This window comes from Streptococcus sp. k-378 (genome assembly GCF_013277505.1).
Lineage (GTDB): Bacteria > Bacillota > Bacilli > Lactobacillales > Streptococcaceae > Streptococcus > Streptococcus pseudopneumoniae.
Genome location: NZ_VMNC01000092.1, coordinates 1 through 41,115 on the forward strand (window position 1 = coordinate 1; position 41,115 = coordinate 41,115).

Below are 41,115 nucleotides of genomic sequence, written 5' to 3' on the forward strand. Positions count from 1 at the left end.
GTGCTTTGAGCAGCCTGCGGCTCGCTTCCTAGTTTGCTTTTTGATTTTCATTGAGTATAACAAACAAGAAAGAGAATGGTTAAGAACGTGCAGGAACCAGTGAAATTATTTCAATACAATACCCTTGGAGCCTTGATGGCTGGCCTTTATGGTGGGACCATGACAGTAGGAGAATTGCTAGAGCATGGAGACCTTGGTTTGGGAACCTTGGATTCCATTGATGGGGAATTGATTGTCTTGGATGGCAAGGCTTATCAAGCCAAAGGCTCAGGAGAGCAACCGGAAATTGTAGAAGTATCACCAGATGCCCTTATTCCTTACGCAGCAGTAGTACCACATCAGGCAGAGGTCATTTTCCGCCAGCGCTTTGAGATGACAGACAAGGAATTGGAAGAACGGATTGAGTCTTATTATGACGGGGAAAATCTTTTCCGCTCTATCAAGATTCGTGGGGAATTTTCACATATGCATGTGCGCATGATTCCTAAGTCGGCACCAGATACCAAGTTTGCTGATGTCGCAACCCATCAACCTGAATATAGTCGTGACAATGTGGCAGGAACCATCGTTGGTTTCTGGACGCCAGAGATTTTCAATGGGGTCAGTTTGGCAGGATATCATCTACATTTTATCTCAGATGATTTGACCTTCGGTGGGCATGTTATGGACTTTGTTATCAAGGAAGGCATTATCGAGGTGGGAGCTATTGACCAGTTGGACCAACGTTTCCCAGTCCAAGATCGTCAATACTTGTTTGCTAAGTTCAATGTTGATGAGATGAAAAAAGATATTGAAAAGGCAGAATAGGAGAAGAAAATGACCATTCATATTATCATTACCATGTTGCTGTTGCTGGCTTTCTTGATAGGGAGCATTTGGTATGCCAAAAAGAAATACCAGATTAATATAGCTGTCTTGGGCTTGGGTGCTGTTGCCTTCTTTGTCTCTTCACAGATTTTGGAAAAACTGGTGCATATCTTAGTTTTGCATCCTCAAAAAGACGGTAGTATTGCCCTCTTGCAAGATCATCCGCTTGTCTATATCATCTATGTATGGCCTAGCCATGGCAGCATTTTTTGAGGAAACTGCTCGTCTTGTTTTCTTCAAATGGTTGGAGAAAAAGAGAAGTTTGGAAAAGGCAGATGCCTTGGCCTATGGACTGGGGCATGGTGGCTTGGAATTGATTTTCCTAGGCCTTGCTAGTTTGCTCAATCTCTACATCGTTCTCTCAGCAGTTCAAACGCAGAATCCACAGGTCATGCAATTGCTGTCTGAAAATATGTTGAAAACTATCCAGTCGCTATCAGTCTGGCAGATTTATTTGCTTGGTTTTGAGCGAATCTTGGCCCTAGGTTTCCAATTACTCTTGACTGTTTGGGTTTACCAAGCTGTTCGCCAGAAGAAATGGATTTATCTCCTAGCAGCCTATGGCCTACATGCCTTCTTTGATCTGGCACCATCTCTAGTCCAAGTTGGCTGGTTGACTAATCCAGTCTTGGTTGAAGTTGTCCTAGCACTTGAACTTGTTCTAGTCGCCTATGGAACCAAGGCAATCTTTTGCAAAAAATCATAAGAAAAGGGGGCAACCTCTTTTTTTGTTTAAAATAAGCTCAAGATTTTTTTAGGGTCGTCAAATGGTTTTAAAAATGGTATAATGGAATGAATTTTGTAAAAGGAAGAGTGACATGTCTGTAAGAGAAAAAATGCTTGAAATCTTAGAAGGAATTGATATCCGTTTTAAGGAACCCTTGCATAGCTATAGTTATACAAAAGTAGGTGGAGAGGCCGATTATTTGGTCTTTCCACGAAATCGTTTTGAGTTGGCGCGCCTTGTGAAATTTGCCAATCAAGAAAATATTCCTTGGATGGTTTTTGGCAATGCCAGCAATATCATCGTTCGTGATGGTGGAATTCGTGGATTTGTCATCTTGTGCGACAAGCTCAATAATGTTTCCGTTGATGGCTATACCATCGAAGCTGAAGCTGGTGCTAACTTGATTGAAACAACTCGCATTGCCCTTCGTCATAGTTTGACTGGCTTTGAGTTTGCTTGTGGCATTCCAGGAAGCGTCGGTGGTGCTGTCTTTATGAATGCGGGTGCCTATGGTGGCGAGATTGCTCACATCTTGCAGTCTTGTAAGGTCTTGACCAAGGATGGAGAAATAGAGACCCTGTCTGCTAAAGATTTGGCTTTTGGTTACCGCCACTCAGCCATTCAAGAGTCTGGTGCAGTTGTCTTGTCAGCTAAATTTGCCCTAGCCCCAGGAACCCATCAGGTTATCAAGCAGGAAATGGACCGCTTGACGCACCTACGTGAACTCAAGCAACCTTTAGAATATCCATCTTGTGGCTCGGTCTTTAAGCGTCCAGTCGGGCATTTTGCAGGTCAATTAATTTCAGAAGCTGGCTTGAAAGGCTATCGTATCGGTGGTGTTGAAGTGTCTGAAAAACACGCAGGTTTTATGATTAATGTTGCTGACGGAACGGCTAAAGACTACGAAGACTTGATTGAGTCTGTTATCGAAAAAGTAAAGGAACACTCTGGCGTCACTCTTGAGAGAGAAGTCCGTATTTTAGGTGAAAGCAAGTAGGAAGCTGTAGTTGAAAAGCTGCTGCTATGTCATGGAAAGGGGGTGAAAGCCTATCGTTAGTGCAGAAGAATGTAGGCAGTTTAATCTCCTACACGAGGTAGTGGCGACCTGACAGAGCCCTGATCTGTTAATCTATGAAAAAGAAGGAATAAATGACAATTGAAAAAACCAATCATTGAATTCAAAAACGTCTCTAAAGTTTTTGAAGACAGCAACACCAAGGTTCTCAAAGACATCAACTTTGAGTTGGAAGAAGGGAAATTCTATACCCTTCTAGGCGCATCTGGTTCAGGGAAATCAACTATCCTAAACATCATTGCAGGTTTACTGGATGCGACGACAGGAGATATTTTACTGGACGGTGTCCGCATCAATGACATCCCAACCAACAAGCGAGACGTCCATACGGTCTTCCAATCCTATGCCTTGTTTCCACATATGAATGTGTTTGAAAATGTTGCCTTTCCACTCCGCTTGCGTAAGATTGACAAGAAAGAAATTGAGCAGCGTGTAGCAGAAGTTCTCAAGATGGTTCAGTTGGAAGGTTATGAAAAACGTTCCATCCGCAAACTTTCTGGAGGACAACGCCAGCGTGTGGCTATTGCCCGTGCTATCATCAACCAACCCCGTGTGGTTTTGTTGGACGAGCCTCTGTCAGCTCTGGACTTGAAATTGCGGACAGACATGCAGTACGAGCTCCGTGAATTGCAACAACGATTGGGCATTACCTTTGTCTTTGTCACTCACGATCAGGAAGAAGCCCTGGCCATGAGTGACTGGATTTTTGTTATGAATGATGGCGAGATTGTCCAGTCTGGAACACCTGTGGACATCTACGATGAGCCGATCAACCACTTTGTTGCTACCTTTATCGGTGAGTCAAATATCTTGCCAGGAACCATGATTGAGGACTACTTGGTTGAGTTTAACGGCAAACGCTTCGAAGCGGTCGATGGTGGGATGAAACCAAATGAGCCTGTTGAGGTTGTTATTCGTCCAGAGGACTTGCGGATTACCCTTCCTGAAGAAGGCAAGCTCCAAGTTAAGGTCGATACCCAGCTCTTCCGTGGGGTGCACTATGAAATTATCGCCTATGATGAGCTTGGAAATGAATGGATTATCCACTCGACTCGCAAGGCCATTGTGGGTGAGGAAATCGGTCTGGACTTTGAACCAGAAGACATCCACATCATGCGTCTCAATGAAACCGAGGAAGAGTTCGATGCTCGTATCGAGGAGTACGTAGAAATCGAAGAGCAAGAAGCAGGTCTGATCAATGCAATCGAGGAGGAAAGAGATGAAGAAAACAAGCTCTAAACTCTTTGTAGTGCCCTATATGCTCTGGATCGCCCTCTTTGTGTTGGCACCCTTGGTCTTGATTTTCGGACAATCTTTTTTCAACATTGAAGGCCAGTTTAGTTTAGAAAACTATAGATCTTACTTTGCGTCACAAAACTTGACTTATCTCAAAATGAGTTTCAACTCAGTGCTTTATGCAGGAATTGTAACCCTAGTGACACTGCTTATCAGCTATCCAACAGCCCTCTTTTTGACCCGTCTCAAGCACCGTCAACTCTGGCTCATGCTGATTATCCTGCCAACCTGGATCAATTTGCTCCTTAAAGCCTATGCCTTTATCGGAATTTTTGGTCAGAATGGCTCTATTAACCAATTCTTGGAATTTATCGGAATCGGCTCACAACAGTTGCTCTTTACCGATTTCTCCTTTATCTTTGTCGCAAGCTACATCGAGCTTCCCTTTATGATATTGCCGATTTTCAATGTCTTGGATGATATGGACAACAATCTCATCAATGCCAGCTATGACCTAGGTGCGACCAAGTGGGAGACCTTCCGTCATGTCATCTTCCCTCTATCGATGAATGGGGTGAGAAGTGGGGTCCAATCGGTCTTTATCCCCAGCTTGAGTCTCTTCATGCTGACCCGTTTGATTGGTGGGAACCGCGTTATCACACTAGGTACAGCCATTGAGCAGAATTTTCTAACCAATGACAACTACGGTATGGGTTCAACCATCGGTGTAATTCTCATCTTGACCATGTTCATCACCATGTGGGTGACCAAGGAAAGGAGAGAACGATGAAAAAATTTGCCAACCTTTATCTGGGACTGGTCTTTCTGGTCCTCTACCTGCCTATCTTTTACTTGATTGGCTATGCCTTTAATGCTGGTGATGATATGAATAGCTTTACAGGTTTTAGCTGGACTCACTTTGAAACCATGTTTGGAGATGGGAGACTCATGCTGATTTTGGCTCAGACATTTTTCTTGGCCTTCCTATCAGCCTTGATAGCGACCATTATCGGGACTTTTGGTGCCATTTACATCTACCAGTCTCGTAAGAAATACCAAGAAGCCTTTCTATCACTCAATAATATCCTCATGGTTGCGCCTGACGTTATGATTGGTGCTAGCTTCTTGATTCTCTTTACCCAACTCAAGTTTTCACTTGGCTTTTTGACCGTTCTATCTAGTCACGTGGCCTTCTCCATTCCTATCGTGGTCTTGATGGTCTTGCCTCGACTCAAGGAAATGAATGGCGACATGATTCATGCGGCCTATGACTTGGGAGCTAGTCAATTTCAGATGTTTAAGGAAATCATGCTTCCTTACCTGACTCCGTCTATCATTGCTGGTTATTTCATGGCCTTCACCTATTCGTTAGATGACTTTGCCGTGACCTTCTTTGTAACAGGAAATGGCTTTTCAACCCTATCAGTCGAGATTTACTCTCGTGCTCGCAAGGGGATTTCGCTAGAAATCAATGCCCTGTCTGCCCTTGTCTTTCTCTTTAGTATTATCCTAGTTGTTGGCTATTACTTTATCTCACGTGAGAAGGAGGAGCAAACATGAAAAAACTCTATTCATTTTTAGCAGGAATTGCAGCTATTATCCTGGTTTTGTGGGGAATTGCGACGCATCTAGACAGTAAAATCAATAGCCGAGATAGTCAAAAACTGGTTATCTATAACTGGGGAGACTATATCGATCCAGAACTCTTGGAGCAATTCACAGAAGAAACAGGAATCCAAGTTCAGTACGAGACTTTTGACTCCAACGAAGCCATGTATACCAAGATCAAGCAGGGTGGAACGACCTACGATATTGCCATTCCTAGTGAATACATGATTAACAAGATGAAGGACGAAGACCTCTTGGTACCGCTTGACTATTCAAAACTTGAAGGTCTTGAAAATATCGGACCGGAGTTCTTCAACCAGTCCTTTGACCCAGGAAATAAATACTCTATCCCTTACTTCTGGGGAACACTGGGAATTGTCTACAATGAAACCATGGTAGAGGAAGCGCCTGAGCATTGGGATGACCTCTGGAAGCCAGAGTATAAGAACTCTATCATGCTCTTTGATGGGGCGCGTGAAGTGCTGGGTCTAGGGCTCAATTCCCTCGGCTACAGCCTCAACTCCAAGGATCCCCAGCAGTTGGAAGAGACAGTGGATAAGCTCTACAAACTGACTCCCAATATCAAGGCTATCGTTGCCGACGAGATGAAGGGCTACATGATTCAGAACAACGCTGCTATCGGTGTGACCTTCTCTGGGGAAGCTAGCCAAATGCTAGAAAAAAACGAAAATCTACGCTATGTGGTACCGACTGAGGCTAGCAACCTTTGGTTTGACAATATGGTCATTCCCAAAACAGTCAAAAACCAAGACGCAGCCTATGCCTTTATCAACTTTATGTTGAAACCCGAAAATGCCCTCAAAAATGCAGAGTATGTCGGCTATTCAACACCAAACCTACCAGCTAAGGAACTGCTCCCAGAGGAAACAAAGGAAGATAAGGCCTTCTATCCCGATGTTGAAACCATGAAACACCTAGAAATTTATGAGAAATTTGACCATAAATGGACAGGGAAATATAGCGACCTCTTCCTACAGTTTAAAATGTATCGGAAGTAGGAGATAAACGTAAGAAGACGAATCAGTCAAGCTGGTTCGTTTTTTAGAAAAAATAGAAATTATGGTATAATAGTTTTAGGCAGAGAGTTATTAGTATTGTTTATAGCATCTCTGAAACTCTAATTCCAAAGGAGTTCAAAATGAGCCAGACTACGCAAATGCATATATATATATAACCTAATAAAAAATGCAAAAAATATAGATTGAAACCTACTGAAAATTCAGTAGGCTTTTTGCGTTTCTTGGAGGTATCTAATGGCTAAAAAGTTATTAAATATCACTGAGATTGAGGATAGAACTAAGGTTTTAGTAGAGAATCTTAATAAATCGACATTCATTATTGAATTTGTTTCATTGTTTGACATTACTAAAACGACCATAACAAGAGCAAGTAAAGTGGCATCTGATGATTTTATAATAAAAAACAAATTGTATTTTCGTAAAGTTGAAAATCAGCCATTACTTACTCTGACTGAGATTGATAAAGAGTTGGAGGATCAGGTTCGTAAATCTCGATTTATTATTACAACAGATTTTCAAGAATTATATGCAAAGGATACACAGACAGGGCTAACTCTAGCAATTTCTTTTAATGATTTACCAGCCCATTGTGATTTCTTCTTACCTTGGAATGGTATTGAAAAGATTGATTATGATAAGGAAAATCCTGCTGATGTAAAAGCGGCAGAGCGTTTCACCAAACTTTATGATGAACTAATTTCTATCAATCCTGAACTAGCAATCACTGAAACTGATGGTAAATCATTTAATCTATTTTTGATTCGTGTTCTTTTTCTACTATTTGCAGAAGATACAAATATTATCTCCAAGGGAGCTTTCACAAATGTTATTAAGATGAGGACATCCGAAGATGGTTCTGACTTGAATGAGTGTGTTAGAAAACTATTTACTGTTTTAGATATGCCTGAATTTAGTCGTCAGAATTTGGAGTCATGGTTATCAGATTTTCCTTATGTAAATGGTAAGCTTTTTTCAGAGCCACATCATGACCTTATTTTCAATAAAAGAACTCGTCAATTACTCATTGAAGCAGGAGAATTGCTAAACTGGAATGAAATCAATCCAGATATTTTGGGATCAATGATTCAAACCGTGGCAAATGCAGAAGCAAGATCAACATCGGGTATGCACTATACTAGCGTGCCTAATATTATGAAGGTCATCAAACCACTATTTTTAGATAATCTACGAGCAACATTTACGGAATTAGAAGAACGAGCTGATTACTATATAGGAGGTGGTGACTTTAGTGAGGAACATCGTCGCAAGGAATTACGACAAATCTTACCCAAGTTAGAAGAGTTACTCACTCGTATGGCCTCTATCAAGTTTTTAGATCCTGCTTGTGGTTCTGGAAATTTCCTCATCATTACCTATAAAGAACTTCGTCGTTTAGAAATCAATATCTTAGTCAAACAGCGTGAAATTCGTGAAGCTTTAAATGAAAAATCTGTTTATCAAGGGGAATTGATTGCTGATGCATCTAAGATTTCTCTATCCCAGTTTTCAGGAATTGAATTGGATGATTTCGCTCATGAAGTAGCAAGGTTATCCTTATATATAGCGGAACACCAGATGAATGTGGAGATGGAAGAAGCACTTGCTGATGTCCATCCAAGGCTACTCCCCTTAAGAGAAGCTGGGAATATCGTTTGTGGGAATGCCCTAAGAATTGACTGGGCAACTGTGTTGAATGCTAAGACAGATGACGAAGTTTATATATTTGGGAATCCGCCGTATATAGGAAGCAGGCGACAATCAAATGAACAAAAAATGGATATGAGTGTTCTGTTTAATAAGGTAAATGGTTATCGCCAATTAGATTATATTGCAGGTTGGTTTATAAAAGGTGCAAGATTTATCAATAATTTTGTTGCAAAAGTTGCCTTTGTAACAACAAATTCTATCAACCAAGGACAACAAGTTGCTGTTTTATGGACAGAAATATTCAATTTAGATGTAGAAATTTCATTTGCTTATTCATCTTTTAAATGGAATAATAGTGCAGCACATAATGCGGGTGTTACAGTAGCTATAATTGGATTGTCAAGATTGAGTGGACAAACTAAGAGATTGTTTAATCAGGATGGAGAAGTACGAGAGGCAAGTCATATCAATGCTTATCTTACTGTGGGTGAAGATACTCTAGTATCTCAGAGGAGTCGTTCCTTATCTAATTTCCCACCTATGTATTTTGGAAATCAACCCAATGATGGGGGAGGTCTCATTCTATCAGTTGAAGAATATAGAAGTATTATCGTAGAATATCCAGAGTTAGTTGATGTAATTAAGATGTTTGGTGGAGGTCAAGAATTTATAAATGGAGGATTTCGATACATTTTATGGTTGAATGAAGAAACCTATAAAATACATCAGCAAAATAGTTTTGTATCAAAACGTATGGATTTGGTTAAACAACATAGATTATCAAGTCAACGTGAAGCAACTAATGAGTTAGCAGTTACTCCTTGGAAATTTGGATTTTATCATGAGTTGGCAGACATTTCTATTGTTGTTCCGTGTACCTCATCAGAGTCTAGAGATTATGTACCTATGGGATTTGTAGGAGATGATACGGTCATATCTAATTCCGCCATGGTTATTTACAATGCTCCTATCTGGCTTCTTGGTATCTTAGAATCCAAAATGCATATGGTTTGGCTTCGTTCAATTGGTGGTAAATTAAAGACAGATTATCGTTATTCAGCTGGGCTGGTCTATAATACATTCCCAATTCCTGAACTTTCAGATAGTCGGAAAAATATGCTTGAAGAAGCTGTTTTTGAAATGCTGGATGTTAGAGAAGAAGAAGGTGGAACCTTAGCTGAATTGTACGGTGGAGCTAATAAACCGATGAACGAACGTCTTCGTCAAGCACATGAAAAAATTGATGGTATCGTAGAACGCGCCTACCAGCAAAAGCCTTTTGAATCAGATGAAGAAGGGCTCAGTGTCTTATTGAACCTGTATAAAGAAATGACAGAAAAGGAAGCGAAATGACCTCAAATATATTTGAAATTAATTACAATGGTACAGGTGCTAGTCAATCAAATAATGCACTTGGAATGCGTGAAATGCAGGAGCGGGTATATGCTAAGAGATCTTCTCAACACTTACTGATTAAGGCGCCTCCTGCCTCTGGTAAGTCGAGAGCTCTGATGTTTATTGCTCTTGATAAACTACATGCTCAAGGTCTGAAAAAAGCTATCATAGCTGTTCCAGAAAGATCTATCGGAAAATCCTTTCGTTCAACAAAATTGACAGATTATGGTTTTTACTGGGATTGGGAAGTTTTTCCAAAAAATAATTTGACTGAACAAGGAACCAGTAAAAGTAAGGTAAAACAGTTTGTAGACCTTATGCATTCAGAGTCTCCTGATGATAGAGTTTTAATCTGTACGCATGCCACCTTGCGTTTTGCCTTTGAACAGCTGGCTGATAGTGATTTTAATGACGTTCTTTTAGCTATCGATGAATTTCATCATGTATCTCAAGATGATAATTCAGTTTTAGGAAATGCCTTAAGAAACATATTAGCCAATTCAACAGCCCATGTAGTGGCTATGACAGGGTCTTATTTCCGTGGAGATTCTGTACCTATTTTGGCACCTGAAGATGAGCAAAAATTCGACAAGGTATCCTATACTTATTATGAACAGTTGGAGGGGTACAAATATCTGAAAAGTTTTTCCATGGGTTATAACTTTTATCGTGGTCGTTACACGGATGCTTTGCACGAAGTACTGGACACGAGCAAGAAAACTATTATTCATATCCCAAATGTAAATTCAGGTGAATCAACCAAGGATAAGTATGATGAAGTTGACCGAATTTTAGACGAACTGGGGCAAGCCGTTCCAGATCCTAAGACTGGATTATGGTTGGTTACTGAGGAAACAGGTCGTGTATTGAAGGTTGCTGACCTTGTCACAGAAGAAGGGCGTGAAAAAGTGCAGGGTTACCTAAATAAGATGACCAGTTTAGATGATCTCGATATCATTATCGCACTTGGTATGGCTAAAGAAGGTTTTGACTGGCCTTATGCTGAGTATGCTTTGACGATTGGCTATCGTCAGTCGCTAACAGAAATTGTTCAAATTATAGGTCGAGTAACACGGGATAGTTCCAATAAGTCACATGCTCAATTTACCAATCTCATTTCTCAACCAGATGCTCAAGATGATGAAGTTTTCTTTGCTGTGAATAATGTTATGAAGGCTATTACAGCTAGTCTATTGATGGAGTCTGTTTTAGCACCAAATTTCAAGTTCAAACGAAAAGACCGAGAAGACCAGAAATCTTCTGGTGCCGAAATGTTTGTGAAAGGTTTAAAAGAGCCTAGTACTCAAAGAACAAAGGATATCATAGAAAATGATTTGAATGACTTACGTGCTAGTATATTGCAAGAACCGCGTATCCAATCTGCAATTGCTGCGAGAACGGATGCAGAAGTCATTAATAAGCAGATGATTCCAGCTATCATTAAGCAAATCTATCCTGACTTAAGTGGGGCTGAAGTTGAAGAAGTTCGTCAGCAGTTTATTAGTCAATCGGTAGTTCAATCAGCTGAACGGAAAGAGGGAGTGGGGCAAACAGATTTCCTAAAAATGGCAGATAAATTTGTGAATATTGATGACTTATCTATTGATTTGATTGATCAGATCAATCCTTTCCAGAGAGCTTACGAAGTTATATCACGTGAAATTGATGCTCCGACTTTGCGTCTAATACAAGATTATATGGATGGTCAGAAGATGGAGTTTTCTGAAGAAGAACTGTTAATTCTTTATCCTCAAATTAAGCAATTTTTGAAAGAAAATGGTCGTCATCCAGATAAATTAAGTAACGATAAGTACGAACAGAGACTTGCTTATGCTTTGTTACAATTGTCTCAGATGAAGTTGAAGATGGAGAGCGGTAATGACTGATTTCAAAAGCTTAAATGATATTTTTAATGATTCTGATTTTGAATATTTAATAGCTCCTTTAAAACCTAAGAAAAAAATAGTTACAGATCATGAAGTAGAGAAATTTTTAGAAATTATAGATTGGGTGAGAGAAAATAATGGGCAAGAGCCACAAAAGTCTAGAAACATTAAAGAACGCAGTTTATTTTCTCGATTGAATGGTATTAGAAAATCTCCTGATAGCATCCGAAAGTTAGAACCTTATGATGAATTTGGGCTACTAAAAATAGATATAGTTGAGTCCGAGACCCCTATTTCAAGTCCTGCTAGTTTAACAGATATTTTATCAGATGAATTGTTTGAGTCAGTAAATAGTGCTGAAAAATCGTTATTTGATGTCTCACGTTATAAACGAACGATTCAAGCGCGTGATAAAACACGAACACGCAAACGGATGGTAAATTTTGAAGATTATCAAGGATTATTTACTCGTGTTCATGATGAAATTAGTGAAGGTCGCCGTCAAGTCAGAAAGTCTGATGTGATAAAAGAAAAAGAAATTAAACCAGGTATGTTCTATGTGGATAATGGAGTAATGGTTTATGTTGTTTCTAAAGGAGAAGACTTCACTGACAAGAATGGCTATACAAACGCTGAACTTCATCTCGTATATGAAAATGGTACAGAAAATAAGAAGGCCTTACTCCGTTCTTTTGTCTCAAATTTACACGATAGAACCCGACATGGACGAATGGTAACCGAATTGATAGATGATGTGATGATTGGCATTAGTCTGGGTGAACGAATTACAACTGGATATATCTATGTGTTGAAATCCTTGAGTGGCAACCCTCAAATTGCCAACATCAGTAATCTCTATAAAATCGGTTTTACACAGGATCAAATTGAAAAACGGTTAGCAAATGCAGAAAGAGAAGGAACCTATCTTTATGCTCCTGTCCGTTTAGTGGCTAGTTTTGAGGTTCAGAATTTTAGCGCTCTAAAATTAGAAACGACTCTTCATCATTATTTTGCAGACAAGCAGTTAGACATAGAATTAGTAGCACCAAATGGAGAGAACTTTGTCCCTAAAGAATGGTTTCTAGTATCGCTAGATGAGATCCAAAAAGTGATTGAAAAAATTGGCTTTGAAATTAGATTTAGATAAAGAAAGACACTATTTATAAGATTATTTAATATTTAGAGAACACAAAAGAAGAAAGTAGAGAAAAGAGAATGAAGTTATTAAAGGGTTTGGGCATTGCCTTGGTATTGTTTTACATGGTTATATTTATTGGAGTCAACTTCGTGACTGTTGGGGTTGATAGTGATAAAAAAGTAGAAACAACCAAAGAGACACAAAGGTATGAATTGTTAGATTATAAAGCAGAACTGGAAGACGCTAAGATTTTAGGAAAGTTCTGGAATAAGGAAGGTTACTATATTGTGGTATATGATAATGCTACAAAAGCCCCAGAATTGTTCAAGGTAGAGTTTTCTGAGTGGAAGCGTATGAATATAGGGGAACTATACTAGAAATAAATTAAATATTACTACTTACATTTCGAAAATAGTAGTTAAATTTGCAAAATATCTTCTCGCCTACCGCACTACTATTAGTTAAGATCATTTCCAGTTGACGCAAGCTTAAAAAAACGTTATAATAAGAAAGTTGAGAATTGATTTTCTCTTGTCTTAGTCCAGAGAAATGGCGGTGCTGCGAGCCATCTAAGCTAGGAAGTCATGCTACTCAATTTAACAATTGCATAAGAATAAGAGAATGACAAGTTCATTGAATGAAGGTGGTACCGCGGTTTTTCGCCCTTCGTGATGTGAGCTTGTCTTTTGATTTTTTGGAGGTGTTGATGAAAACATTTCTTGTCAAACAAAAGTTTCGTCTTGGAGGCGAACGCTTCGCTATCAAGGATGACAGGGGAGAAATCGCCTATCAGGTGGAGGGATCATTTTTTAAGATTCCCAAAACTTTTACCATATATGATGCTAATGGTGAACAGGTCAGTCAGATCAGTAAAGAAATCTTGACCTTGCTTCCTCGTTTTGAGATTCAGCTTCGGGATGGCTCGAGTTTCGTCATTCGTAAGAAGTTGACCTTCTGGCGAGATAAGTATGAGTTTGATAATCTAGGTCTTCGTATCGAGGGCAATATCTGGGATTTGGATTTCAAATTGCTGGATGATCGCGATCAGCTGATTGCGGAAATTAAGAAGGAACTCTTCCATCTGACCTCTACCTATACCGTAACGGTTCTTGAGGACGCTTATGCAGACCTAGTCATTTCCCTCTGCGTCGCCATTGACTATGTGGAGATGCTGGAAAGCCAATCACATTAAACAAGTAAATAAGGAGACAATATGAAACAACTATCTAGTGCACAAGTACGCCAAATGTGGCTTGATTTCTGGGCGACCAAAGGTCACTCAGTAGAACCATCAGTAAGTTTGGTTCCTGTAAATGACCCAACTCTTTTGTGGATCAACTCTGGGGTAGCAACCCTTAAGAAATACTTTGACGGGACCATCATCCCTGAAAATCCACGTATTACCAATGCCCAAAAAGCCATCCGTACCAACGACATCGAAAACGTAGGGAAGACTGCACGTCACCATACCATGTTTGAAATGTTGGGGAACTTCTCTATCGGGGACTACTTCCGTGATGAAGCTATCACTTGGGCTTATGAGCTTTTGACAAGCCCTGAGTGGTTTGACTTCCCAGCTGAGAAACTTTACATGACTTACTATCCAGATGATAAAGATTCTTACAACCGCTGGATTGAAGTGGGAGTGGATCCAAGTCACTTGATTCCAATCGAGGACAACTTCTGGGAAATCGGTGCTGGGCCTTCTGGACCTGATACAGAAATCTTCTTTGACCGTGGAGAAGCCTTTGACCCAGAAAATATTGGTATTCGCCTTCTAGCAGAAGATATCGAAAACGACCGTTATATCGAAATCTGGAACATCGTGTTATCACAATTTAACGCAGACCCTGCTGTTCCTCGTAGCGAATACAAGGAATTGCCACATAAGAACATTGATACGGGCGCTGGTTTGGAGCGTTTGGTGGCCGTTATCCAAGGGGCTAAGACCAACTTTGAAACGGACCTCTTCATGCCGATTATCCGTGAAGTCGAGAAATTGTCTGGTAAGGTTTATGACCAAGATGGCGACAACATGAGCTTCAAGGTCATCGCTGACCACATCCGTTCACTTTCATTTGCCATCGGTGATGGTGCCCTTCCAGGAAATGAAGGTCGTGGTTATGTCCTTCGTCGTCTTCTCCGTCGTGCTTCTATGCATGGTCAAAAATTGGGAATCAACGAGCCTTTCCTTTACAAACTCGTTCCAACCGTTGGAAAAATCATGGAAAGCTACTACCCAGAAGTGCTTGAAAAACGTGACTTTATCGAAAAAATTGTTAAGAGCGAGGAAGAGTCATTTGCTCGTACCCTTCACTCAGGTCAACACTTTGCCCAAGGCATTGTAGCAGATTTGAAAGAAAAAGGTCAATCTGTCATTGCTGGTTCAGATGTATTTAAACTTTACGACACTTATGGATTCCCAGTTGAACTGACTGAAGAAATCGCTGAAGAAGCTGGCATGACTGTGGATTGTGAAGGCTTTGAAGCAGCCATGAAAGAACAGCAAGAACGCGCGCGTGCATCAGCTGTCAAGGGTGGCTCAATGGGTATGCAAAATGAAACCCTTCAAAACATCACTGTAGAAAGTGTCTTCAACTACAATGCTAGCCAATTGTCTTCTAAATTGGTGGCTATCGTGGCTGACAATGCAGAAGTAGAAGCTGTATCAGAAGGAACTGCCTCACTTATCTTTGCGGAAACGCCATTCTATGCTGAAATGGGTGGACAGGTCGCTGACCACGGACAAATCTTGGATGAGTCAGGTAAGGTCGTGGCTACTGTGACCAATGTTCAAAAAGCACCAAACGGACAAGCTCTTCATACAGTTGAAGTCCTTGCACCGCTTGCATTGAACCAAGAATATACCTTGGCAATTGATACAAATCGTCGTCACCGTGTTATGAAAAACCATACTGCGACTCACTTGCTTCACGCTGCCCTTCACAATATCCTTGGAAACCATGCGACACAAGCAGGGTCACTTAATGAAGTGGAATTCCTTCGCTTTGACTTTACCCATTTCCAAGCTGTAACTGCTGAAGAATTGCGTGCCATTGAACAGCAAGTTAACGAGAAAATCTGGGAAGCTCTTGAAGTGAAGACAGTTGAAACGGATATTGACACTGCTAAAGAAATGGGAGCTATGGCTCTCTTTGGTGAGAAATACGGTAAGGAAGTCCGTGTTGTTACTATCGGGGACTACTCTATCGAGCTTTGTGGTGGTACCCACGTTGGTAACACTTCTGAGATTGGACTCTTCAAGATTGTCAAAGAAGAAGGGATCGGTTCAGGAACTCGCCGTATCTTGGCAGTGACTGGTAAGGAAGCCTTTGAAGCCTACCGTGAACAAGAGGATGCTCTTAAAGCTGTCGCAGCAACCTTGAAAGCACCTCAACTTAAAGAAGTACCTCACAAGGTAGAAGGACTTCAAGAACAACTTCGTCAATTGCAAAAAGAAAATGCTGAGTTGAAAGAAAAAGCCGCAGCTGCAGCCGCAGGCGATATCTTCAAGAACGTTAAGGAAGTCAACGGTCACCGTTACATTGCTAGCCAAGTGTCTGTATCTGATGCTGGTGCCCTTCGTACCTTTGCGGACAACTGGAAACAAAAAGACTACTCTGCTCTTCTTGTCCTAGTTGCCACTATCGGTGACAAAGTCAATGTCCTTGTAGCAAGCAAGACAAAAGACCTTCATGCAGGAAACCTTGTCAAAGAATTGGCACCAATCGTCGATGGACGTGGTGGTGGTAAACCAGACATGGCCATGGCAGGAGGAAGCAACCAAGCTAAAATCCAAGAATTGTTGGATGCAGTAGCAGGTAAATTGTAATCAAGTAAAGATCTATCCATTTGGGTAGGTCTTTTTGTGAATGCAAAAAAGCCAAATCCGATTGGATCTGGCTGGATTATTATGAGTTATTAGATTGTATTGGTTGCCCAGACACTTACGGATCTAGCTGAGACTGGGAATTGTCCATAACCTTCCTCATCGATTGTAACTTGATTTTGGTGATTTCCAAGTAAATCTATGAAGGGTTGGTTAGCCCATTCTTGGCCGACAAACATTGATTTGCTGTTTTCTTGGTCATTTGAAATCAAGACTGCGATTGGGGATTGATTTTCAGCACCTGAACGTACCCAACCGATACAGTTAGCATGGTCAAAGTAGTCATTTTGTTCTCCATAGGCCAAGTCTTTTCGGATGGCTAGGAGGCGGTCAAGGATTTCTTTGAAATCTTGTTGAGCATACTGCCCTGAAATCCCATAGTAGTCTCCGTAAAAGACACATGGAAGGCCGTCTTGGCGTAACAAAATGAGGGCATAGGCTGCTGGCTTGAACCATTCTTCAACGGTAGACTCAAGGGCTTGTCCTCGTTGGGTATCGTGGTTGTCGACAAAAGTCACAGCCTTGTCAGGCTTGAGTTCAACCAGGCTATCTGTGAAAATGCCACGAAGGTCATAGTTTGCGCCAGCTTGACTGGCTTCAAAGAGATTCTGGTGGAGACGAACATCGACAAGGTCAAAGTGTTCTTCCGTTTTTTCGAGATAGTCCAGATTGGCTTCCTTGTCTGAGTTCCAAAATTCACCAAAAACATAGAAATCGTCACCGTATTTTTCCTTCATATCGCGGATGAAGTTGCGCATAAAGAAAGAGTCAATATGCTTAACGGCATCCAAACGGAAACCAGCTACACCAGTCGTTTCCATGAACCAATCAGCCCAGTCATAGATGTTTTGGATGACTTCAGGATGTTTAAAGTCTAGGTCGGCATACATGAGGTAGTCGTAGTTTCCGTTTTCGTTATCGACCAATTCCTCGTTAGCCCAGCCCTTGTTGTCCCCTTGGATCAGATAAATCCCAGATTTACTGCGTTTGGCATCGTAGTCTGTACCGGTGAAGTGGTACCAATGCCAGTGGAAGTCATTGTAGGTATCTTGGCGACCATCGAAGGTAAAACTAGTCCAGCCATTGATGGTGAAGGGTTCTCCAAGTTCAACTGTACGGTCTACAGGATCAACTTCGATAACCTGAAAGGCTTCCCTGTGATCGGCAGCAGCCTTGTGGTTGAGAACCACATCAGCCATAGGTTGAATTCCCTGTGCTTTTAGAGTTTGAATGGCTTGAAGATAGTCTTCTTTGAAACCATACTTGGTGCGGACAGTCCCTTTTTGGTTAAACTCTCCTAGGTCGAATAAGTCATAGACACCATAACCTACATCTTTTTCATTGGTAGCCTTGAAAGCTGGTGGCATCCAGACATGACTGATACCGAGATCAGCTAGGTGTGGAGCATCTTCAGCCAGACGTGTCCAGTGCTGACCGTCGTGGGGCAGATACCATTCAAAGTATTGCATGAGTGTTTGATTTTGCATGATGTTTCCTCTTACTTGTCAATCTTGTTCTTTATTCTATCATAAAGTATCTCTCGGCGCAAACGTTTGCGTAAGAATAGAAGGAAACTATTGTATCTACTCAAAATAAAGTGTTGATTTTTTTGTATTAAAGTGCTAATATAATAGTATGTAATATAGATAAAGATAGGAGTTGTCCCATGATTGAATTTCAAAATGTTAGTAAGTTGTATGGTGATAAAGAGGCCTTGAGCAATCTCAATCTGCAGATTGAAAATGGAGAGATTATGGGCTTGATTGGCCATAATGGTGCTGGGAAATCGACCACCATAAAATCCCTAGTCAGTATCATTTCGCCCAGCAGTGGTCGTATTTTGGTAGATGGTCAGGAGTTATCGGAAAATCGCTTGGCTATTAAACGAAAGATTGGCTACGTAGCAGACTCGCCTGACTTATTTTTACGTTTAACGGCCAATGAATTTTGGGAATTGATTGCTTCATCCTATGATCTGACTAGCTCTGACTTGGAGGCTAATCTAGCTAGGCTATTGAACGTTTTTGATTTTGCTGAAAATCGTTATCAGGTTATTGAAACCCTTTCTCACGGAATGCGTCAAAAAGTCTTTGTCATTGGGGCACTCTTGTCTGATCCCGATATTTGGGTCTTGGACGAACCCTTGACAGGTTTGGATCCCCAGGCTGCCTTTGATTTGAAGCAAATGATGAAGGAACATGCACAAAAAGGCAAGACAGTCTTGTTTTCAACCCATGTCCTAGAGGTAGCTGAGCAAGTTTGTGATCGGATTGCCATTTTGAAAAAGGGACATTTGATTTATTGTGGTAGCGTAGAGGACTTGAGAAAAGACCATCCAGACCAGTCTTTAGAAAGTATCTATCTTAGCCTTGCTGGTAGAAAAGAGGAGGTTTCAGATGCGTTTCAAGGTCATTAAAAAATTAGTTGATATCAATATCCTTTATTCATCTCAAGAAGCTAATCTGGCTAACCTACGAAAGAAGCAGGCTAAGAATCCTGGGAAAAAAGTAAATGTTTCCGCTAGAGTTCTAAGTTCTTACATTTTTTCTAGCCTCTTGATGCTCTTTTTTTTAAGTAATATAGCCATTCATTTTCCTTTTGAAGAAATGCCTGTTTATTTTAGTTTCATGGTTACTATTTTACTAGTGGTTGCCTTTTCAACTTCTTTAACGGCCTTTTATAATGTCTTTTATGAGAGTAAGGATTTGGTATCGTATAGACCCTATGCCTTTAAAGAATCAGAGATTATAATTGCTAAAGGACTGTCTGTTCTCTTGCCAGCTCTAACTGGAATTGTACCAATCCTAGCTTATTTTCTAGTCCTCTATATTAGGCTAGCACCTTCTCTTTGGCTGGGCTTGCCTTTGATGCTACTGTCCTTGGCCTTATTATTTGTCTCTGTTACTTTAGTGATGGTAGTGGCAGTACATTTCTTGGCTCAGACTAGGGTCTTCAGAAAGTATCAGTCTATTTTTTCGAATGTGATGATTGGGATAGGAGTTCTCATACCTTTAATATATGTCTTCTTTCTACAGTCGACTTCTGGACGTATTGTTGACAAAGTTAGAGACATTCCATTTCTCCTTTATCCTATTCATCTCTTTTACAAAATAGCAGTGGAGCCTTTTTCGACAGAAGCCATCCTGGGTCTGCTCGCTTGGATAGGACTAACTCTCTTCTTGCTTTACTTGAGCAAAAAGAAGGTTTTTCCTCGTTTTTATGACGTGATTCTGCTTAACAGTGAGGAGAAGGTCAAGAAAGAACGTCGCAGTAAGGAGAGAATTTCAACTACTAAAAAGGGATTTTTCCGTATGGTTTTACGCTACCACCTCACCCTCTTGGGACAGGGGACTGGCGTGATTACAGTGCTTTTTACAAGTGCTTTCCTTCCTTATCTCATGATGATCGGTCTGATTTCCAAAATCCGAGATTCTCAGATAGTTCCAGACATTCATCCTCCATACTGGTTACCCTTGTTTTTTGTAGGAGTGTTTATAGCAGTTGTCAATAACAATATCACCAGCCTGCATTCAATTGCCTTGTCCTTGGAGAGAGAAAATGTTGATTTTCTTAAGAGTTTACCCTTTGACTTTGCTCGTTATGTGAAAGTGAAATTTTGGATTATATTTGCTGTCCAGTCCTTTTTACCAGTTCTGACTTTACTTGGCCTTTCTCTATATCTAGGCTTGCCCATCCTTTCGATGATTTACCTTCTTGTGGCATGGATCCTTGCCAGTGTCATCCTTTCTTGCCACCATTACCTTAAGGACGTGAAAAATCTGTCAACCAATTGGAGTAGCATTACGGACTTGGTGAACCGTTCAAATCGTATAGTAGCAATAGTTTTACTCTTAATTTATAGTGTTATCTTAATGATTTTAGTCATAGCAAGTTTGTTCTTGGTTCGGTCTCTCGCCCCTGTCCTTGCCATCAGCTTGGGAGTAGGAGTTCTTATCCTCTTGCTTGCTCTTGCTATTTTTGGCTATCATTACTACCTGTCACGCATATTGGCAGAAATAGAAAAAAGATGAGCTAGTTGGTCGCTTGCTTGATAAATTCAATTCGACAAACGCTTTTATAGTTTGTTAGAATATAGTTGTAAATGATTACGATTGGCAATCAAAAAAATATAGGGAGGAATGTTTTGAATAAGAAATATAACATAGTTCTATTTTTGTTGTTTATAGTTTATTTATTGGGATATTTTTCAATTTCAAAAACTTTCATTCCTATAATGTGTGTGATCCAAGTATTTTTGATAGAACATATATTTAAAGTTCGAAATAGAATGATGCAAATAGGTGAAATTTTAATTATTGTTGCTTCTATAATATTATTTATTGATAGTATATTGAGTTTGTAACAAAAGGCTTCTCTATAGAATCAAATTTTCCAGATACCTGCTGAGGCTGATTTATCTTCTCTCTATGCCTTCTCATCTTTATTCTACTATCTACGTCACTAAACTTGACAGACACATATTGCAGGTACAGCCTCTCCAGCTACAATCTCAAAGTTAATACTCTTCGAAAATCTCTTCAAACCACGTCAGCTTTGCCTTGCCGTAGATATGGTNNTGCTTTGAGCAGCCTGCAGATCGCTTCCTAGTTTGCTCTTTGATTTTTGTTGATAAAAAGAAATGCTCCTCCAAGACGGAAGAGCATTTTTTATTGTGATTTTGATTCGGTTTCAGCCGACTCTGGGTGGAGTTCTTGGTAACTTGGTGCCTTGAAAAGGTCAGTACTAGTTTTGCCTTGTCGTTGGCTAAAGAGGCTGGTTGACTGACTTCCTTTTTCTTGCTCAATCTTTTGCAGAATGGGCAAGGAATTGAGGTAAGAAATACTTTCTGTATCAACTTTTCCAAGATGATCTGCTTGGTAGAAACGGATCAAATCGCCAGTTTGAATCTGGTCGCTGATTTTCAGCTGTTGACTAGCTGCTTGACGAACAATTTCTAGTTCAGTCTGAGTTTGTTCATCAAGATTGCTGATTTCAAGACCACTTTCAGTGTAGTAGGTTCGTCCGTCGTAGCTGGTATATTTGGGTGTGACGAAGGAATTGGCAGTTCGAAAGGCAACGATTTCTTGATGGTCTGGAGACAGAAGGTCTTGCCCAACTTGAAGGAAGGAACTGGACTCAATACCAAGGAGGTGTTCGAGAGTCGGTAAGATATCGATTTGTCCACCGTAGGTATTGATGATTTGTCCTTTTTCATAGCCAGGCATGACCACCATAAAAGGCACTCGTTGCAACATGGCATTGTCGTAATTCGACCAGTTCTCAGAAGTCTTGCTAATCAAGGGTGCCAGGTCAGGATTGCGGGAGTTGGAAATACCATAATGGTCTCCGTAAATGACGATGATGGATTTTTCATAGAGGCCACTTTCTTTGAGATAGTCAAAGAAGGCTTTAATGGCACTGTCCAGATAGTTGGCTGTTTGGAAGTAGCCATTGATTGTTTCATCTTTGGTCTTAGCCAGTGGGAAACCAAGCTCATCGCCAGTCAGATTGCTAGCATAGGGATAGTGATTGGACACCGTGATATACTTGGCATAAAAAGGCTGCTGCAAATGCTCCAGATACTGAATAGAATCTTTCATCATGATTTTATCATTTAAACCATATTGGAAAGAATTGCTACTGTCTTGCTTGGTGAAGTAGGATGCATCAAAGAAGTATTGATAGCCCCATTGTTTGTAGGTCGTATTTCGGTTCCAGAAGGTCCCAATATTGCCGTGAAAGACAGCACTGGATTGGTAGCCATTTTTTGATAGGATAAAAGGCGCAGCTTGCTGGGTATTGGTACCTCCATAGTTGACCATAAAGGAACCTTGGTCAAGTCCAAACAAACCAGTCTCCAGCATGGTTTCTGCATCTGAGGTCTTACCAGCCTTGACTTGGTTAAAGATATTCGAAAAGGATAGGGTTGCTTGCGAATGGTAGAGGGAGTTGAGGAAGGGAGTGACTTCATGCTCAGTTCCATCTATGTTGAGTTTATAGTCCAGCAGGAACTGTTGGAAACTCTCCAAGTGGAGATAAATCACATTTTTCCCTTTGGCTAAGCCGAAATAGTCTGGATTAGGTTTAGCCGAATGTTCTTGAATATAATCTGTAATAGGTTGCAGGTCGGTCTCAGAGGCCTTGGCACGTTCCTTGTTGGCACTGTATGATTGGTTGGCACTATAGCCTAAAAAGGCGGGTAAACTAAGGGCGCGAACAACATAATAATTCGAAAATCCTCGCGATAGGAGATCGGGACGCTCAATTTCAGCCAAGAAAAGGTTAGCTGAAAAGAGCAGGGCAGAGAGAGCAGTGATGGCAACACTGGAGCGGAATTTGAAAGGTCTCCTATCCAGCTGGATGAATTTTTTATAGAAAAGGAAAGCCAGCAGTGGGAAATCCATAAAATAGATGAAATCCCAAAAGCGCAGTAACTCTAATTCTGCAGTACCAACAGACACCTTGCTGACCACCTTCATGGTATTAGCCGTGATAAAGTCACTAAATTCTCGATAGTAAAAGACATTAGAATAGAGCCAAATGAACAACAGGCTATAAATAGCTATACTCAGACCATAAAAGATTTTGGTTGACCGAGCATAGAGGGCTAGAGCCAGCAGGAGTAGCCCCAAGGGAAGGGGATTGAAAAAGGCGATAAAGGCAAGGTAATTTCCCTGCAACTTGCCCACTTGAATATCTAAATTAAAGTCAACGGCATAGGCTAATAAGGTTTTGAGCCAATAGAGGATTAAAAGGGTTAGGACAAAACCCAGTCTGGTACCCATGGCTTTTTGGATTTTGTTAAAATTGCTTTTCACACATTTACTTCCTAATTTTTTATTAGTATTAGTATACCATTTTTTAAAAGAAGAGTAAAAAAGCAAGGGTAGTTTCTTTTTTGAGAATTGTCTAAAAGTTTGATATAATGGTAGTTATGAATAGAATAAGAGTTAGCAAAAGGGTTGAAAAGAAGCTTGCTAAGGGGCTAGTTTTACTAGAAGCCAGTGATCTTGAGAATGTCAATCTTAAGGATCAGGAAGTAGAAGTGCAGAGTCAGGAAGGAACCTTTCTTGGAACTGCCTACCTTTCGCAGCAAAACAAGGGTTTGGGTTGGTTTATCAGTAAAGACAAGATCACCTTCAATCAAGCTTTCTTTGAAATGCTGTTTAGACAAGCTAAAGAAAAGAGAAGCGCCTACTATCAAGATGATTTGACAACTGCCTTTCGTCTCTTCAACCAAGAGGGAGATGGCTTTGGCGGTCTGACAGTGGACCTTTATGGCGACTATGCTGTCTTTTCTTGGTATAACTCTTATGTTTATCAAATTCGTAAGACTATATCAGAAGCCTTTAGACAGGTTTTTCCTGAGGTTTTAGGAGCCTATGAGAAGATACGCTTTAAGGGTTTGGACTATGAATCTGCCCATGTTTATGGTCAAGAAGCACCTGACTTTTTCACTGTTCTGGAAAATGGTGTTCTGTATCAAGTCTTTATGAATGATGGCTTGATGACAGGAATTTTCCTAGACCAGCATGAGGTTCGTGGTAGTCTGGTCGATGGCTTGGCTATGGGCAAATCCTTGCTCAATATGTTTTCCTATACAGCAGCTTTTTCAGTAGCTGCGACCATGGGAGGAGCAAGTCAGACAACTTCTGTGGACTTAGCCAAACGTTCACGAGAATTGTCTCAAGCGCATTTTCAGGCAAATGGAATCAGCACAGACGACCATCGTTTTGTGGTCATGGATGTCTTTGAATATTTCAAGTATGCCAAACGAAAAGGCTTGACCTACGATGTGATTGTCCTAGATCCGCCTAGCTTTGCTCGGAATAAAAAACAAACCTTCTCTGTGGCCAAGGATTATCACAAGTTGATTTTCCAGAGTCTTGAGATTTTAAATCCTGGAGGGATTATCATTGCCAGTACCAATGCTGCCAATGTTTCCCGTCAGAAATTTACAGAACAAATTGATAAAGGCTTTGCAGGAAGAAGTTACCAGATTTTAAATAAATACGGTCTTCCAGCAGACTTCGCCTATAATAAAAAAGATGAAAGTAGTAATTACCTCAAGGTGATTAGTATGAAGGTTAGTAAATGAAATTAATCGTTTCAGTAATGCCAAGAAGTTTAGAGGAGGCCCAGGCTCTGGATGCCACAAGGTACCTGGATGCCGACATCATTGAATGGCGTGCCGACTATCTGCCTAAAGAAGCGATTTTGCAGGTGGCTCCAGCTATTTTTGAAAAATTCGCAGGTCGTGAGTTGGTTTTCACGCTACGAACTCGCTCTGAAGGGGGAGAAATTGACCTTTCTTCAGAAGAATATATCCATTTAATCAAGGAAGTGGTGCAACTCTATCAACCAGACTATATTGATTTTGAGTACTATAGCTACAAGGATGTTTTTGAGGAAATGCTGGACTTCCCAAATCTCGTTTTGAGTTACCACAATTTCCAAGAAACACCTGAAAATATGATGGAAATCTTGTCAGAGTTGACGAGCCTAAATCCAAAACTTGTCAAGGTTGCGGTGATGGCTCATACGGAGCAGGATGTGCTAGACTTGATGAACTATACACGGGGCTTTAAAACCCTCAATCCTGAGCAGGAATATGTAACTATTTCTATGGGTAAGGTGGGCAAGGTTTCTCGTATCACTGCGGATGTGACTGGTTCGAGTTGGTCTTTTGCCAGTCTGGATGAGGCTAGTGCCCCTGGTCAGATTTCTCTAGCTAGCATGAGAAAAATCAGGGAGATTTTGGATGAAGCTTGATGGCTATACACGTTTAGCTGCAGTTGTTGCCAATCCTATTAAACATTCTATTTCTCCCTTCATCCACAATAGGGCCTTTGAGGCGACAGCTACCAATGGTGTTTATGTTGCTTGGGAGATTGAAGCGAGTGATTTGGCAGAAACAGTAGCCAATATTTGTCGCTACCAGATGTTTGGCATCAATCTGTCCATGCCCTATAAGGAGCAGGTGATTCCTTATTTGGACGGGCTGAGCGATGAGGTGCGCTTGATTGGTGCGGTCAATACGGTTGTCAATGAGAATGGGAATTTGATTGGATATAATACAGATGGCAAGGGATTCTTTAAGAGTTTGCCTTCTTTTACAATTACAGGTAAGAAGATGACCCTGCTGGGTGCAGGTGGTGCGGCCAAGTCCATTATAGCGCAAGCCATTTTGGATGGTGTCAGTCAGATTTCGGTCTTTGTTCGTTCCGTTTCTATGGAAAAAACAAGACCTCACCTAGACAAGTTACAGGAGCAGACAGGCTTTAAAGTGGACTTGTATGCTTTAGAAGATGTTTCGGAACTGCAAGCAAGGATTGCCGATTCGGGCTTACTGGTCAATGCGACTAGTGTGGGCATGGATGGTCAATCATCCCCAGTTCCAGAAAACATCAATCTGACAGAGACTCTCTTGGTCGCAGATATCATTTACCAACCCTTTGAAACGCCATTTTTGAAATGGGCTAGAAGTCAGGGCAATCCAGCAGTCAATGGTCTGGGAATGTTGCTCTATCAAGCTGCAGAAGCTTTTCAACTGTGGACAGGCAAGGAAATGCCGACAGAAGAGATTTGGCAGTCTTTAACAGAAAAATACCAATAAAGAAAGGGAGACTCTCCTATGAAAATCAGAATCGATATTCCTCATCATCCTTATGATATTCAGATTGAAAAAGGTTGTCTGGCTCAGGCTGGTCAATGGTTGCGAGAACTATGGCAACCACAAAAAGTGCTCATCGTAACAGACAACCATGTAGCTTCTCTTTATGCTGAGAAGGTCAAACTCAGCCTAGAAGATGCTGGTTTTCAGGTAGCTGTTTTTGACTTTTTAGAAGGGGAAGAAAGAAAGAATTTAACTACTGTTCAGAAAGTATATGAATTTCTAGTTAAGCAGGGGTTGACTCGTAGCGATGGAATCGTGGCTCTCGGCGGTGGTGTCGTTGGGGATCTGGCTGGTTTTGTAGCCTCTACCTATATGCGGGGTATTCACTTTGTTCAGATTCCGACCAGTTTAACTGCCCAGGTGGATTCGTCTATCGGTGGAAAGACAGGCGTTAACACTCCATTTGCAAAGAATATGGTGGGTACCTTTGCCCAACCAGATGGGGTTCTGATTGACCCGCTTGTCCTTGAAACGCTTGGAAAAAGAGAGTTGATTGAAGGGATGGGGGAGGTCATCAAGTATGGCTTGATTGAGGATCCAGAACTGTGGGCTCTTTTGACGGAGCTGGATGGTTCTGTTGAGAGCATTCTGGAACATGCAGAGACCTTGATTGAACATTCTTGTCAGGTCAAGCGCAAGATGGTAGTTGAGGATGAGTTGGACAATGGTGTTCGCCTTTACCTCAATTTTGGCCACACCATTGGTCATGCCATTGAAGCGACGGCTGGGTATGGGAAAGTCATGCATGGTGAAGCTGTTGCCATGGGAATGGTACAGATTTCCAAGGTTGCTGAGGAAAAAGGCCTCATGCCAGCTGGCATTACCCAATCTATCACAGAGATGTGTCAGAAATTCGGCTTGCCTGCTGACTATGAAAATTGGGAAGTTGACAAGCTTTATCAGGCTCTTACTCATGACAAGAAAGCGCGTGGTAACATCTTGAAATTGGTCTTGGTGCCAGAGCTTGGTTCAGCGACCATTCACCCAGTTTCTCTGGAAGAGATGAAAGACTACTTGGTAAAATAAGGAGAGTGTATGAGATATTTAACTGCAGGAGAATCACACGGACCCCGTCTGACAGCTATCATTGAGGGAATTCCAGCTGGGCTTCCTTTGACAGCTGAGGATATCAATGGCGACCTTAAACGCCGTCAGGGTGGCTACGGCCGCGGTGGTCGTATGAAAATTGAGAGCGACCAAGTTATCTTTACTTCGGGCGTTCGCCACGGGAAGACGACAGGGGCGCCTATTACCATGGATGTCGTCAATAAGGACCACCAGAAATGGCTGGACATCATGTCTGCAGAGGACATTGAAGACCGCCTTAAAAGCAAACGAAAAATCACCCATCCTCGTCCAGGTCATGCCGATTTAGTTGGGGGCATCAAGTACCGTTTTGATGATTTAAGAAATTCTTTGGAGCGTTCATCAGCTCGTGAAACCACCATGCGGGTAGCAGTGGGGGCAGTGGCCAAACGCCTCTTGGCTGAGCTGGGTATGGAGATTGCTAATCATGTCGTGGTTTTTGGTGGCAAGGAAATCGATGTTCCTGAGAATCTCACAGTCACTGAGATTAAGGAAAGAGCTGCCCAGTCTGACGTTTCTATTGTCAACCAAGAAAGAGAACAGGAAATCAAGGATTATATTGACCAAATCAAACGTGACGGTGATACCATCGGTGGGGTTGTGGAGACAGTCGTTGGAGGTGTTCCAGTTGGTCTTGGTTCCTATGTCCAATGGGACAGAAAATTGGATGCACGATTAGCCCAAGCTGTTGTCTCTATCAATGCCTTTAAAGGGGTAGAATTTGGTCTTGGATTTGAGGCTGGTTATCGTAAAGGCAGCCAGGTCATGGATGAAATTCTCTGGTCTAAAGAAGACGGCTATACTCGCCGTACCAACAATCTGGGCGGCTTTGAAGGTGGTATGACTAATGGGCAACCCATTGTTGTTCGTGGAGTGATGAAACCCATTCCTACTCTTTATAAGCCTCTCATGAGTGTGGATATTGAAACCCATGAACCCTACAAGGCAACTGTGGAGAGAAGTGATCCTACTGCTCTTCCAGCAGCAGGTGTGGTTATGGAAGCCGTTGTGGCAACGGTTCTGGTACAAGAAATCCTTGAAAAATTCTCATCAGATAATCTAGAGGAATTAAAAGAAGCAGTGGCCAAACACCGAGACTATACAAAGAACTATTAAGGAGTTCCTATGGTAAAAACAGTCTATATCGCGGGCCTTGGATTGATTGGTGCCTCTATGGCCCTTGGTATCAAACGCGATCATCCAGATTATGAAATTTTAGGTTATAATCGCAGTCAAGCTTCGAGAGATATCGCCTTGAAAGAAGGCATGATTGACCGTGCAACGGATGATTTTGCTAGTTTTGCTCCTTTGGCAGATATCATCATTCTCAGCTTGCCAATCAAACAAACCATTTCCTTTATTAAGGAGTTGGCCAACTTGAACTTGAAAGAAGGTGTCATTATTTCAGATGCTGGTTCGACCAAGTCAGCCATTGTAGATGCAGCGGAGAACTATTTGGCTGGCAAGTCGATTCGTTTTGTAGGAGCCCATCCTATGGCTGGTAGTCACAAGACAGGGGCTGCTTCTGCGGATGTCAATCTTTTTGAAAATGCCTATTATATCTTTACACCTTCGAGCCTGACAGGTCCTGATACGCTTGAGGAAATGAAGGAACTGCTTTCAGGTCTTCATGCTCGTTTTATCGAAATTGATGCCAAGGAGCATGATCGTGTCACTTCTCAGATTAGCCATTTTCCTCATATTCTGGCTTCTAGTCTCATGGAGCAGACCACGGTCTATGCTCAAGAGCATGAGATGGCAAGACGCTTTGCGGCCGGTGGTTTTCGCGATATGACTCGGATTGCGGAAAGCGAGCCAGGTATGTGGACCTCCATTCTCTTGTCCAATCGCGAGACTATCCTAGAGAGAATTGAAGATTTTAAAGAACGTTTAGATGAGGTTGGTCAGGCTATCAGCAAGGGAGATGAAGAGCAAATCTGGAACTTTTTCAATCAAGCGCGTGAGCAGCGTCAGGCCATGGAAATCCATAAGCGTGGTGGTGTGGATAGCTCTTATGACCTTTATGTCGATGTTCCCGATGAAGAAGATGTCATCTTGCGGATTTTGGAATTGCTACGAGGAACTTCCTTGGTCAATATTCATATTAACGAGGAAAACCGTGAAGATATTCACGGGATTCTACAAATTTCATTTAAAAATGCTCAAGACTTGGAACGAGCCGAGCACCTCATAACAGAAAACACAGACTACACAGTCGTCATCAAATAAGGAGAAAATCATGTCAAAAATAAAACTTAAATCAATATTTGGTATTATCTTTATTTCTTTTATCCTACTTAGTGCTTGTGCTGTTAAAAAAGATGTGAAAACTAATTCAGAAGCAAGTGTCGAGACAAAAAATGAACCATCCAAGAAAGAAACAAGTTCAGAGAAAACTAATTCAAAGTATGTAGACGATAGGATTATTAATAATTTTATTAATAGCTATAATCAAAATTCTAATAGCCCATTAGAAAATATCAAAAAAGGAAATATAAAAATAAAATATTTCGCATCAAGCTACGGATACTACTTGGAGCTTTTACATGCAAATGATACTGACAAAATCAATGTAACAATAAATCAGACAAATGAAAATAGTGAATCTGGTGTTGCAGGAATGAAAGAAGTATTTCATGATATTGTTAAATCGATTGAATCATCCTTATCTGATGATGAGATAAATAACTATTTTGATAATCTTATGTCAAATGAAATAAAAACAGGTTCTAATTTAGGAACTTTGAAGATAGAGTATATACCAGATAAGGAATTAAGCAATGGATATTCAAGAGGTCATATAAAAGTGATTGCACAATAATAAAGACCACAGAGTGACTAGTAATTTTAAAAGAAATAAATAAGGAGAAAATTATGCCAAATATTTACGATAGTGCAAACGAACTCAGTCGCGGTCTACGCGAATTACCAGAATACAAGGCTGTTAAAGCAGTTAAAGATGCGATTGCAGCAGATGCTGAGGCAAGTAAAATCTTTACAGAATATGTTGCCTTCCAAGAAGAAATTCAAAGACTAGCCCAGACAGGGCAAATGCCAGACGCATCCTTCCAAGCGAAAATGGAAGGCTTTGGTAAACAGATTCAAGGGAACAGCCTCTTGTCAGAATTCTTTACCAAGCAACAACAATTGGCCATTTACCTTTCTGACATTGAAAAAATTGTTTTCGAACCAGTTTCAGAATTGCTAAAATAAGAAAAGAACTATCCTAAAGTCAGAATTTTTAAGGAATTTCTGGCTTTTTATGATAAAATAGGTAAAAGTATTGCAAGTATGAGGTCCAGTATGAAACTAAAAACAAACATTCGCCACTTACATGGCAGTATCCGCGTTCCAGGTGACAAGTCTATCAGCCACCGTTCCATTATCTTTGGAAGTTTGGCTGAGGGTGAGACCAAGGTTTATGATATTCTGCGAGGTGAAGACGTTCTTTCGACCATGCAGGTTTTTCGTGACCTTGGTGTTGAAATTGAGGACAAAGATGGGGTTATTACCATTCAAGGTGTGGGTATGGAAGGCTTAAAAGCTCCGCAAAATGCCCTTGATATGGGAAATTCTGGTACCTCGATTCGCCTGATTTCAGGTGTCCTTGCAGGTGCAGATTTTGAAGTAGAAATGTTTGGAGACGACAGTCTTTCCAAACGTCCTATGGATCGTGTGACGATTCCTCTGAAAAAAATGGGCGTTAGCATTTCGGGACAAACTGAGCGAGACCTGCCTCCTCTTCACTTAAAAGGGACGAAAACCCTAAGACCTATTCAGTATGAGTTGCCAATTGCCTCTGCCCAAGTCAAGTCAGCCTTGATCTTTGCGGCCTTGCAGGCTCAGGGGGAGTCAGTGATTATCGAAAAAGAGTGCACCCGTAATCATACTGAAGATATGTTGCAACAATTTGGTGGCCATTTAAGTGTGGAGGGCAAGAAAATCACAGTCCAAGGGCCACAAAAATTGACAGGACAGAAGGTGGTCGTACCAGGAGATATTTCCAGTGCAGCCTTTTGGTTAGTCGCAGGTTTGATTGTTCCAAACTCTCGTCTAGTGCTGCAGAATGTGGGTATCAACGAAACGCGCACCGGTATTATTGATGTCATTCGCGCCATGGGTGGAAAATTGGAAATGACTGAAATTGACCCAGTCGCTAAATCTGCTACCTTGACTGTTGAGTCTTCAGACTTGAAAGGAACAGAGATTGGCGGTGCCTTGATTCCACGTTTGATTGATGAATTGCCCATTATCGCTCTACTTGCGACCCAAGCCCAAGGTGTAACAGTTATCAAGGATGCTGAGGAACTTAAGGTCAAGGAAACAGACCGCATTCAGGTGGTGGCAGACGCCCTGAATAGTATGGGAGCAGATATCACACCTACAGCAGATGGAATGATTATCAAAGGAAAATCCGCTCTTTACGGTGCTAGAGTCAATACGTTTGGAGACCACCGAATTGGCATGATGACAGCCATCGCAGCTCTCTTGGTTGCAGATGGAGAAGTGGAACTTGATCGGGCAGAAGCCATCAATACCAGCTATCCTAGCTTCTTTGATGATTTGGAGAACTTGACTCATGGCTAAGGTGTTACTAGGCTTTATGGGTGCTGGCAAATCGACTATTGCAAGAGGTTTAGACCCAGACTACCTTGATATGGATGCTCTGATAGAGAAGCGTTTAGGTATGTCCATTGCGGAATTTTTCGCGGAAAAGGGCGAAGCGGCCTTTCGTCAGGTAGAGTCAGAAGTCCTAGCTGATTTACTACAAACAGACCAAGTCGTGTCAACTGGAGGAGGAGTGGTTATTTCTCAGAGAAATCGTGACTTACTCAAGACTAATACAGATAACATCTACCTGAAAGCAGATTTTGAAACCCTCTACCAACGTATCGCAGCTGATAAGGATAATCAGCGCCCGCTTTTTCTAAATAATAGCAAGGAAGAACTTGCAGCTATTTTCCAAGAAAGACAGGTTTGGTATGAGGAAGTGGCTAGTCGGATTTTGGATGTGACCAAGCTAAGTCCGGAGGAAATTATAGAGGAACTAAGATGAAAATTGCTTATCTAGGTCCCAAGGGATCATTTTCACACCATGTTGTGCAGACAGCTTTTCCTAATGAGGAATTGCAGGCTTTTGCCAACATTACAGATGTCATCAAGGCTTATGAGCAAGGATTAGTGGACTATTCTGTGGTGCCAGTTGAAAACTCTATTGAGGGTAGTGTTCATGAAACCTTGGACTATCTTTTTCATCAGGCTCACATCCAAGCAGTAGCAGAAATCGTTCAGCCTATTCATCAGCAGTTGATGGTGGTTCCAGGCCATACTAAGATTGAAAAGATTTTTTCACATCCACAGGCCTTGGCTCAAGGAAAGAAATTCATCGATGAACAATATCCAGAGGCTCAAATCGAGGTAACAGCTAGTACAGCTTATGCGGCCCGTTTTATTTCCGAACATCCAGACCAGCCCTTTGCAGCAGTTGCACCTAGAAGTTCTGCTGAAGAATATGGATTGGAACTGATTGCCGAGGATATTCAGGAAATGGAAGCCAATTTCACACGTTTCTGGGTTCTGGGAGCTGAAGGTGCAGCTATTCCCTTGCAAGCACAAACTGAAAAAATGAGTTTGGCCTTGACATTACCTGACAACCTTCCAGGTGCACTTTATAAGGCCCTGTCGACCTTTGCTTGGCGAGGAATTGACTTGACAAAAATTGAAAGTCGTCCACTCAAGACAGCGCTAGGCGAATACTTTTTCATTATCGATGTGGACTATACTGATAAGGACTTGGTTCACTTTGCCCAAAAAGAACTAGAAGCCATCGGAATCCAGTATAAAGTTCTGGGTGCCTATCCTATTTATCCAATATCAGACCATGGAAAGGAGAGAAGATGAGTAAAGAAAATCCTCTCAGTCATCATGAAAAATTACGTTATGATTATTTGCTAAAAAATATTCACTATCTCAATGAGAGAGAAAAAAATGAGTTTGCCTATTTGCAAGAAAAGATAACTCTTGCTAGGGTAAATAGTAGTTCCAGCTTGGAACAAGAAAGAGAAGAGCAGGTTGACTTACCAAGCTATGCGAACCGGAGTCGCTCACAATCCAAATCACAAGCACTCTCTTCCCCTCCCAAAAAGAAAAGACGGAAGCTCCGTCTTAAACGCATTTTTATGGTGATTTTTTCACTTTTGGTCTGTGTGGCTTTAGCCATGGTATTCATGTTTTTACGTGGTTACCAAGATGCTAGTGCAAAGAAAACTGCTGATGCTAAGGCAGCACAGGTTCAAGTCTTTAATGGTCAGGACACTAGAGACGGGGTTAATATTTTGATCATGGGGACGGATGGTCGAATCGGCCAAAACAGTGCTGAGACGCGGACGGACTCTATTATGGTATTAAATGTTGGCGGCTCAGATAAGAAAATGAAGTTGGTCAGCTTCATGCGTGATAATTTGGTCTATATAGATGGTTATAGTCAAGTCATTAACGGTAGAAAACAGACGGATAACAAGTTAAACGTAGCCTATGAGTTAGGAGAACAAGAGGGGCAAAAAGGGGCAGAAATGGTTCGCCAAGTCCTGAAAGATAATTTTGACTTGGACATTAAGTACTATGCCTTGGTCGATTTTCAGGCCTTTGCAACAGCGATTGACACACTTTTCCCTGATGGGGTGACAATTGATGCTCAATTTTCAACATTGAATGGGCGCCCACTAACAGAAGCTACAGTCGGAGATGATTTACACGCTACTGAGACTGAGTCTCCAACCCAAACCATCAAAGTCGGAAAACAGCAGATGAACGGTTCAACCTTGCTCAATTATGCTCGTTTCCGTGATGACGATGAGGCGGATTACGGCCGTACAAAAAGACAGCAACAAGTTTTAACAGCAATTTTAGAGCAAATTAAAGATCCCACTAAACTTTTCACTGGTTCTGAAGCTCTTGGAAAGGTTTTTGCTATGACCTCAACCAACGTACCCTATACTTTCCTCCTAACAAACGGTTTATCTGTTTTGGATGGAGCAAAAAATGGTATTGAAAAATTGACGATTCCAGAACTGGGTGACTGGGTAGATGCCTATGATGTTTATGGAGGCTTGGGCTTGCTGGTTGATCAAAACAAATATCAAACCAAGCTCGCTCAAATGGGCTTGAGATAAGATAATACTCAATGAAAATCAAAGTGCAAACTAGGAAGCTAGCCGNNATACCTACGGCAAGGTGAAGCTGACGTGGTTTGAAGAGATTTTCGAAGAGTATAAGACAGAAAAATCAAAGTTTGATAGCTATTTGGATAGCAGTCAGGCTTTGATTTTTTACAGTCTGCAATAGATTTTCACCCCTTGTTTGTGGTATAATGAAACGATACGATAGAAAGAATAATGAACAATATGACTGATTTAAAAGCAATTCAGGCTCGTAGTCTGGAGATGGCTGAATATTTTGTGGCCTTTTGTAAAGAACATGATTTGCTCTGTTATCTCTGTGGCGGAGGCGCTATTGGTGCCCTTCGAAACAAGGGATTTATTCCTTGGGACGACGACCTAGACTTTTTTATGCCTCGTAAAGATTATGAGAAATTAGCAGAATTATGGCCTCGTTATGCAGATGAACGTTATTTCTTGTCAAAGAGTCACAAGGATTTTGTTGATCGTAATCTTTTTATTACCATTCGTGACAAGAAAACCACCTGTATCAAGCCTTATCAGCAGGATTTGGATTTGCCACATGGTCTGGCCTTGGATGTTTTGCCTTTGGATTATTATCCGAAAAATCCAGCTGAGCGGAAAAAACAGGTTCGTTGGGCCTTGATTTATTCACTCTTTTGTGCGCAAACTATTCCAGAAAAGCATGGTGCTCTCATGAAATGGGGAAGTTGCATTTTACTGGGTTTGACTCCAAAATCTCTCCGTTATCGCATCTGGAAAAAAGCTGAGAAAGAAATGACTAAGTATGATTTGGCTGATTGTGATGGCATTACAGAATTATGCTCAGGTCCTGGCTACATGAGAAACAAGTACCCAATCACATCTTTTGAAGACAATCTTTTCTTGCCATTTGAAGGAACAGAGATGCCTATTCCAATCGGCTATGATGTCTATCTCAGAACTGCTTTTGGGGATTATATGACGCCTCCACCAGCAGATAAGCAGCTACCGCATCATGATGCTGTCATCGCTGATATGGATAAGTCTTATACAGAATACAAGGGAGAATATGGTGGCTAAGAAAAAAATCTTATTTTTTATGTGGTCTTTTTCTCTCGGAGGCGGTGCAGAAAAGATTCTGTCTACCATTGTTTCAAATCTGGATCCAGAAAAGTATGATATTGATATTCTTGAAATGGAGCACTTTGACAAGGGATACGAATCTGTTCCCAAGCATGTAGGCATTTTAAAATCTCTTCAAGATTATCGCCGAGCTAGATGGTTACGAGCTTTTTTGTGGAGAATGAGAATTTATTTTCCAAGGCTGACTCGTCGCTTGCTTGTAAAAGATGACTATGATGTTGAAGTTTCCTTTACCATTATGAATCCACCACTGTTGTTCTCTAAAAGAAAAGAAGTCAAGAAAATCTCTTGGATTCATGGAAGTATCGAAGAATTTCTTAAGGATAGCTCCAAAAGAGAATCACATAGACGCCAGTTGGATGCTGCGAATACCATTGTAGGAATTTCAAAAAAGACCAGCAATTCTATCAAGGAAGTCTATCCAGATTATGCTTCTAAATTACAGACAGTCTACAATGGATATGATTTTAAGACTATTTTAGAAAAATCTCAAGAGAAGATCGATATCGAGATTGCTCCTCAAAGTATCTGTACCATCGGACGGATTGAGGAAAATAAGGGTTCTGACCGTGTGGTGGAAGTGATACGGTTATTGCACCAAGAGGGGAAAAACTATCATCTCTATTTTATCGGGGCTGGTGATATGGAAGAGGAACTGAAAAAACGAGTTAAAGAGTATGAGCTTGAAGACTATGTGCATTTCCTTGGTTATCAAAAAAATCCATACCAGTATTTGTCTCAGATGAAGATCCTCTTGTCTATGTCTAAACAAGAAGGTTTTCCTGGTGTTTATGTGGAATCCTTGAGCCTTGGAATCCCTTTTGTCTCTACGGATGTCGGAGGGGCTGAGGAATTATCCCAAGAAGGACGATTTGGACAAATCATTGAGAGCAATCAAGAGGCAGCTAAGGCAATTACGAACTACATGACCTCTACCTCAAACTTCGATGTCAATGAGGCTAGCCAATTCATTCAACAATTTACAATTGCCAAACAAATCGAACAAGTAGAAAAACTATTAGAGGAGTAGCATGGAAACTGCATTAATTAGTGTCATTGTGCCAGTCTATAATGTGGCGCAGTACCTAGAAAAATCGATAGCTTCCATTCAGAAGCAGACTTATCAAAATCTGGAAATCATTCTTGTTGATGATGGAGCAACGGATGAAAGTGGTCGCTTGTGTGATTCAATCGCTGAACTAGATGATAGGGTGTCAGTGCTTCATAAAAAGAATGAAGGTTTGTCACAAGCACGAAATGATGGAATGAAGCAGGCTCACGGAGATTATCTGATTTTTATTGACTCAGATGATTATATCCATCCAGAAATGATTCAGAGCTTATATGAGCAATTAATTCAAGAAGATGCGGATGTTTCAAGCTGTGGTGTCATGAATGTCTATGCTAATGATGAAAGCCCACAGTCAGCCAATCAGGATGACTATTTTGTCTGTGATTCTCAAACATTTCTAAAGGAATACCTCATAGGTGAAAAAATACCTGGAACGATCTGCAATAAGCTAATCAAGAGAGAGATTGCAACTGCCCTATCCTTTCCAAAGGGATTGATTTACGAAGATGCCTATTATCATTTTGATTTAATCAAGTTGGCCAAGAAGTACGTGGTTAATACCAAACCCTATTATTACTATTTCCATAGAGGGGATAGCATTACGACCAAACCCTATGCAGAGAAGGATTTAGCCTATATTGATATCTACCAAAAGTTTTATAATGAAGTTATGAAAAACTATCCTGATTTGAAAGAGGTTGCTTTTTTCAGATTGGCCTATGCCCACTTCTTTATTCTGGATAAGATGTTGCTAGATGATCAGTATAAACAGTTTGAAGCCTATTCTCAGATTCATCGTTTTTTAAAAGGCCATGCCTTTACTATTGCTAGGAATCCAATTTTCCGTAAGGGGAGAAGAATTAGTGCTTTGGCTCTATTCATAAATATTTCCTTATATCGATTTTTATTACTGAAAAATATTGAAAAATCTAAAAAATTACATTAGAACGGGGGTGAGCAAGTGATTGATGGAAAACGATTATTATTTAGTTTGACCATAGTCAGCTATGCTTTGACACTAGTAAGTGGAATTGTGTATCTGTTTAATAATAACAATGTTAGCTTGCTTTCTACTTTATTGTTCTTACTGGTTAGTAGCTTAATTGCTTGTTGGAATGATATCAAGTATTACTTAATCCATTTTATTTTCTTTTTAACTATTTTTGTCTTTCTGGTATCAAGACCGACCATTGATTACTTTAGGGATGGCGCCCTGGATACCTATCATCCCATAGCCTATCGTTTTGCCTTTGTAGTCGTCATGGTTTCGATTCTGGGCTTGACCACAGGAGGCGTCCTGGCTCGTTACTTCATAGCTAGGAAGAAAATAAAAGTAGCAAATATAGGAAATTCTCTAAAAAAGGTTTATATCAAGCGGTTACGCTTTGTTTCGCTAGGAGTTTTTCTTCTCACCTATCCTTTCTATTTCATTAGATTATTCGAACGGCTCTTGTATCGTTTGCAGACTTCCTACTATGCCTACTATGCAAATTTTGAAAGTAAACTGCCTTATTTTACCTACATTTTGTCTACCTTTACGGTCTACGCAATGTGTATGTATCTGGCAACCAAGCCAAAGAAATGGCAGGCCACAGTAGTGCTTGTCTCCTTTATTGCAGCTAATACCATTCATTTGGCAATCGGGACACGAAATCCCTTTATTTTAAGTATTCTATTTGCTTTTGTTTATTACTTTATGCGGGAGCAAACAGAAAAGGGAAAATGGATTGGGTTTAAAGAAAAGTTAGCGATTTTTGTAGGTTCTCCTATTCTCATGTTAGCGATGGGAGTGCTCAATTATGTACGGGATAATGTTCAAGTTTCCCATACAGGTTTCTGGGATATCCTGCTTGACTTTATCTATAAACAAGGGACTAGTTTTGGAGTTCTGGCTCGAGGTTTTCTATTTAACAGTAGCCTACCTTACAGAGATTTCCGTAATTTTACTTTTGGTCCTGTTCTTGATTATTTTGCAAGGGGAAGTTTGGGGGCCATTTTCGGAGGAAAAGCCTTTGAGCATACAACCAATAGTGTAGAGCTAGCTATTGATAGTAATAGTTATGCCCACAATCTATCCTATCTTGTTTTGAACAAGGAATATTTGAAAGGACATGGTATCGGAAGTAGTTATATCATGGAGTTGTATACAGACTATGGTATGATAGGAGTCTTTCTACTTAGTCTCTTGCTAGGTATGTTATTCATAGCCATGCTGCAAGTAGCCTATCGTTCAAAAACAATCCTATTTGCCTTGTCTTTACTCATCTTGAATAATCTATTCTTTATGCCTAGAAGTAGCTTTTCAGAAAGTTTCTTCAATTTATTTACAATGCAATTCTGGGGAATTGTTCTTGTGATGATATTCGTAGCAAAAATACTTACAAAAGAAAACCAGTATCTACTAAACAAAGGAGAAAAAAATCATGTTTGAACATTATTCAGTAGCTGATTTATTTGCAAATCTATACAAAAAACGAAAAGCAAATATTCTAGCTCTCATCGCTTTATTTGCTCTCATTGCTGTACCATTTACAATTAAAGCAGTTAGGAATAAAAACACTGTCAAAGATACAACAAGTTATTCAACTTATCTTATCTATAAAATCACTCCTCCAGAAGATTCGGCCAAAACGATTTTGAATCATCAAATTGGTGGTTATAGTGATTTTTATGGGAAATTGATTGATGGTAATTTGAATGGAGCTTATCTTTTCAATGATGTAGAACCCAGTGAGTTGAAAAAAATTGCCAGTGAATTAGACACGACCGAAACAACCTTGAAAAATTCAACGAATGACTATTGGTGGAAAAAATTGACCGTCTACTATATGATTGACGATGCAGGGGTTGGTGTGAAAATTTTGACATCAAGTAAAGATGCCAATGACTTGTTAGAGCGAAAAATTGATGGGTTGATTGAGAAATTTAAACATGCCTATGCAAATGTGAAAATTGAAAAACTGGAAACCATCAACTCTAAAGAATTGAACGCAAATGGTGAAACAGCGCTTGGCTTAAATGTGAAAAATCTGATTCTTCGTTTAGTTGTTATTGGAGTGGTTTGTGTGATTTTGGTTGTGATGGGAAATGTGTTAGTTTATCTCTTTAATCCAACAATCAATAGAGTAGGTGATTTTTCTCAGTATCAAATTGATTTTGTAACAGAGATTACAACAATTGCTAACCTAGCAGATGTTTTGTCATACAAAAATACTGGACAGGAATTGACCATCGTTAGCTCAAATAAAGCTATCCTAGATAAATTGAAACAGAGTCAAGAGGCTTTAAAAGGAATGCATTTTGTAGATTTACAGGATGTATCATCTCTTTTGGAAAGAGATACAGTCCTTCTTGTTGAAGAGTACGGAGTGACTCGTTATAAGAAATTTGAACAAAGTCTTCAAATTCTTAGAAACTTAAATCGTTCTATCCTCGGTGTAGCAACCTTTAAACTATAAGCTTTCTGATGTATTAGGTCTTCAAAGTCGAACAAGAAGTTTGATTTTGAAGGCTTTTTCTATCTGTCTGCAGAAATTTTCTTTTGGAGTCTCCTATAGAAAGACCCTAGGGAAAATCTATCCGTATAGAGGAGCCTTCTTTTGATAAAATCGTAAAAATCTAGTATAATAGATAGAACTGAAAGTATGAGGTTACTAGCAATGAAAATGAAACAAATTAGTGATACAACTTTAAAAATCACGATGTCTTTAGAGGATTTGATGGATCGTGGAATGGAGATTGCTGACTTTCTCGTTCCTCAAGAAAAAACAGAAGAGTTCTTTTATGCTATCTTGGATGAGCTAGAGATGCCTGATAGCTTTCTGGATACAGGCATGTTGAGCTTCCGTGTGACTCCAAAACCTGATAAGGTAGATGTCTTTGTGACCAAGTCAAAGATTGACCAAAATCTAGATTTTGAAGACTTATCGGATTTGCCAGATATGGAAGAATTGGCTCAAATGTCTCCAGATGAATTTATCAAAACCCTGGAAAAAAGCATCGCAGACAAAACCAAGGATGATATCGAAGCCATTCAATCTCTTGAGCAAGTTGAAGCCAAGGAAGAAGAGCAAGAGCAAGCTGAACAAGAAGCTGAGAGTAAGAAAGAACCTTACATCTACTACATCCTTTCTTTTGCTAAGTTGGCTGACTTGGTAGCTTTTGCCAAGACAGTGACTTTTGAAATGGAAACTTCTGAACTCTACAAAATGAACGAGCGCTATTATTTGACCATTTTAGTGGATATTGAAAATCATCCAAGCCCATATCCAGCTTGGCTGTTGGCCCGTATGCGCGAGTTTGCAGACGATAGTGATATCAGTCGCTCAGTCTTACAAGAGTATGGTCAAGTCTTGATGAGTCACGATGCAGTGCTCAATCTGCAAAAAATCGGCTAATCCTTTCTGGAAAGCTATTTTCAGATTTTAAGAAGAGCGAATCGTCTGATTCGTTTTTTCTTATGGCTTCAAG

Annotated in this window: 35 protein-coding genes and 1 pseudogene; 34 read left to right on the top strand and 2 right to left on the bottom strand. The window is 40.6% G+C overall.

Annotated elements, in window-relative coordinates; translation table 11 throughout:
* Nucleotides 1–75 precede the first annotated feature (75 nt).
* From budA to alaS, 13 genes and pseudogenes are all read left to right on the top strand, one after another.
* Entirely contained in the window at nt 76–807 is a 732-nt protein-coding gene (budA, locus tag HT719_RS09060; RefSeq protein WP_172928955.1) for an acetolactate decarboxylase, read from the top strand.
* Between the two features lie 9 nt (nt 808–816).
* Nucleotides 817–1,573, top strand: a pseudogene (locus HT719_RS09070) (YhfC family glutamic-type intramembrane protease).
* Between the two features lie 112 nt (nt 1,574–1,685).
* A complete protein-coding gene (gene murB, locus HT719_RS09075) occupies nt 1,686–2,591 on the top strand; it encodes a UDP-N-acetylmuramate dehydrogenase (RefSeq protein ID WP_023936081.1) in 906 nt (301 codons plus the stop codon).
* Nucleotides 2,592–2,750: 159 nt separating this feature from the next.
* Nucleotides 2,751–3,908 carry an ABC transporter ATP-binding protein gene (locus HT719_RS09080; RefSeq protein ID WP_060628580.1) on the top strand — a complete coding sequence of 386 codons (1,158 nt, stop codon included), beginning with the start codon at nt 2,751–2,753 and terminating at the stop codon, nt 3,906–3,908.
* Entirely contained in the window at nt 3,889–4,695 is an 807-nt protein-coding gene (locus tag HT719_RS09085) for an ABC transporter permease (protein WP_061816571.1), read from the top strand. Before HT719_RS09080 ends, HT719_RS09085 begins: the two co-directional genes overlap by 20 nt.
* Nucleotides 4,692–5,465 carry an ABC transporter permease gene (locus HT719_RS09090; RefSeq protein ID WP_138703289.1) on the top strand — a complete coding sequence of 258 codons (774 nt, stop codon included), beginning with the start codon at nt 4,692–4,694 and terminating at the stop codon, nt 5,463–5,465. The genes HT719_RS09085 and HT719_RS09090 overlap by 4 nt, the downstream gene beginning before the upstream one ends.
* Nucleotides 5,462–6,532, top strand: a complete 1,071-nt coding sequence (locus tag HT719_RS09095; protein ID WP_172928958.1) for an ABC transporter substrate-binding protein — start codon at nt 5,462–5,464, stop codon at nt 6,530–6,532. The genes HT719_RS09090 and HT719_RS09095 overlap by 4 nt, the downstream gene beginning before the upstream one ends.
* Before the next feature lie 255 nt (nt 6,533–6,787).
* Nucleotides 6,788–9,553 (top strand): class I SAM-dependent DNA methyltransferase, encoded by a 2,766-nt coding sequence (locus tag HT719_RS09100; RefSeq protein WP_172928961.1) that lies wholly within the window; start codon nt 6,788–6,790, stop codon nt 9,551–9,553.
* A complete protein-coding gene (locus HT719_RS09105; RefSeq protein WP_172928963.1) occupies nt 9,550–11,481 on the top strand; it encodes a DEAD/DEAH box helicase family protein in 1,932 nt (643 codons plus the stop codon). Before HT719_RS09100 ends, HT719_RS09105 begins: the two co-directional genes overlap by 4 nt.
* Nucleotides 11,474–12,628: a GIY-YIG nuclease family protein gene (locus HT719_RS09110; RefSeq protein WP_172928964.1), complete on the top strand. Its 1,155-nt coding sequence runs from the start codon at nt 11,474–11,476 to the stop codon at nt 12,626–12,628. Before HT719_RS09105 ends, HT719_RS09110 begins: the two co-directional genes overlap by 8 nt.
* A 68-nt stretch (nt 12,629–12,696) precedes the next feature.
* Nucleotides 12,697–12,996 carry a hypothetical protein gene (locus HT719_RS09115; protein WP_050146404.1) on the top strand — a complete coding sequence of 100 codons (300 nt, stop codon included), beginning with the start codon at nt 12,697–12,699 and terminating at the stop codon, nt 12,994–12,996.
* Between the two features lie 329 nt (nt 12,997–13,325).
* Complete coding sequence (locus HT719_RS09120; RefSeq protein WP_050146402.1) at nt 13,326–13,811, top strand: LURP-one-related/scramblase family protein; 486 nt, start codon at nt 13,326–13,328, stop codon at nt 13,809–13,811.
* A gap of 21 nt (nt 13,812–13,832) precedes the next feature.
* Nucleotides 13,833–16,451, top strand: coding sequence for an alanine--tRNA ligase (alaS, locus tag HT719_RS09125; RefSeq protein ID WP_172928966.1), 2,619 nt, complete (start codon nt 13,833–13,835; stop codon nt 16,449–16,451).
* Between the two features lie 89 nt (nt 16,452–16,540).
* Here the strand turns inward: alaS and HT719_RS09130 are convergent, their stop codons facing one another.
* Nucleotides 16,541–17,995, bottom strand: coding sequence for an alpha-amylase (locus HT719_RS09130; RefSeq protein ID WP_172928968.1), 1,455 nt, complete (start codon nt 17,993–17,995; stop codon nt 16,541–16,543).
* Between the two features lie 179 nt (nt 17,996–18,174).
* Here HT719_RS09130 and HT719_RS09135 point away from each other — a divergent pair, with 179 nt between their 5' ends.
* From HT719_RS09135 to HT719_RS12055, 3 genes are all read left to right on the top strand, one after another.
* On the top strand, nt 18,175–18,924 hold the full coding sequence (locus tag HT719_RS09135) for an ABC transporter ATP-binding protein (protein WP_172924697.1): 750 nt from the start codon (nt 18,175–18,177) through the stop codon (nt 18,922–18,924).
* On the top strand, nt 18,905–20,539 hold the full coding sequence (locus HT719_RS09140; protein ID WP_166731342.1) for a hypothetical protein: 1,635 nt from the start codon (nt 18,905–18,907) through the stop codon (nt 20,537–20,539). Before HT719_RS09135 ends, HT719_RS09140 begins: the two co-directional genes overlap by 20 nt.
* Nucleotides 20,540–20,610: 71 nt before the next feature.
* The gene (locus HT719_RS12055) at nt 20,611–20,871 is read left to right on the top strand and encodes a hypothetical protein (protein WP_345790044.1); all 261 of its coding nucleotides are present in this window, start codon (nt 20,611–20,613) and stop codon (nt 20,869–20,871) included.
* Between the two features lie 304 nt (nt 20,872–21,175).
* On the opposite strand, the gene HT719_RS09145 is transcribed toward HT719_RS12055, so the two are convergent.
* Nucleotides 21,176–23,293, bottom strand: a complete 2,118-nt coding sequence (locus HT719_RS09145; protein WP_172928979.1) for an LTA synthase family protein — start codon at nt 23,291–23,293, stop codon at nt 21,176–21,178.
* A gap of 149 nt (nt 23,294–23,442) precedes the next feature.
* Here HT719_RS09145 and HT719_RS09150 point away from each other — a divergent pair, with 149 nt between their 5' ends.
* The 18 genes from HT719_RS09150 to mecA all read left to right on the top strand — a co-directional run bounded on the left by HT719_RS09150 (nt 23,443) and on the right by mecA (nt 41,042).
* The gene (locus tag HT719_RS09150; protein ID WP_172928970.1) at nt 23,443–24,606 is read left to right on the top strand and encodes a class I SAM-dependent rRNA methyltransferase; all 1,164 of its coding nucleotides are present in this window, start codon (nt 23,443–23,445) and stop codon (nt 24,604–24,606) included.
* Nucleotides 24,603–25,280: a type I 3-dehydroquinate dehydratase gene (gene aroD, locus HT719_RS09155; protein ID WP_023939767.1), complete on the top strand. Its 678-nt coding sequence runs from the start codon at nt 24,603–24,605 to the stop codon at nt 25,278–25,280. Before HT719_RS09150 ends, aroD begins: the two co-directional genes overlap by 4 nt.
* Nucleotides 25,270–26,124, top strand: coding sequence for a shikimate dehydrogenase (locus HT719_RS09160; protein ID WP_100104369.1), 855 nt, complete (start codon nt 25,270–25,272; stop codon nt 26,122–26,124). Before aroD ends, HT719_RS09160 begins: the two co-directional genes overlap by 11 nt.
* Before the next feature lie 18 nt (nt 26,125–26,142).
* The gene (gene aroB, locus HT719_RS09165; protein ID WP_100104368.1) at nt 26,143–27,210 is read left to right on the top strand and encodes a 3-dehydroquinate synthase; all 1,068 of its coding nucleotides are present in this window, start codon (nt 26,143–26,145) and stop codon (nt 27,208–27,210) included.
* A gap of 9 nt (nt 27,211–27,219) precedes the next feature.
* Nucleotides 27,220–28,386, top strand: a complete 1,167-nt coding sequence (aroC, locus tag HT719_RS09170) for a chorismate synthase (protein ID WP_100104367.1) — start codon at nt 27,220–27,222, stop codon at nt 28,384–28,386.
* A gap of 9 nt (nt 28,387–28,395) precedes the next feature.
* A complete protein-coding gene (locus HT719_RS09175; RefSeq protein WP_100104366.1) occupies nt 28,396–29,499 on the top strand; it encodes a prephenate dehydrogenase in 1,104 nt (367 codons plus the stop codon).
* 10 nt (nt 29,500–29,509) lie between these two features.
* Entirely contained in the window at nt 29,510–30,091 is a 582-nt protein-coding gene (locus tag HT719_RS09180; protein WP_100104365.1) for a hypothetical protein, read from the top strand.
* A gap of 53 nt (nt 30,092–30,144) precedes the next feature.
* Entirely contained in the window at nt 30,145–30,483 is a 339-nt protein-coding gene (locus tag HT719_RS09185) for a YlbF/YmcA family competence regulator (RefSeq protein WP_172928972.1), read from the top strand.
* A gap of 90 nt (nt 30,484–30,573) precedes the next feature.
* The gene (aroA, locus tag HT719_RS09190) at nt 30,574–31,857 is read left to right on the top strand and encodes a 3-phosphoshikimate 1-carboxyvinyltransferase (RefSeq protein WP_000769893.1); all 1,284 of its coding nucleotides are present in this window, start codon (nt 30,574–30,576) and stop codon (nt 31,855–31,857) included.
* Nucleotides 31,850–32,326 carry a shikimate kinase gene (locus HT719_RS09195; protein ID WP_023939772.1) on the top strand — a complete coding sequence of 159 codons (477 nt, stop codon included), beginning with the start codon at nt 31,850–31,852 and terminating at the stop codon, nt 32,324–32,326. The genes aroA and HT719_RS09195 overlap by 8 nt, the downstream gene beginning before the upstream one ends.
* Entirely contained in the window at nt 32,323–33,171 is an 849-nt protein-coding gene (gene pheA, locus HT719_RS09200) for a prephenate dehydratase (RefSeq protein ID WP_023939774.1), read from the top strand. The genes HT719_RS09195 and pheA overlap by 4 nt, the downstream gene beginning before the upstream one ends.
* Nucleotides 33,168–34,442 carry a polyisoprenyl-teichoic acid--peptidoglycan teichoic acid transferase Psr gene (psr, locus tag HT719_RS09205; protein WP_023939776.1) on the top strand — a complete coding sequence of 425 codons (1,275 nt, stop codon included), beginning with the start codon at nt 33,168–33,170 and terminating at the stop codon, nt 34,440–34,442. The genes pheA and psr overlap by 4 nt, the downstream gene beginning before the upstream one ends.
* Nucleotides 34,443–34,664: 222 nt before the next feature.
* Nucleotides 34,665–35,510 carry a phosphorylcholine transferase LicD gene (locus HT719_RS09210; RefSeq protein WP_119948158.1) on the top strand — a complete coding sequence of 282 codons (846 nt, stop codon included), beginning with the start codon at nt 34,665–34,667 and terminating at the stop codon, nt 35,508–35,510.
* A complete protein-coding gene (locus HT719_RS09215; protein ID WP_172928973.1) occupies nt 35,500–36,603 on the top strand; it encodes a glycosyltransferase in 1,104 nt (367 codons plus the stop codon). Before HT719_RS09210 ends, HT719_RS09215 begins: the two co-directional genes overlap by 11 nt.
* 1 nt (nt 36,604) lies before the next feature.
* Nucleotides 36,605–37,591 (top strand): glycosyltransferase family 2 protein, encoded by a 987-nt coding sequence (locus HT719_RS09220; protein ID WP_050261719.1) that lies wholly within the window; start codon nt 36,605–36,607, stop codon nt 37,589–37,591.
* Nucleotides 37,592–37,606: 15 nt separating this feature from the next.
* Nucleotides 37,607–39,076: an O-antigen polysaccharide polymerase Wzy gene (locus HT719_RS09225; RefSeq protein WP_172928975.1), complete on the top strand. Its 1,470-nt coding sequence runs from the start codon at nt 37,607–37,609 to the stop codon at nt 39,074–39,076.
* The gene (locus HT719_RS09230) at nt 39,069–40,103 is read left to right on the top strand and encodes a prephenate dehydratase (protein WP_172928977.1); all 1,035 of its coding nucleotides are present in this window, start codon (nt 39,069–39,071) and stop codon (nt 40,101–40,103) included. The genes HT719_RS09225 and HT719_RS09230 overlap by 8 nt, the downstream gene beginning before the upstream one ends.
* Before the next feature lie 201 nt (nt 40,104–40,304).
* Nucleotides 40,305–41,042, top strand: coding sequence for an adaptor protein MecA (gene mecA / locus HT719_RS09235; protein WP_000782676.1), 738 nt, complete (start codon nt 40,305–40,307; stop codon nt 41,040–41,042).
* Nucleotides 41,043–41,115: the final 73 nt, after the last annotated feature.

Excerpts from the sequence above, each read along its gene's own strand:
- budA (WP_172928955.1), top strand. The coding sequence starts at position 76 with ATGGTTAAGAACGTGCAGGAACCAGTGAAATTATTTCAATACAATACC.
- murB (WP_023936081.1), top strand. The coding sequence starts at position 1,686 with ATGTCTGTAAGAGAAAAAATGCTTGAAATCTTAGAAGGAATTGATATC.
- HT719_RS09085 (WP_061816571.1), top strand. The coding sequence starts at position 3,889 with ATGAAGAAAACAAGCTCTAAACTCTTTGTAGTGCCCTATATGCTCTGG.
- HT719_RS09090 (WP_138703289.1), top strand. The coding sequence starts at position 4,692 with ATGAAAAAATTTGCCAACCTTTATCTGGGACTGGTCTTTCTGGTCCTC.
- HT719_RS09095 (WP_172928958.1), top strand. The coding sequence starts at position 5,462 with ATGAAAAAACTCTATTCATTTTTAGCAGGAATTGCAGCTATTATCCTG.
- HT719_RS09100 (WP_172928961.1), top strand. The coding sequence starts at position 6,788 with ATGGCTAAAAAGTTATTAAATATCACTGAGATTGAGGATAGAACTAAG.
- HT719_RS09105 (WP_172928963.1), top strand. The coding sequence starts at position 9,550 with ATGACCTCAAATATATTTGAAATTAATTACAATGGTACAGGTGCTAGT.
- HT719_RS09110 (WP_172928964.1), top strand. The coding sequence starts at position 11,474 with ATGACTGATTTCAAAAGCTTAAATGATATTTTTAATGATTCTGATTTT.
- HT719_RS09115 (WP_050146404.1), top strand. The coding sequence starts at position 12,697 with ATGAAGTTATTAAAGGGTTTGGGCATTGCCTTGGTATTGTTTTACATG.
- HT719_RS09120 (WP_050146402.1), top strand. The coding sequence starts at position 13,326 with ATGAAAACATTTCTTGTCAAACAAAAGTTTCGTCTTGGAGGCGAACGC.
- alaS (WP_172928966.1), top strand. The coding sequence starts at position 13,833 with ATGAAACAACTATCTAGTGCACAAGTACGCCAAATGTGGCTTGATTTC.
- HT719_RS09130 (WP_172928968.1), bottom strand. The coding sequence starts at position 17,995 with ATGCAAAATCAAACACTCATGCAATACTTTGAATGGTATCTGCCCCAC.
- HT719_RS09135 (WP_172924697.1), top strand. The coding sequence starts at position 18,175 with ATGATTGAATTTCAAAATGTTAGTAAGTTGTATGGTGATAAAGAGGCC.
- HT719_RS09140 (WP_166731342.1), top strand. The coding sequence starts at position 18,905 with ATGCGTTTCAAGGTCATTAAAAAATTAGTTGATATCAATATCCTTTAT.
- HT719_RS12055 (WP_345790044.1), top strand. The coding sequence starts at position 20,611 with ATGATTACGATTGGCAATCAAAAAAATATAGGGAGGAATGTTTTGAAT.
- HT719_RS09145 (WP_172928979.1), bottom strand. The coding sequence starts at position 23,293 with ATGGGTACCAGACTGGGTTTTGTCCTAACCCTTTTAATCCTCTATTGG.
- HT719_RS09150 (WP_172928970.1), top strand. The coding sequence starts at position 23,443 with ATGAATAGAATAAGAGTTAGCAAAAGGGTTGAAAAGAAGCTTGCTAAG.
- aroD (WP_023939767.1), top strand. The coding sequence starts at position 24,603 with ATGAAATTAATCGTTTCAGTAATGCCAAGAAGTTTAGAGGAGGCCCAG.
- HT719_RS09160 (WP_100104369.1), top strand. The coding sequence starts at position 25,270 with ATGAAGCTTGATGGCTATACACGTTTAGCTGCAGTTGTTGCCAATCCT.
- aroB (WP_100104368.1), top strand. The coding sequence starts at position 26,143 with ATGAAAATCAGAATCGATATTCCTCATCATCCTTATGATATTCAGATT.
- aroC (WP_100104367.1), top strand. The coding sequence starts at position 27,220 with ATGAGATATTTAACTGCAGGAGAATCACACGGACCCCGTCTGACAGCT.
- HT719_RS09175 (WP_100104366.1), top strand. The coding sequence starts at position 28,396 with ATGGTAAAAACAGTCTATATCGCGGGCCTTGGATTGATTGGTGCCTCT.
- HT719_RS09180 (WP_100104365.1), top strand. The coding sequence starts at position 29,510 with ATGTCAAAAATAAAACTTAAATCAATATTTGGTATTATCTTTATTTCT.
- HT719_RS09185 (WP_172928972.1), top strand. The coding sequence starts at position 30,145 with ATGCCAAATATTTACGATAGTGCAAACGAACTCAGTCGCGGTCTACGC.
- aroA (WP_000769893.1), top strand. The coding sequence starts at position 30,574 with ATGAAACTAAAAACAAACATTCGCCACTTACATGGCAGTATCCGCGTT.
- HT719_RS09195 (WP_023939772.1), top strand. The coding sequence starts at position 31,850 with ATGGCTAAGGTGTTACTAGGCTTTATGGGTGCTGGCAAATCGACTATT.
- pheA (WP_023939774.1), top strand. The coding sequence starts at position 32,323 with ATGAAAATTGCTTATCTAGGTCCCAAGGGATCATTTTCACACCATGTT.
- psr (WP_023939776.1), top strand. The coding sequence starts at position 33,168 with ATGAGTAAAGAAAATCCTCTCAGTCATCATGAAAAATTACGTTATGAT.
- HT719_RS09210 (WP_119948158.1), top strand. The coding sequence starts at position 34,665 with ATGAACAATATGACTGATTTAAAAGCAATTCAGGCTCGTAGTCTGGAG.
- HT719_RS09215 (WP_172928973.1), top strand. The coding sequence starts at position 35,500 with ATGGTGGCTAAGAAAAAAATCTTATTTTTTATGTGGTCTTTTTCTCTC.
- HT719_RS09220 (WP_050261719.1), top strand. The coding sequence starts at position 36,605 with ATGGAAACTGCATTAATTAGTGTCATTGTGCCAGTCTATAATGTGGCG.
- HT719_RS09230 (WP_172928977.1), top strand. The coding sequence starts at position 39,069 with ATGTTTGAACATTATTCAGTAGCTGATTTATTTGCAAATCTATACAAA.
- mecA (WP_000782676.1), top strand. The coding sequence starts at position 40,305 with ATGAAAATGAAACAAATTAGTGATACAACTTTAAAAATCACGATGTCT.